Raw genomic sequence first — 55,231 nt, 5'->3', positions numbered from 1 at the left:
TCATCGATGCCGAGTTCGACAAGGAGTGAGGCGCGCCATGCCCAGCCGCCCCCAGGAACCCGACCGGGCCGCGTCGGAGCCGGTCGAACCGGTCCCGGAAGGCGCCGTACGCCCTCCTCGTGGGGATTTGCCGCAACCGGGCCCGCCGCCCCGGCCGGAAGCGGCGAACGACGAACCGGGACCCGACGCCGCCGGCCCCACGCCTGCCGAGGACGAGTACACGACCGCGATCCAGGAACTGGAGGACCGCTGGCGGCGCGCGCTCGCCGACCTCGACAACCTTCGCAAGCGCCACGCCAGGGAACTGGAGCGGGAGCGGACGGTCGCGCGTTCCCGCACGGCGGCCGCCTTCCTGCCCGTCCTGGACAACCTCGAGCTCGCCCTGACCCATGCCGGCGCCGATCCGGGTGCGATCGTGGAGGGCGTCCGGGCGGTCCGCGACCAGGCGGTGAACGTCCTCGAACTGCTCGGCTACCCGCGGCACGCGGAGACCGGCGTCGCCTTCGACCCGGCCCGGCACGAGGTGGTCGGCGTCGTCCAGGACCCCGACGCCCCACCGGGAACCGTCGTCGAGGTGCTGCGCCCCGGCTACGGGGACGGCGAACGGCAGCTCAGGCCCGCCGCCGTGACGGTCGCGAAGCGGGAGTGACCGGTCATGGCACGGAACTTCTACGAGGTGCTGGGCGTGTCGCGGACCGCGAGCCAGGACGAGATCCAGCAGGCATATCGCAAGCTCGCCCGCAAGTACCACCCCGACGTCAACAAGGACCCGCAGGCAGAGGAACGCTTCAAGGACCTCAACGAGGCATACAGCGTCCTGTCGGACCCGAAGACCCGGGCCCGTTACGACCGCTTCGGCGAGGACTTCCGCAAGATCCCCGAAGACTTCGACGAACGGGTCGCGGCCGGAGCGGGCGGCGGCTTCCGCGCTCGGAGGACCGCGGGCCCGGGCGGCCCCCGTGTCCGGTACACCACCGGCTTCGGCGACGACTTCGGAGCGGAGGGCATCGACATCGAGGACCTGCTCGACTCCATGTTCGGAGCCGGCGCCGCCCGAGGCGGCGTCCCCGGAGCGGACCAGGAGGCCGAACTGCCGCTCACCGTCGAGGAGGCGTACCGAGGCGGCCGTCGCACCGTCACGCTCACCGGTCCCACGGGGCAGCCGCGGCGGTACGAGGTCGACGTGCCACCGGGTGTCACCGACGGGCAGCGCATCCGGCTGTCGGGCGAGGGCGGCCGGGGCAGTGGTGACGCCCCCGCGGGCGACCTGTACCTGCGGGTACGTATCCAGCCCCACCCCCGGTTCCGGCTGGACGGCCGCGACGTACACGTACAGGTCCCGGTCGCCCCCTGGGAAGCGGCCCTGGGCGCCACCGTGCCGGTGCCCACCCCCGGCGGCGGCACGGCCAAGGTCACGGTGCCGGCGGGCTCGTCCAGCGGCCGGCGGCTGCGACTGCGCGGCGAGGGGATGCCGAACCCGCGAGGCGCGAACGGCGACCTGTACGCCGAACTCCGCGTCATGGTGCCGCCCGCCCTCGGCGACCGGGAGCGCGAACTGTTCGAGGAACTCGCCGCCACTTCCTCGTTCGACCCCAGGAGGACGCGATGAACGACCGACCCGCGGGAGCTGGAGGCATCGGCCGGGCCGGCGTGGGCGCCCGTCCGGTACGAACGGGTGCCGACATCACCGCCTCGGCGGCTGTCCGGTTCGCGCTCATGCCCGTCCCCAGGCTCTCGCTGGACGCCGTGGCCCGTCGCTCGGGCCTCCACCCCGATCTGATCCGCCGGTTCGTCGCCCTCGGCCTGGTCGACGCCGAACGCGACTCCGCGGGGCGACTGGTGTTCGACCCCACGGCCCCGGCGGTTCTCGCCCGTATCCAGCGGCTGCGCACCGGACTCTGCCTCAACTACGCATCCATCGGCCTGGTGCTCGACCTGCTCGACCGCATCAGCCTGCTCGAAGCCGCCCTGCGCGGCCGCGGCACGAGGAGTGAAACACCCCCATGGACATGAACCGTCTCACCCAGAAGTCCCAGGAAGCCCTCCAGGAGGCCCAGAGCGCGGCCGTCGGCATGGGGCAGACCGAGGTCGACGGGGAACACCTGCTGTTCGCGCTTCTCGATCAGGAGGACGGTCTCATCCCACGGTTGCTGCAACAGGCCGGCACCGAGCCGAAGGAGCTGCGCGCTGCCGTGCGCGAGGAACTCTCCCGCCGCCCGAAGGTCACCGGTCCCGGCGCGGCACCCGGCCAGGTCTTCGTCACTCAGCGCCTCGCCCGCCTGCTCGATGCCGCCGAACGGGAGGCCAAACGCCTCAAGGACGAGTACGTGTCCGTGGAGCACCTCCTGCTCGCCCTGGCCGAGGAGGGCTCTTCAACCGCCGCCGGACGCCTGCTCAAGGAGCACGGCGTGACCCGGGATTCGTTCCTGAGCGCGCTCACCCAGGTCCGCGGCAACCAGCGCGTCACCTCCGCCAACCCCGAAGTGGCCTACGAGGCTCTGGAGAAGTACGGCCGCGATCTCGTCGCCGAGGCCAGGGCCGGCAGGCTCGACCCGGTCATCGGCCGGGACGCCGAGATCCGCCGCGTCACCCAGATCCTCAGCCGCAAGACCAAGAACAACCCCGTCCTCATCGGCGACCCCGGCGTCGGCAAGACCGCCATCGTCGAGGGCCTCGCCCAGCGCATCGTCCGCGGCGACGTCCCCGAGGGCCTGCGCGACAAGACGGTGTTCGCCCTCGACATGGGCTCCCTGGTCGCCGGCGCCAAGTACCGCGGTGAGTTCGAGGAACGCCTCAAGGCCGTGCTCAGCGAGGTCAACGGCGCCCAAGGGCGCATCCTGCTCTTCGTCGACGAACTCCACACCGTCGTCGGCGCGGGCGCCGCCGAAGGGGCCATGGACGCGGGCAACATGCTCAAGCCGATGCTCGCCCGCGGCGAACTCCACATGATCGGCGCCACCACTCTCGACGAGTACCGCAAGCACATCGAGAAGGACGCCGCCCTCGAACGCCGCTTCCAGCAGGTCCTGGTCGACGAGCCCAGCGTGGAGGACACCATCTCCATCCTGCGCGGACTGCGCGAACGCCTCGAGGTCTTCCACGGCGTCAAGATCCAGGACACCGCGCTGGTCTCCGCGGCCACCCTCAGCCACCGCTACATCACCGACCGGTTCCTGCCCGACAAGGCCATCGACCTCGTCGACGAGGCGTGCGCCCGGCTGCGCACCGAGATCGACTCGATGCCCGCCGAACTCGACGAGATCACCCGCCGCGTCACCCGCCTGGAGATCGAGGAGGCGGCCCTGTCCAAGGAGACCGACCCCGCCAGCAAAGCCCGCCTGGAGGAACTGCGCAAGGAACTGGCCGACCTGCGCGGCGAGGCCGACGCCAAACACGCCCAGTGGGAGGCCGAACGGCAGGCCATCCGCCGCGTGCAGGACCTGCGCCAGGAACTGGAGCAGGTCCGCCACGAAGCCGAGGAAGCCGAACGCGCCGACGACCTCAACCGCGCCGCCGAACTCCGCTACGGCCGCCTCCAGGACCTGGAGCGCCGACTGAAGGCCGAGGAGGAGCAACTGGCCGCCAAACAAGGACAGAACCGGCTGCTGCGCGAGGTCGTCACCGAGGAGGAAATCGCTGAGATCGTCGCCGCTTGGACCGGCATCCCCGTCGCCCGTCTCCAGGAGGGCGAACGCGAGAAACTGCTGCGCCTCGACGAAATCCTGCGCGAGCGCGTCATCGGCCAGGACGAGGCCGTCCAGCTCGTCGCCGACGCCATCATCCGCGCCCGCTCCGGCATCCGCGACCCACACCGCCCCATCGGCTCGTTCATCTTCCTCGGCCCCACCGGCGTCGGGAAGACCGAGCTGGCCAAGACCCTCGCCCGGGCCCTGTTCGACTCCGAGGAGAACATGGTCCGCCTCGACATGAGTACCAGGAGCGTCACACCGTCAGCCGGCTCATGGGCGCACCACCCGGATACGTCGGCTACGAGGAAGGCGGCCAGCTCACCGAGGCCGTACGCCGCAAGCCGTACTCGGTCGTGCTGTTCGACGAGATCGAGAAGGCGCACACCGATGTCTTCAACACCCTGCTGCAGATCCTCGACGACGGCCGCATCACCGACGCTCAGGGCCGCACGGTCGACTTCCGCAACACCGTGATCATCATGACGTCCAACATCGGCTCCGAGCACCTCCTCGACGGCGCCACCGCAGAGGGTGAGATCAAGCCCGACGCCCGCGCCCTGGTGATGGGCGAGCTGCGCGGGCACTTCCGCCCGGAGTTCCTCAACCGCGTCGACGACATCGTGCTGTTCAAGCCGCTCGGCGAGCGGCAGATCGAGCGGATCGTGGAGCTGCAGTTCGACGAACTGCGCCGCCGCCTCGCCGAACGCCGCATCACCGTCGAACTCACCGACGCGGCCAGGGAGGTGATCGCCCACCAGGGCTACGACCCGGTCTACGGTGCACGGCCGCTGCGGCGTTACATCTCCCACGAGGTCGAGACACTCGTCGGGCGCGCCCTGCTGCGCGGCGACGTCCAGGACGGCTCGAAAGTCCGCGTCGACGCCGAGCACGGAGAACTGGTGGTCACCTACGACCAGCCCGAGGACGTGAAGGGAGCGAGGGCGGCATGAGCACCGTGCAGGCCACCAACGTCACCTGTCCGCACTGCGGGCGCACCAACCGGGTGCCGGCTGCCGCCGAGGGCCGCCCCAGGTGCGGCAACTGCAAGCAGCCGCTGCCGTGGATGGCTGACGCGGGCGACGACGACTTCACCGAGGTCGTCGAGCAGGCCACCGTGCCCGTCGTCGTGGACCTGTGGGCCACCTGGTGCGGCCCCTGCCGCATGGTGAGCCCCGCGCTGGAGGAAGTCGCCGCCGATCTCGCAGGAACGATCAAGCTGGTCAAGGTCGACGTCGACAAGAACCCGCGCCTGGCGCGGCGGTTCGAGGTCCAGGCGGTACCGACGAAGGTTCCGGTCTCACCCACGTCCAGCCGCAGCGCGACGGCAGTTCCGCCCTCCTTCTCGATGGCGGCGGCCGTCTCCAGCCCTCCTTGTCGGTTGGTGCCGTAGGTCAGGATGACTCCGGTTCCTCGCTTGGCGATCTCGATTGCGGCGCTCTGTCCTATGCCGGAGCTGGCGCCCGTGACGATGGCGACCTTCATGGTGCTGCGCCTCCTGGGTGCGGTCGTGTGTGTGCGTGAGTGGGCCGGCGGCGTCATGCGGCGGAGGCCGGGGGCAGGACTCGGGCGAGCCAGTCGGTGCGGGTCCGGCGGGCCGTGACCGAGATGGGCGCCTGCGGGTACAGCGCGTCGAACCCGTGGAAGCCGCCCGCCCAGATGTGGAGTTCGGCCTGACCGCCGGCCGCCCAGATGCGGGTCGCGTAGTCGGCGTCCTCGTCGCGGAAGACCTCGGCGGAGCCGGTGTCGACATAGGTGGTCGGCAGGCCCGAGAGGTCGTCGGCCACCGCGGGTGAGATGTACGCGGATACCTCGTCCTCGGCGAGTTCGCCGAGGACGCTGCGCCAGCCGAACTCGTTCATCTCGCCGGTCCACACGCCGGGGACGCCGGTGTACTGGCGGCTGGAGGTGCTGGTGTTGCGGTGGTCGAGCATGGGGCAGATCAGCATCTGCGCGGCGATCGCCGGGGTGCCGAGGTCGCGGGTCAGCAGGGTGACGCCGGCGGCGAGGCCGCCGCCCGCGCTGGCCCCCGCGACGACGATCCGGTCGGGGTCGATGCCCAGTTCGGCGGAGTGTTCGGCGACCCAGAGCAGTCCCTGGTAGCAGTCTTCGACCAGGGCGGTGCCGGTGGCCTCAGGTGCGAGCCGGTAGTCCACGGAGACCACGACCGCGCCGAAGGCTTCGAGCCACTCCAGCGGTATGTCGATCTGCGAGAAGCGGTCGCCCATGACCATCCCGCCGCCGTGCATCCAGTAGACGCAGGGTGCGGCGGTGGTGCGATCGGTGTTCGCGGGGCTGAAGACCGACAGAGGGATGGAGGCACCGTCCTTGGCGGGCACGGTGACTTCGCGCCGGTCGACGTGCCGGTGGGCGAGGAGGGACTCAATCGGCGTCGACGGGAGTCGGCGCAGTTGCGCGAGTACTTCTGGACTGAGCTGGGACATGAGAGGCATGTCGGCGAGCAGCTCACGCAGTTCGGGGTCAAGGGCAGGTCGCGCCGCGGTCATGGTGGTGCCTTTCGTGGGGTGGTGGCGGACGGTCGGGCGAGGAGAGAGCCGCTCGGCAGAGACCGAGGCGCAGGACGGACCAGGGGATCGATCGGCGGGTCAGAAGGTGGCCTTTCCGCGTACCGGCACGTAGTCGGTGTACTGGGACTCCTTGGCCAGCAGTCCGTCGATCCGCGCCACGATGGCCTGTGCGGCCTCACCGGCGAAGATCCGGTGGTGGTCCTCTTCGCTGGTCCAGCCCTCGGTGACGTGGACGACGTCGGGGTCGGACGCTGAACGGGAGATCAGGTAGACGATGCAGTGTTCGCTCGCGCCGGGGCTGCCCTCGTGCAGGCCGGCCAGCAGCAGGTCGACCAGACGGTCGCCCATTCCGGGCCTGGCGGTCAGGGTGGCCTGGAAGCCATAGTTGGCGATCACGGATGCCTTCTTCCAGCGGTGGTGGAGTGCGGTGATTCCATTCAATCGGCCTGACCTGCGAAAACGTTAGAACGATGCTCCCTTGTCCTTGCACGATCCTCTCGGTCATGAGAAGTGCGACACGGAGTGGTGCTGCAATGGACGCATGCACCTCGAAGAGCTCCGCACCCTGCTGGCCCGGCACGCCCAGCCCGACTGGACCACTGCCATCGACTGCGTCCTCATCTCGAAGGTCGACCGGGCGGATCCGCCGGCGCCCTCGATGTCCGGCACGGTGTTGGCGGTCATCGCCCAGGGCACCAAACGACTCGCCCTGGGTGAGCGGGTGTACGAGTACGGCCCAGGGCAGTACCTGGTCGCATCCGTCGACCTGCCCGTCACCGGACAGTTCACCCAGGCCGACCCCGAGCAGCCGGCGCTGGGGTTCGGTCTTGTGCTGGAACCGTCCGCCGTCGCCGAATTGCTGCTGCAGGCCGGGCCCGGAGACACTCCTCGCTCCGGCGGAGGCACACCCTCGGGGATCGCCGTCAGCGACGCTTCGGCCCCGTTGCTCGACGCGGTTGTCCGGCTGCTGCGCCTGCTGGACGAGCCCCGCGACCGGGCTGTACTGGCCCCGCTGGTCAAGCGCGAGATCCTGTGGCGCCTGATCACCGGCGAGCAAGGTGCGACGGTTCGCCAGCTCGGCCTGGCCGACAGCAGCCTCAGCCACGTCTCCCGGGCCGTGCGCTGGATCCGCGAGCACTACGCGCAGCCCTTCCGGGTCGAGGACGTGGCGCGGCTGTCCGGCATGAGCGTCTCCGCCTTCTACCGCAACTTCCAGGCGGTGACCGCGATGAGCCCCATCCAGTTCCAGAAGCAGATCCGGCTGCAGGAGGCCCGGCTGCTGCTCGCCACCCACCCGGGCGACGTCACCGGAGTCGGTCACCGCGTCGGTTATGACAACCCGTCACAGTTCAGCCGGGAATACCGCCGCCAGTTCGGCGCGCCCCCCAGTCAGGACGCCGCCCGTTTGCGTCACAGCGTGCGCACCCCCGCAGGTGTCCTTCCCTGAGCCGGCTGGATTGCGGAGGAGAATCGTGCAAAGGGAAGCGAAAATCGTTCTACGGTTTCCCCAGGTCAGGGCGGTTCAATGGGGTCACCCGTTCTCCCGCGGAGCAGGAATTGCCTGTCCGCCCGCGGATCCCACCACATCGCAAGGGTCACAGCATGAGTGAAACAGTGCTTTTCGCCCGTGAGTTCCTGCGCAGCCCGCTCCGGACGGCCTCCCTGAACCCGGAGTTCGGCCCACCTGGTCGGGCGGCTGGTCGCCGCCGTGCCGGAGCGGGCCCGGCCTCTCCGGGATCTACCCGCACACCCGGGCCTGATCCTGTCGGTCTCGGACGGGGTCCGCGTCGCAGGCTCGCCGCCTGATACGCCCGCACGCTCACGCGGCCCGGTGGCGGCTTTCCTCCACTACCTGCTTGTCCAGCGCCGCCCGGACCAACGCGGCAGCCAGCACCGCCGGTTCGGTGTCGCCGGCCAGTTCCAGCAGGCGGTCCGGCCCGGTCGGCAGGCCGAGGCGTTCCGCTCCCGAAAGGGCCTTGCGGTCCAGGTAAGGGGCGATGTCCGGCCAGACTTGCTGGGCCTCGCGCAGGAAGATATCTGCGCCTGCGGGCCCCAGTCCGGGGACGTCCTGCAGCAGGCGCCGCAGCTGGGACACGTCGCCTGCCGCCTCGGCGTGCAGCCGACGGAGGTCTCCGTGCCAATGTTCCGTCAGGAGTTCGGCGCCCTCGCCGAGTTGGGTTGCGGTGCGTTCGTCGTAGCGCCGGTAGCCGCCCCGGCCCAACGCGTCCACCCGTGCCTGCCAGCCGGCGTCCGCCATCCGCTTCGGGTCCTTCAGGCCCGCCGCGGACAGCTCGCGGGCCGCGGCGACGGCGACCGAGGCGCGGATGCGGGCACTGAGCAGCACGGCCAGGACCAGCAGCCGGTACAGCGGCTGCGGGGTGTCCTTCAGTGGGATCCCGGCCTCCTCGGCGTATGTCCGCCCTTGTGCGTCGAGGAGCGCGCGCAGGACGTCCTTCTGGCCGGTCATGGCTTGAGCGGGTCGTGGCCGATGATCATCAGCCGGTGGCGCCGACGGGGCTGCAGGATGGCCGGCACTTGCTGCCCGGTCGGTGTGCCCGCGTGCTCAGGCAGCAGTTCCGTGTCCTCGTCGGCGTCACGGACCCGCGGCCAGGCGGCGAACTCCCTCGAGGCCATGTTCACCACGCGGTGGGAGTCGTCCCACAGCGCATCGCCAAGGGCGTCGCTCATGGGGTGCCCCTCCTCTGCCGACCCGTTCTGTTCTCTCCGGGCGGGTCGCCGTGATTCCTCAGCCGTCGTGCGGGACGTTCTCTGCCTCGAACATCCAGCGCTGCTTCTCCAGGTCGCGGGTGACGCCGATGAGCAGGTCCTGAGTGACGACGTCATGTTTCTCGGTCGCGTCGATCCGCTCGCGCAGCCGCCGGATCGCCGCGTCCAGGTGGTCGACGAGGATCTGCACGACGTCCGAGTCCCGCAGCCAGCCGTCCTTCGGGCCGGGCAGTGCCGGCGCGGAGGCGACCGTCTCGGGCCGGCCGTCCGGCGGCATGCCGAGTGCCGCGGCACGCTCGGCAACCGCGTCGGCGTACGACCGGGCCACCGCGACCACCTCGTCCAGTTGGAGGTGGATGGAGCGGAACCGGGGACCCACGACGGTCCAGTGCGCCTGCTTCCCGATCAAGGAGAGCCCTATGAGATCCACGAGCGAGCTCTGCAAAGCCTCGAATGTGACCTGACGGGCCGCTTCCGGAAGCGGACTCTTCACTACGGTCATGGCGTGCCTCTCCTTGTCACATGGCTGGTCACGCGGTCTGTCAGACGGTTCGGGTGCCCGGAGCGAACCGGTGCAAACTCGCTGTTCATCGGCGTTCTTCTTCCTTATGGGGAACGTGTCGACGGTGCCGTTCGTCTCGGGACTCGGCCTGATCGACGGCCGCTCTCGGCTGTTGACGCCGCACCAACCGTGTTCATCGTGCCCGGTGCCCTCTCTCCCCCCAGCGCATGGGTTGTGAACCGGATTAACCAGCGACTCTTGGGCAAGTGGTGGTCGCGGCGACGGTGGTGTGCGGCCTCCAGCCGCTCCTCTGCTGACCACCTGTCACTTCGTCAGCCCCAGCAGCTCCGGCAGATCCGCGAACGAGTCGATCACATGGTCGGGCGTGCCGCTCGCCGCCCGCAGCGTCTCCGACAGGAATTTGCCGGTCCGCACCAACACGCCGGTCATTCCCGCCTGCTGAGCCGCCAGGACGTCCGATTCCACGTCGTCGCCCACCATCCAGGCGTCGTCCGCGCCCACCCCGAGCCGCCCCAGCGCCGCCGCGAAGAACGCCGGCGACGGCTTCCCGGTCACCTCGGCCTCGACCCGTGAGGCCGCTTCGAGCCCGGTGAGGAAGGCACCCGTGTCCAGTTGCAGCCCGTGGTCGGTGCGCCAGTACAGATTGCGGTGCATCGCCACCAGCCGCGCGCCCCGCTGCACCAGTGCGAACGCCCGGTTCAGCGCCTTGTACCCGAACTCGGGCCCCGCCCCGCCGACGATCACCACGTCGGCGTCCTCGGCGTCCTCGTCGACCAGCGTCACGCCGTCCAGGTCCTCCCGTACGTCCCCGCTGTTCAGCAGCGCACACCGCGCCCCGGGGTACTTCTCGGCGAGGTGCGCCGCGGTGACCGCGGGCGCGGTGAGAATTTCCTCGGCGGTGACCGGGAATCCCGCCTCCTGGAGCGTCGTGGCGATCGACGCGCACGTCCGGGACGTCGTGTTCGTCACGAGGGCGACCCCGAGCCCGGCCTCCCGTACGGCCTGCAGCGCCTCGACCGCGCCCGGGAGCGGCTTCCAGGAGACGGTGAGGACTCCGTCGATGTCGATGAGGACCGCACGCACAGTACCCATGAGGGGACGATAACGGGCCGCCCGGGCACATGCCCGCGGACGGGTCGGTCCCCCTGAGGGTTCTTCCGATCATGCGCGGCCGCCGGCACCGGCGCGTTCCTGCGGGACTTGATCTCGGGGTCGCACCATCCGCCGCGCTCAGGCCACGACCCCGGGAAGATCCCTCCCGGACCCGTTGGCCCGCCCGGCCTCCGACGCCCGCTCCTCGGCCGCGCCGCCCCCGGCGCAGCAGCCGGGCCCCGCCCGTGACGCCCCCCAGGGCCCCATGGTAGGCCGCCCCAAGGCGAGCTGAGCCAGCCCGCGCCACGGAGGCGCATTCGGTCTCGGGTCCGTACTTCCAGGCGTCCTCGAAGACCTCGTGCCCGCAGATCACCCGCGGGACAGCGCACCCGGACGTGACGCAGCTCGGTAGCGCACTTGACTGGGGGCAAGAGGCCCCAGGTTCACATCCTGTCGTCCCGACACGCTCACAGCTGGGGCGTAGGCCGTCTTTCCGGCATGGGAAGGCGGTCTTCGTCGTGTGCGCGGGTGCAGCCTGGCGCCGGATCGCCCGGCGCCCGCCGCGCCGCCGCGTGATAGAAGCGAGCTTGACATCTCCCCAGCTGAAGCAGGGGGATTCAAGCCTCGCGGCTTGATCTTTCTGCTTGCCGGACCGTCGCCGACCCGAACCAACGGCGAGGGCTGGTGTACCGGCCATCGGTTTTGCACAGGCTCCACAGACCTCACATTCCGCCAAGCCCGGCGGTAGGCCCGGCCAACTCTTGGTCATCGCGCCGACAGGGCGCACTGACAATGCCTCGGAGGCACAGATGAACACAGAGATCCACCCCCTCGCCGCCCGCCCGGCCGGTGTCCGATGACCGCCGGGATCGACACCCCCGACCGCCGCGGCCGCACCGGGCTCGACCGCACCGGGCTGGACCTGACCGGCAACCCCCGGGTCAGGGTGCGGGACGTGCGGTTGCTGTCGAGTCACTGGTACGTCGAGCGCACCACCACCTTCGACTTCCGGCACTCCGACGGCAGTTGGACCACCCAGCAGCGCGAGACGCATGACCGGGGCAACGGCGCCACCCTGCTCCTCTACGACGCCGAGCGTGAAACCGTGCTGCTCACCCGCCAGTTCCGCTACCCGGTGTACGTCAACGGCCACCCCGACGGCATGCTGGTCGAGACGCCCGGCGGGGTCCTCGACGACGAGGACGAGCACCCCGAACTCGCCGTGCGGCGCGAGGCGGTGGAGGAGACCGGGCACACCGTCGGCGAGGTCCAGCATGTCTTCGATGTCTATATGAGCCCGGGTTCCGTCACCGAACGCATCAGCTTCTACGCCGCCTCCTACGGCCCCTCCACCCACACTCACGAGGGCGGCGGCCTGGACGAGGAGGGCGAGGACATCGAGATCGTCGAACTGCCCTTCCGTACCGCACTCGGCATGATCCGCACCGGTGAGATCGCCGACGCGAAGACCATCATGCTGCTCCAATGGGCGGCGCTGGAGGGCCCGTTCGCGAAGTGAACGCGCCGTCGGCATCGGGCGTCGCCACCCGGCGGCGCCACCCGGCGGCGCCACCGGGCGGCGCCACCGGGCGGCGCGGCTCAGTGTGCTGAGAGGCCTTGAATGCGACAGGTCTAAGGAGCCAAGAAGCGGTCCAGCAGCGCGTCGAGTCCGGCCGCCAGGCCCTCGGGGCCGCCCCCTTCGGCGATGGCCGGGGCCTGCTCGCGCAGGGTGGGCAGGTCCCGGGCCGGCATCCGGTGCAGACCGAGGCGGAAGGCGGGGTCGGACTCCTCCGGGTTGTCCACCATCGGCCGCAGCTCCACCGAGACATAGCCGAGCATCCAGGCCGTCACCGCGCGGAACAGGGCGGCGGTGGAGGCCTCGTCGGCCCCGGCCTCGCGCAGCAGGACGAGCACACGTTCGTGCTCGCGCAGCACGGCCAGCGGTCGCCGGGCCATCGGCACCGCCAGCATCCGGGTGGACAGCAGCGGCACCACGCCCGGATGGGCGACGCACACGTCGTACATCGCGTGGGCGAACCGGTGCAGCTCCACCCGCCAGGGCGGGGCGTCCGGGCCCGCGCCGGAGTCCTGCTCCCGCGCCAGCCGCTCGTCCAGCTCCAGGAACAGCGCCTCCACCAGGCCGTCCAGCAGGCCGTCCTTGCCCTCGGCGTAGCGGTACAGCGCCATCGCCTCGACGCCCAGCTCGGCGCCCAGCCGCCGCATGCTCAGCGCCGACAGGCCGTCCCGGTCGACCAGTTCGAGGGCGCAGGCCAGCACACGCTCCCTGCTCAGCCTGCCGTAGCGGCCGCGGTCGCTGGCCCGGCGCGCCGGGCCCTCCTCGGCCGTCCCCCGCCCACGCACGGTGCGCGCCGGGTCCTTCCCCGCACCGGCCCGCTCTCCGGCCATCCCTCGCCTCCTGACGGTGGGTCCTGCCATGGGGTGTCCTCCTGCCGTGCTGCGCCCTGCCGTGCCCTTGCCGGGCGTCGCAGGGTGCTCGGTTGACTCTACGCACCCCCGGGTGCAGTGTGTACGTATACGACGTAAATATACGTCATTTGTGCCGTTGGGCGGTGATCATGGAAGCACCGACCTCGTCCATCGAGGACCACGCCCTCCTCGGCGATCTGGAGACCGCAGCCCTGGTCGGCCGGGACGGCTCCGTCGACTGGCTCTGTCTGCCCCGCTACGACTCGCCCGCCTGCCTCGCCGCGCTGCTCGGCACCCCGGACAACGGCTTCTGGCGGCTGGCGCCCGCAGGGGCCGGCGGCGGCCCGGGCGGGCAGCGGTGCGCGCAGCGGTCGTACCGCCCCGGCACCCTGGTCCTGGACACCCTCTGGCGCACCGCCACCGGCAGTGCGCGGGTCACCGACTTCATGCTGCCGCGCTCCCGGCTGCCCTGCCTGGTCCGGCTGGTCGAGGGCCTGACCGGCGAGGTGCGGATGCGCAGCGAACTGCGGCTGAGGTTCCAGCACGGGCGTGTCGTCCCCTGGATCCGCGCCCTGGACCACTGCACCGTCGCGGTCGCCGGACCCGACGCCGTCTGGCTCGCCGCCGACGGTCCGCTGGGGGAGCCGTACCCGAAGGACGACCGCACCCGAGCGGCGCGCGCCCTGGACGGCCCCCGCCTCCCGGACACCACGGTCCTCGACCTCACCGTCCCCGCCGGGCGCCGTCTCACCCTGATGCTCGCCTGGGCGCCCTCGCATCTGCCCGAGCGGCCCCTGCCGCTGTGGCTGCCCACGGAGACCATGCTCAAGGAGACCTGCGGCTTCTGGCGCCGCTGGGCCGCCCGGTGCTCCTACGACGGGCCCTGGCGCGAGGCCGTCGTACGGTCCCTGATCACCCTCAAGGCGCTCACCTCCGCCTCCACCGGAGGCATGGTCGCCGCACCCACCGCCTCGCTGCCCGGCTGGGTCGGCGGCGCGCGCAACTGGGACCACCGCTACTGCTGGCTGCGCGACTCGGCCCGCGCCGTCCGCTGTCTGCTGCGCGGCGGACATCGCGAGGAGGCCGCCGCCTGGCTCGACTGGCTGCTGCGCGCCGTCGCCGGCGACCCCGCCGAACTCCAGGCCGTCTACGGCGTCGAGGGGCGGCGGCTGCTGCCCGAGACCGAGGCGCCCTGGCTGGCCGGTCACCGCGGCTCGCGGCCCGTCCGGTTCGGCAGCTTCGCCGCCGGACAGCTCCAGCTCGACGTCTACGGCGAGGTCCTGGCCGCCCTCCACGAGGCGCTGCGGGCCGGGATCCCGCTGCCCGGGCACGGGTGGCGGCTCGTGGAGGCGCTGATGGCGCACCTCACGACGCACTGGCGCGAACCGGACCACGGGCTGTGGCAGGTGCGCGGCCCGCGCCGCCCGTTCACCCACTCCAAGGTGATGACCTGGGTCGCCGCCGACCGCGCCTTGGCCATGGCGCGGCTGCTCGGCCGGGACGGCTCCGCCGGTCCCTGGCGGCAACTGCGGGAGGAGGTGCACCACGAGGTGTGCCGACAGGGCTGGGACCCCGGGCAGCGCTCCTTCGTCCAGTCCTACGGCGGCCACGACCTGGACGCCGCCGCCCTGCTGCTGCCCCGGCTGGGTTTCCTGCCCCCGCGCGACCCACGGGTGCTCGGCACCGTACGGGCGGCCGGGCGGGCCCTGGAGCACGGCGGCCTGGCGCACGGCGGATTCCTGCACCGCTACGCGCCCGCGCCCGGCGGCGACGGCACCGGGCCGCACCCCGTGGACGGCATGCCCGGCCAGGAGGGCGTCTTCCCCGCCTGCACCCTCTGGTACGCCGACGCACTGGCCGCCACCGGCCGCACGGCCGCGGCCAGGGAGGTCTTCGAGCAGGTCCTCGCCGTCCGCAACGACGTGGGCCTGCTGGCCGAGCAGTGGGACCCCGACACCGGCCGGCAGCTGGGCGACATCCCCTATGCGGTCAGCCATGTCGCCCTGGCCGAAACCGCGTTCGCGCTGTCAGCAGCACCATCCCGGAGTCGCCGTAGTCCGGCAGGGTCGGGTCGGAGTCGATCCGGGTCACCGTCAGTTCCTCGGTCAGCGGCGCGAACACCTCGGTGACGGCGTCCGGGTCCACCGGGCAGCCCGGCCAGCGGGAGGCGGCGCCGATCCGGTAGGTCGGCATGTTCTCCATGAACGCCGCCACCAGATGCCCGCCCGGCACCGCACAGGCCGCGAAGCGCCGGCAGAACTCGGTGAACTCGGCGAAGTCCTCCCCGGCGCCCTCGGCCACGAAGTGCATCGACGCCAGCCCGTACCGCCCGGGTGGCAGCGCCCGTACGTCGCCGTGCACCACCCGCACCCGCGCGAGCGCCGTGGGCAACGCGGGCGACAGCCGGGGGTCCAGCCGCCGGCACAGGGCATGGAAGGGCCGCCAGGCGGGGTCGGGGCCGTGCTCCAGCTGGCGGGTCAGATAGGTGACGTTCGCCGCGCCCGTCTCCACCGCCTCGATCCTCCGGCTCACGGCGGCGGCCTGGAGCAGCGGGTACAGATTGGGCCCGGCGCCGAACTCGACCGAGCGCGCCACACCGTCCGCCGGGAGGGTGCGGTAGTAGGCGGCGTGATGGGCGATGACGGCGGCGTCGCTCGGGTGCAGTTCGCGGTAGTTCTCGGCGAGGTAGTCCTCGACGGGCCAGCTGTCCCAGTCGACGTCGTCGTTGCGGATGGCGTCGTTGCGGATGGCGGGAGTGGCGGGTGCGCTCCGGGTGCCGCGCGCGTCGCGGCTCGGTACGGTCACCGTCTCAGCTCCGGTGGCGCAGGGCGCCGCGCTGGTCGAGGGCGGACAGTGTGTCGTTCAGCCGGTCCATGTCGGCGTCCGAGTTCAGCGCCGTGACCTGGACGCGGAAGCCGACCCGGTCCCGGGGGACCAGCGGGTGGGCGGCGAGGGTGACATAGATGCCCTGGTCCCACAGGAAGGTGCCGACCTTGTCCAGGTCCTCCGGGTCGGCGAGCGGGATCTCCACGATCGGCAGCTCGTCGTGGCAGGGGACGTCCAGACCGAGGCGGCCGACATGGTCGAGGAGCCGCATCGTCCTGCGGTGCAGTGAGGTGCGGATCGTGTCGCCGCGGCGGTCGTTGACGTCGAGCCCGGCCATCGTGGTGGCCAGGGAGGCGGTGGGGGAGGGGCCGGAGTAGAGATACGGGCCCGCGGCGGTCTTCAGATGGTTCTTCAGCGCCGTGGGCAGCGCGAGGAAGGCCAGCAGCGACGAGTACGCCTTGGAGAACCCGCCGACGAGCACGATGCCGTCGTACGACTCACCGGTGTGCCGTACGACGCTGTTGCCGCGCGAGCCGTAGCGGCAGGGTTCGTCCGGCCCCCGCTGGCCGATGACGCCGAAGCCGTGCGCGTCGTCGACGTAGAGCGTCGCCCCGCGGCCTCGGCAGACCGCGGCCAGGGCGGCCAGGTCGGGGACGTTGCCGGTCATGCTGTCCACGCCGTCCAGGCACACCAGCCGGGGCCCGCCGGCCGGGGTGTTGCGGAGCTGGGCGTCGAGCTCGTCGGGGCGGCCGGCGTGGCAGCGGTGCAGGGTCGCGCCCTGGCCGCGGGCGGCCACGCAGCCGTCGTAGACCGTCTTGTGCGCGGTGGCGTCGACGAAGACATGCCCGTCGCCCGCCAGGACGGGGATCACCGCCGCGTGGATCAGCGTGATCGTCGGCAGCAGCAGGGTGTCCTCGGCGCCGAGCAGATCGGTCAGCCGCTCCTCGATGTCCGGGTAGAGCTTCGGACTGCCCAGCAGCCGCGACCAGCTGGGGTGGGTGCCCCAGCGACGCACGGCGGGCTCGACCGCGGAGATCACCTCGGGGTCCCAGTCGAGGCCCAGATAGTTGCAGGACGCGAAGTCGATCAGCCAGTGGTCCCCGCTGCGGATGTGCCGCCCGCGCACCTCGTCCAGCACGGCGTCGCTCATCGGACTGACCAGCCGCAACCCCTCCAGCGTGGTGGCGTGCGCCGTCCGGTGTGGGCGTGGGTGCGGGTGCGGGTGCGGGAGCCCGGCGGCTGCCCGCTCCCCGTTCAGGGCCTTCGCCGTACCGGCGTCGTGCTGCGGGGGCCGGGCGCCCGGGGCCCGCCCCGTCATGGGCGACTCGGGGGAGGCCGCATACGCACCACCACGTTCATCCGGGCCGCGCTCCGGGCCGCCACGTTCCTGCGGGCCGCGCTCCGGGCCGCGCTCCGGGGAGCCACGTTCATCCTGGCCGCGCCCAGGGCCGCCACCTCCATCCCGGCCGCGCACCGGCTCGCCATCCGCACCCGGGCCGTGCCCCGGCCCGGCGTCCTCCGGCCGCCCGTCGGCCCGGGAGCGGCTGGTCTCGGACCGGGGGTGCTCCGGGGCGACGGTCACCAGCCGGGGTGATGCCGGCCAGGTGTCTTGCGGACGGCCGGGTTCTGGCCGGGCGTTCCGCGGGATGTCGGTCTCCGGGCGGGTGGCCGCCGACCGGATGTCTTCGGGGCCGCCGGGCTCCGGTCGGCCGGTCTGCTGCCGGAGGGCCATCGGAGGGCCGCTCTCCGTCCGGGCGGCGGTCAGCCGGGCGTCTTCGGGACCGGAGGGCTTCGGCTGAACGTTCCGCGGGGTGTCGGTCTCAGGCCGGATGGGCCTCAACCGGGCGTCCTCGGGGCGGCTGGGCCGGGGCCAGGTGGGCTCGGGAGTGTCGGTTTTCGGCCGGGTGGTCGTCAGTCGGGTGTCATCCGGGCCGTTCTCCGGTCGGTTGGTTTCCGGTTGGACGGTCGTCAGGCGGTGGGTCTCCGGATGGGTGGCGGTCAGGTGGCTGTCTTGGGGACGGCTGGTCTCCGGCCGGGTGTTCGCCGGGGTGTCGGCTCCGGGAGTGATGGTCCTCAGCGGGCCGTTGTTCGGATGGACGGGCTGGGGCCGGGCGGGTCCCGGGGTGTCTGTTGTCGGCCGGGTGGCCGTCAGTCGGGTGTCATCCGGGCCGCTGTCCGGTCCGCCGGTTTCCGGCCGGAGAGACGTCAGGCGGCTGTTCTCGGGGTGGGCGGTGGTTCCGTGGCTGTTGTCGGGACCGGTGAGCTCCGGCCGGGTGCGGGTCTCCGGCGGGACGGCCCTCAGCCGGGTGTCCTTCGGACGGCGGGTCTCCGGCAGGGTGGTCGCCGGGGTGTCCGTCTCCGTCGGGACGGCCCTCAGCCGGGTGGCCTCCGGACCGCTGAGCTCCGTCCGGGAGAGCTCGGGGCGGCCGATCCCCGGATCAGGATCAGGGGGCTCCAGCCGCCCGCCGCCCGGACCGCCGCCCACCGGCCCGAAGCCGTTCCCGTCCGGGCCCAGCAGGGCCGCCTCGCTCTGTTCGGCCGTCATCGGCCGGGCGAACAGAAAGCCCTGTCCGTAATGGCAGCCCATGGCGGTCAGCAGGTCCCGTTGGGCCGCTTGCTCGACGCCCTCGGCGATCACCTGGAGGCCGATGGTCTCGGCCATGTGCATGATGCCCTCGACCAGGGCGACCTGCCGGGAGTCGCCGGGGATGTCGTCGATGAAGGACTTGTCGATCTTCAGCACGTCCAGCGGGAACTCCCGCAGATACCGCAGCGAGGAGAACCCGGTGCCGAAGTCGTCCACCGCGATGCGCACCCCGAGGTTCTTCAACTGCCTGATCAGCCGGTCGATCTGCTCGTCCCGCTGCATGAGCACCGACTCGGTGAGCTCGAGCTGGAGCGAGCCCGGCCGCAGCCCCGGGGTGTCCAGCGCCTGGTACACCTCGTTCATGAAGCCCGCCTCGCGCCACTGCCGGCCCGAGACGTTGACACTGACGTACGGCGGCACGGCACGCGTGACGCGCTGCTGGAGCCGCGCCATGTCGGCGGTGGCGCTGCGCAGCACCCACGCTCCGAGCGGGGTGATGTGGCCGGTCTCCTCGGCGAGCGGGATGAACCGGGCGGGCGGTATCAGACCGCGGCGGGCGTGCGGCCAGCGGGCCAGTGCCTCGAAACCCACGATGTCCTCCCCGGATCCCTCGCTGATGTCGACCACGGGCTGGTAGCGCAGCGCGAACTCCTCGCGCGCGATCGCGCCGTCCAGCCGGGCGCGCAGATCGTGCCGCTCCGCCATGCGCACCCGCAGCCTCGGCTCGAACCGCCGCCACTGGAGCTTCCCCCCGGCCTTGGCCGCGTAGAGGGCAAGATCGGCGAGGGTGAGCAGTTCCTCGGCGTTCTGGCTGTCCTGAGCGGTGGCGACGCCCACGCTCGCGGTCACATTGACGTAGGTGTCGCCCAGCCGGAACGGCCGGTTGAGGCTCTGGATCACCTGCGCGGCCAGCAGCTCGGCGTCCAGGGCCTGCCGGGCGTCCTCCATGAGCACCGCGAACTCGTCGCCGCCGAGCCGCGCCGCGGTGTCGGTACGGCGCAGCGACTCCGACAGACGCTCGGAGACGGCCTTGAGGAGATGGTCGCCGACTGCATGGCCCAGCGTGTCGTTGACGATCTTGAAGTCGTCGAGGTCGATGAAGAGCAGACAGGTGAGCACGGACTCGCGCCGCCCGCGCAGCAGGGCGCGCCCGGTCCGCTCCAGCAGCAGCGTCCGGTTGGGCAGGCCGGTCAGCGGGTCGTGGAAGGCCCGCTGGGTGAGTTCGTGCTCCAGCTGCCGCTGCTCGGTGACGTCCCGCAGGGTGACGACGAGACCGCCGATCGTCTCGTCCTCCCGCAGATCGCGGCACCGCACCTCCACCTCGATGCGCTCGCCGCCGCGCAGCACCCACCAGTGGTCGTGGCTCTCCTGCCGCCCGCGCCGGCCGAGGGAGGCCAGGGTGCGGTCCACCCGGTCCCGGTCGCGCGGGTCGACCAGGGCGCGCAGCGGGGTGCCGGTGAGGGCGACGCTGCCGAAGACGGCCCGCGCGGACGGGCTGGCGTACCGTACCTCGCCGTCGTCGTCGACGATCAGGATGACGTCCGAGGCGTTGCGTACCAGGGTGCGGAAGTACGCCTCGCTCTGTCGGCGGGTGATCTCCTGGCGCAGCGCGATGCGGTCGCGCGCCAGGCTCGCGTGGGACGCCAGGATGTCCAGCGAGTCGCGCATCTCGGCCAGCATGCGCTCGGGCCCCGCCGCGAGCAGCGCGCCGGAGGGTACGGCGCCGGAGTGGTCGGACCTGCCCAGCGGGCTGATCAGGGCGGTGGGCAGAGCGCCCAGCTCGGCGCCGAGTTCGGGACCGACCCGGGTGACGGGGACGATCAGGGTGCCGGGCGGCACGGTGCCGTCCGGTCCGGTCAGATGCCGGTACAGCTCCCGGGTGGGCGTGGCCGCGAGCAGCAGGGTGCGGTGCGGCGTCTCCGGGCCGAACAGCGCGTCGACCGCCTGCTTGCAGGACCGCGTGATCTCGTCGGGGTTCACTGCGGCCACCAGGGAGGCGGTGGCGGTGCCGAGCGCCTGTTCCCGGGTGAGCGCCTTGCGGTGCGCGATGACCATGCCGGTGAGCCGGAAGATCACCAGCAGGATCAGCAGCGTGGAGAACACGGCCAGCACCGAAGCGTCGTCGACGCTGCCCTGCTCCTCCTCCAGGATCAGCATCGCCGGTGCGATCAGGGTGGCCCCGGCCAGCAGCAGAAGGCGGTGTGCCGGGGGCAGCATGGACTGCGGGCTGGGCTCGGGGCGGGTCAGGCGGACCATGTCGGGGTGCAGGGCGGCGAGGCCGTAGGCGGTGTAGAAGACGATCCAGCCCGAGTCGAGCAGTGTCCCGGCCTGCCAGCTGCCGTTGATCTGCAGGATCCCGTAGGCGATGTCGAAGCACAGCAGGGTCGCGGTGCCGAGGACGAGCAGCCGCACAGCGTGGTTGCGGCCGTAGCCGGGGCTCGGGGCAAGCAGTCTGAGCAGTATCGCCAGCACCAGGACGTCGCCCAGCGGGTAGGCGATGCTGATGGCGCGCTGCTGCCAGGTCAGGTCCCCCTCCACGGCCAGCGGCTGCACCAGGTAGATCCACACCGGCAGCGCGAGACCCGCGGTGACGATCAGCGCGTCGAGCAGGCTCGGCACGTCACGGTCCACCCAGCGGTACCGTACGAGCCCGAACAACCCGGCGGCGAACAGCGGGTACACGGCGAGATAGCAGGCGTCGGCCGGGGAGGGGAAGGGGTTGTTCGCCTGGAAGTACGCCTCCTGGAAGTTGTAATAGGCGTCGCCCGCGGTGAAGGCCAGCAGGCCGGCGGCGAGAGCCATCCAGGGCCAGGTGTGATCCGGCCGGTGCAGCCGGATCCCGGTGAGGACGGCGGCGGTGCCACCGAGGCCGATCAGGGCCCAGAGCGGGGCCCCGACGGACGGAATCACCATGTACAGGACCGTGACGATCCCGACCAGTGTGAGATAGACGGTCATGATCCGTCGGGCGGGAGACAGGTCGAGCGCCTCCTCTGTCTCCGGAGGATGCGCGGCCGGGCACGACTGCGACGGCCCGGCCTGGGCGCTTCGTCCTCCCGATCCTAGGCGCGCTCGGTACGGGCCGCATCCTGGCATGGGACCGTCAGTGCGGGAGGCACGAGACCGTCAGCGCGGGATCGCTCCGCGCGGGAACGCCCGGCAGGGGCGTCAGCAGGGGCGCTGGCAGGGGCGCTGGCAGGGGGCGGGCGGCACTTCCGCGGTCAGCACTCGAGCGGTTCGATACGGCGCGCCGAACCGGCGTAGCCGTGCGGGTTGAGGCGTGCGAACCGCCAGGCGTCCCGGCACATGGCGTCGAGGTCCCGGGTGGGCCGCCAGCCCCAGGCATGGGCCGCGGTCCCCGGGTCGGCGACCCGTGCGGAGGCGCTGCCGGGACGGCGCGGTGCGAACTCGTACGGCAGGGGCCGCCCGCAGGCGCGCGAATAGGCGGCGACCACCTCCAGCACGGAGACCCCCCGGCCGCGGCCCACGTCGACCGTGTGCAGGCCCGGCGCGTCGTCGAGGTGGTCGAGGGCGAGGCGGTACGCCTCCACCGCGTCCATCACATGGACGAAATCGCGCACCGGGGTGCCGTCCGGGGTGACGTGGTCGGCGCCGTGCACCGGCAGCTTCGGCAGCCGTCCCACGGCCACCTGGGCGAGGTAGGGCATCAGGGCGCCGGGGGCGCTGCGCGGGTCCTGGCCGAGCAGCCCGCTGGGGTGGGCCCCGGCGGGGTTGGCCAGGCGCAGGCACAGCACGGTGTACTCGGGGCGGCGGGCGCAGAGGTCGGCGAGGAGATGCTCGCAGACGGCCTGGGAGACCGTGAGGGGCGTGATGCTCCGGTCGGCGGCCGTTCCCTCACCGTCGGGACCGGCCGGATTGCCGCGCACCGCGCAGGACGACGAGTACACCAGCCGGTGCACCCCGTGCTCGTTCATGGCCCGCAGCAGCGCGGTCGTCCCGCCGACACAGGTGTCGTAGTGCTCGATCGGGCTGCGCGCCGGGAACCGTCCGGGTGGGAACCCGGCGAAGTGCACCACCGCGTCCACCATGTGCCGGTCGAAGACGGCCGACAGGGCGTGGCGGTCGCGGATGTCGAGTTCGTAGACCGTGCCGACGAACCGGCCGGCGATCCGCTCCACACGCGCGAACACCTGCGGCGAGCCGCCCGAGTAGTCGTCGACGACGATCAGCTTGTAGCCGTGGTCCAGCAGTTCGACGCAGGCGTGGCTGCCGAGGTAGCCCGCTCCGCCGGTGACGAGGAGGGTGGACGGTGCGCTCATGGTCCGGCCCTTCTGCGTTCCGGAGTGACCGAGAGACGGTGGGACGCTGGGACGGTGGGACGAGACGGGGTGTCAGAACAGGGTGTTACAGCGGGTAAAGTGTATGTTTACGACGTATATGTACGACTAGGTACGACTCTGCTCCGCCCGGCCCTGCAAGTCAAGGCCGACCGCCCGCCGCCCACCCGGGGCGGAGGTACGGCCCCACGACCTCGGCTCGATCCGCCGGACAGGCCCTAGTCTTGGATCATGCCGTCCCCGCGCCGTACCCCCCGTCAGTCCGATCTGCTGGAGCGACTGGTCGCCCTGCTGGCGGCGGAGGGGTTCGCCGGGCTCACACTGGACGACCTGGCCGAACGGCTGCACTGCTCCAAGACGACGCTCTACCAGCTGGCCCGCAGCAAGCAGGGCCTGGTCGTGGAGGCGGTCAAGCACTACTTCCGCGGGGCCACCGAGGCCGTCGAGAAGCGGGTCGCCGAGACCGCCGAGCCCTCGGACCGGGTGCGCTCGTACCTCACCGCCGTCGCGGAGCAGCTGCGGCCGCTGTCCCGGCGGTTCCTCGACGACGTGGCGGTCTTCCCGCCCGCCCGGGAGGTCTACGAGGCCAACACCCGGGCGGCCGCCGAGCGGGTGCGGCAGCTGATCGCCGAGGGGGTCTCCGGCGGGGCGTTCCGCGAGGTGCACGCGGCGTTCGTGGGCGAGGTCGCGGCGGCCACCATGCGGCAGATCCAGCAGGGGGAGCTCGGTGCGCGCACCGGGCTGACCGACGCCGAGGCGTACGACCAGCTGGCCTCCCTGATCGTGCACGCCGTGACGTCCTGACGGCACCCCGAGGGGTTTTGCGCCCCCGCCGCCCCTTCCCGTCCCGTCACGGGGGCTCCGCCCCCGTGACCCCGCTCCTCAAACGCCGGAGGGGCTGATTCTCAGGGCGGCGGGGGCGAAAACCCCACCCCGGCGACCGCCTCCGCCCCTCACCCGAATGCCACGCCCCCGACCGGAATCCGTTGCGTCCCACCCCCGTACCGTGAATGATACTCGCGTACCCCTTTCAGTATCGTCTCGCGGAGGCGCCATGCCTGCCACACGCACCCTCCCGACCGAGGAAGCCGCCGACCTGATCCAGCTGACCCGCACCCTCGCCGCCAGGGAACTCGCCCCGAAGGTCGCCGAGGCGGAAGCAGACGGCGCCTTCCCCCGCGAGGTGTTCCGCACCCTCGGCCGCAGCGGCCTGCTGGGGCTGCCCTTCGCCGAGCGGGACGGCGGCGCGGGCCAGCCCTACGAGGTCTATCTCCAGGTCCTGGAGGAGATCGCCGCCGTCTGGTCCAGCGTCGCCGTCGGCGTCTCCGTGCACGCCCTGTCCTGCCTCCCGCTCGCCCGCTTCGGCACCGACGAGCAGCGCCGCGCCTGGCTGCCGGACCTGCTCGCCGGCGAACTCCTCGGCGCCTACTGCCTGTCCGAGCCGCACGCCGGCTCCGACCCGGCCGCTCTGCGCACCCGCGCTGTCCGCGACGGTGACGACTACGTCATCAACGGCACCAAGGCCTGGGTCACGCACGGCGGCCACGCCGACTTCTACACCGTCATGGCCCGCACCTCCGACGACGGCGGCCACGGCATCTCCTGCTTCCTCGTCCCGGCCGGCACCCCCGGACTGACCGCAGACCCGCCGGAGCGGAAGATGGGCCTCACCGGCTCCGCCACCGCCACCATGCGCTTCGAGGACGTCCGGGTGCCCGCCACGCGCCGCATCGGTGCCGAGGGACAGGGCCTGAAGATCGCGTTCGCCTCCCTGGACTGCGGCCGGCTCGGCATCGCCGCCGTCGCCACCGGACTCGCCCAGGGCGCCCTCGACCACGCCGTGCGCTACGCCCGGGAGCGCGAGACCTTCGGCAAGCCGATCATCGAGCACCAGGGACTCGCGTTCGTCCTCGCCGACATGGGCGCCGCCATCGAGTCCGCCCGCGCGACGGCACTGTCCGCCGCCCGCCTCAAGGACCGGGAGCTGCCCTTCACACGGGAGGCGTCCATCGCCAAACTCGTCGCCACGGACAACGCCATGAAGGTGACCACGGACGCCGTACAGGTCCTCGGCGGGTACGGATACACGCGTGACTTCCCCGTCGAGCGCTATATGCGCGAGGCCAAGGTCATGCAGATCTTCGAAGGGACCAACCAGATCCAGCGCCTGGTCATCTCCCGGGCGCTCGACCGGAACGACGGCGGTGTGCTGACCGTCGTCGGCAAGGAGTGAGCATGCAGCTCGACAACACCGCCGCCCTCGTCACCGGCGGTGCCTCCGGCCTGGGCGCGGCCACCGCGAAGGCCCTCGCCGGGCGCGGCGCGCGGGTCTTCGCCGTCGATCTCAAGGACGCCGTCGACAAGGCGCCCGAGGTGCCCGGCGTGAGCTATGTGGCCGCCGATGTCACCGACCCCGGCCAGGTGGGCGCCGCGGTGGCGACGGCCGCCGGGTCCGGGGTGCCGCTGAGGACGGTGGTCAACTGCGCCGGGATCGGGCCGTCGATGCGGATCCTCGGCAAGAAGGGCGTGCACGACCTCGCCCTGTACGCCAAGGTCGTCCAGGTCAATCTGATCGGCACCTTCAACGTCCTCGCGCTCGCCGCCGAGGCCGTCGCCGAGACGGAGGCCGACGAGCAGGGGCAGCGCGGCGTAGTGATCAACACCGCGTCCATCGCCGCCTACGACGGCCAGGTCGGCCAGGCCGCCTACTCCTCCTCCAAAGGCGGAGTCGTCGGCCTGACCCTGCCCGCCGCCCGCGATCTGGCGCAGTACGGCATCCGGGTGTGCACCATCGCCCCCGGCATCGTCGAGACGCCGATGCTCGCCACGGTCTCCGAGGAGTTCCGCGCCTCCCTCGCCGCCGGGGTGCCCTTCCCGCAGCGTCTGGCCCGGCCCGAGGAGTACGCCGACCTGGTCCTGGCGATCGTCGGCCACGACTACCTCAACGGCGAGACCATCCGCATGGACGGCGCCCTGCGCATGGCCCCGCGCTGACCCCGTGCACGGCCCCTCGCTGACCCCGTGCACGGCCCCTCGCTGACCCCGGCCGCCGTCCCGGCCTCGGGATCTCACCGGGCCGGGGCGGCGGTGTACAGGGGAAGGCGGGGGTCGACAGGCTGATCGGGCCAGGTGCCGCGGATCCACGCGTGGTCCGGGTGGTCGCAGATCAGCCAGGCGCGGTCGGGATCCGGGCCCGCCATCACGTTGAGGTAGTACATGTGGTGGCCCGGCACCGCCATGGACGGCCCGTGCCAGCCGTCGGGGATGAGGACCACGTCGCCGGAGCGGACCTCGGCGAGCACATCGGTGTCCCGGCCCGGGCCGGACGGTGTCACCCGCTGGTAGCCGAGGCCGGGGGTGCCGTCGTGGGCGGCGAACTCGAAGTAGTAGACCTCTTCGAGGACGGACTCCTCGCCGGGCCGGTGCTCGTCGTGCTTGTGCGGCGGGAACGACGACCAGTTGCCACCGGGGGTGAGTACCTCGACGGCGATCAGCTTGTCGCACTCGAACACCCCGGCCGCGCCGAAGTTGTTGACCTGGCGCGAGCAGTTGCCGGTGCCGCGCAGCTCCACGGGCACCTCGGAGGCGGGGCCGTAACGGGCGGGCAGCCGCCGGGTGCAGCGGGCGCCGGTGAGTGCGAACCGTCCGCCCCCGGCGGAGGCGACGGTCACCCGGGCGTCGCGGGGGACGTAGGCGAAGTCGCTCACGCCGCTGAACACATCGGCGCGGCCGTGCAGTTCGAAGTCGTCCTGGCCGAAGTCGTCGGTGGCCCGCACGGTGCACGCCCCGGACAGCGGCAGCACCATCCACTCGCTCTCACCGCTGCCGAAGGTGTGCGACCCGCCGGGCGCCAGCTCCAGCACCCGCAGGGCGGAGAAGCCCCAGCCGGCCTTCTCGGGGGTGACGTCGACCGCGTAGGGGCCGTCGGCGGCCTTGCCTGCGGGCAGGTGATGAACGCTCGGGGTCATGGTGATCGTCTCCGTTTCACAGCAGGCCGACGGCCGTGTCGACCGCCTCGGCGACACCGCCCCCGGCCGGGTAGAGCAGGGAGCGGCCGACGACCATGCCCTGGACGGTGGGCAGCCGCAGGGCCTTGCGCCAGCGTTCGTATGCCCCTTCCTGGTCGCCGCCGACCTCTCCGCCGAGCAGGACCACCGGCAGGGTGGACGTCTCCAGGGCTGCGGGCATGTCGTCGGGGTCGTCGGTGACGGGCAGCTTCAGCCAGGTGTAGGCGGAGGTGCCGCCCAGGCCCGAGGCGATGGCGATCGACCGGGTGACCGCCTCTCCCGACAGGTCGTTGCGCATCCGGCCGTCGACGCGGCGCGAGATGAACGGTTCTATGAACAGCGGCAGCCGACGGGCCGCCATGGCGTCGACCGCGCGGGCGGCGGATTCCAGGGTGGTGAGGGAGCCGGGGTCGTCGTAGTCGATGCGCAGCAGCAGTTTGCCCGCGTCGAAGCGCAGGCGCTCGATGTCCCGGGCGCGGTGGCCGGTGAAGCGGTCGTCCATCTCGAACGCGGCCCCGGCGAGGCCCCCGCGGTTCATCGAGCCCATGACGACCTTGTTCTCCAGCACCCCGAGCAGCAGCAGGTCCTCAAGGATGTCGGCGGTGGCGAGCACGCCGTCGACGCCCGGCCTCGACAGGGCGACACAGAGACGTTCCAGCAGGTCGGCGCGGTTGGCCATGGCGAACTTGCGGTCGCCGACGGCGAGCGCGCCACGGGCCGGGTGGTCGGCGGCCACGATCATCAGTCGGCCGCTCGCGCCGATCATCGGGCGCCGCGCTCGGCGGGCCGCGGCCTCGGTCACGGCCTCGGGGTGCCGGGCCCGCACCGCGGGGAGATCGGGGATGCTGATGGTCAAGGGAGGCTCCATCGGTTCGGGGTGGCCGGTGGTTCGGGGGGCGGCCGGGCAGGCCGGGTGCCCGCCCGGGTGACCGCCTGTGCACTGCTGCCGGGTGTCCGCCCGCGCGCCGGTCCGGGTGTCGGCAGTCCGCAGACCGGGTGGCGGGTCAGTCAGCGGACCGGGTGGCGGGTCAGTCAGCGGACCGGGTGGCGGGTCAGTCAGCGGACCGGGTGGCGGGTCAGTCAGCGGCGCTCGTGACGTCCTCGGTACGTGCGGCGTCCTCGGCACGCGCGGTGTCTGTGACCGCTCGGGCGAGGAGGGCGTCGACCTCCCCGCGGGTCGGCATCGCGGAGGAGCAGGCGAGCCGGGAGGCGACGATGGCACCGGCCGCATTGGCGTACCTCATGATCCGCTCCAGGTCCCAGCCGGACAGCAGCCCGTGGCACAGCGAGCCGCCGAAGGCGTCGCCCGCGCCGAGGCCGTTGACCACGTCGACGGGCATCGGCGGCACCTGGGCCGAGCGGCCGTCGCGGTGCACGGCCATGACACCCGCGGGCCCCTGTTTGACGACGGCCAGCTCCACGCCCGCCGCGAGCAGCGCCTCGGCGCAGGCGCCCGGTTCGCGTACCCCGGTGGCGATCTCGCACTCGTCGAGATTGCCCACGGCGACCGTGGCGTGCCGCAGCGCCTCCGCGTAGTGGGGGCGGGCAGCGTCGGGATCACGCCAGAACATGGGGCGCCAGTCGAGGTCGAAGACGGTGATGCCGGCCTTGGCGCGGGCGTCCAGGGCGGCGAGCGTGGCGGAGCGGCTGGGCTCCTCGCTCAGACCCGTGCCGGTCATCCAGAAGATCCGGGCGGCGCGGATCGCGTCGAGGTCCAGCTCACCGGTGTGGATCTCCAGGTCGGGGGCCTTGGGACTGCGGTAGAAGTACAGCGGGAAGTCGTCCGGCGGGAAGATCTCGCAGAACGTCACTGGTGTGGGGTATTCCGCGACGGGTGTCACCCAGCGGTCGTCGACGCCGAATTCCTTGAGCGCCTGGTGCAGATAGGTGCCGAACGGGTCGTCGCCGGTGCGGGTGACGACCGCGGTGGTGCGGCCGAGGCGGGCTGCCGCGACGGCCACGTTGGTGGCCGAGCCCCCGAGGAATTTCCCGAATGTCTCGACCTGCGCCAGCGGCACGCCGGTCTGCAGCGGGTAGAGATCGACTCCGATACGGCCCATCGTGATGACGTCGAAGGGGTGGGCTGTTTCGGCCATGTGTGAAGCCTTTCGAGCTGCGGGGAATGCGAGCCGTACGGAATGCTGCGGAGCGGGACCGAGCACCGGTCCGGGGGGCCTTTCGCCCTTCAGGTGTAGGTGTCTTTCGCCTGTTGTGTCAATGTTTTGTACTTACATTCTGACCTGCTCCTGAATTAATGTCTGTACAAAGTATGGACAGCGGTTGCTTTACGGGCTTGGATCCTGAGCCGGCGCACGAGCCGGTTCCACGGCATACGATCCGGTGGTCAAGGATCACGGACTCCCCGGGATCTTCGCGAAAACAAACCGATCACTACCGATCACCACAGCCCGAAAGCAACAGTGAGGTGCAGCAAAGAATGGACCGCTCTACTCGCTCCCGCAGATTCGCCCCCATCGTGGCTGTCGCCGCCGCGGCAGCCCTGGCACTCGCGGGCTGCTCGAGCAGTTCCGGCGGCAAGAAGTCCGAAGAGAGCGGGACCAACGCCTCCGCGGGCAAGGCCACCACACCCCGGATGACCGTCGCGCTCGTGACCCACGCGTCGGCGGGTGACACCTTCTGGGACATCGTCCGCAAGGGTGCCGAGGCCGCCGCGGCGAAGGACAACATCAAGCTCGTCTACTCCCACGACCCCAACGCCGGCAACCAGGCCACCCTGGTCCAGAACGCGGTGGACCAGAAGGTCGACGGCATCGCGATAACCCTCGCCAAGCCCGACGCCCTCAAGGACGCGGTCGGCAAGGCGACCGCCGCGAAGATACCCGTCGTGGGCCTGAACTCCGGCGTGAGCGACTGGAAGAAGCTCGGCCTCACGGAGTTCTTCGGCCAGGACGAGTCCGTGGCCGGCGAGGCGTTCGGCAAGAAGCTCAACCAGGTCGGCGCCAAGCACACCGTCTGCGTCATCCACGAGCAGGGCAACGTCGGTCTGACCCAGCGCTGCGACGGTCTGAAGAAGACCTTCTCCGGCAAGACCGACATCCTCTACGTCACGGGCACCGACATGCCGTCCGTGAAGTCGACGATCACCGCCAAGCTCAAGCAGGACAAGAGCATCGACTACATCGCCACCCTCGGCGCCCCCTTCGCGCTGACCGCGGTGCAGTCCGTGGCCGACGCCGGCAGCAAGGCGAAGATCGCCACCTTCGACCTCAACAAGCAGCTCACCGGTGCCATCAAGCAGGGCACCATCGAGTTTGCCGTGGACCAGCAGCCGTACCTCCAGGGCTATCTCGCGATCGACTCACTGTGGCTCTACAAGAACAACGGCAACTACATGGGCGGTGGCGAGCAGCCGGTGCTGACCGGTCCGGCCTTCGTCGACAAGACCAACGTCGACACCGTGGCGCAGTACGCCGCGAAGGGCACCCGGTGATGACCATGACCCAGCGTGCCGAGCCGGCGGTGACCACACCGCCGGCCTCCGGCCCTGAGGAGACCGACGGCCGGACTCTCCAGCGCTCCCTCGCGCTGCGGATGCTGGCCCGCCCGGAAGTCGGCGTCTTCCTCGGCGCCGTAGCCGTGTATGTGTTCTTCCTCGTCACCGCCCCGCCGGTGCGCGAGGGCAGCTCGATGGCCAACGTCCTCTACCAGTCGTCGACCATCGGCATCATGGCCCTGCCCGTCGCCCTGCTGATGATCGGCGGCGAGTTCGACCTCTCGTCCGGTGTCGCCGTGATCAGCTCGGCGCTCACCGCGAGCATGCTGAGCTACCAGCTCACCATGAACGTCTGGATGGGCGTGATCCTCGCGCTGATCCTGTCCCTGGCGATCGGCTTCTTCAACGGCTGGATGGTCGTCAGGACCGGGCTGCCCAGCTTTCTGGTCACCCTGGCCACCTTCCTGATCCTCCAGGGCGCCAACCTCGCCGTGACCAAACTGGTCACCGACAACGTCGCCACCGACGACATCAGTGACATGGACGGGTTCGACCAGGCCAGGAAGATCTTCGCCTCGTCCTTCGACGTCTTCGGCGTCGAGGTGAAGATCACCGTCGTGTGGTGGCTGGTCTTCGCGGCCCTCGCCACCTGGGTCCTGCTGCGCACAACCTTCGGCAACTGGATCTTCGCAGTCGGAGGCAACCAGGACAGCGCCCGCGCCGTGGGCGTCCCGGTGGCCCTGACCAAGATTTCCCTGTTCATGACCGTCGGTCTGGGTGCCTGGTTCATCGGCATGCACCAGTTGTTCACGTTCAACACCGTGCAGTCCGGCGAGGGGGTCGGCCAGGAGCTGATCTACATCTCCGCCGCGGTGATCGGCGGCTGCCTGCTCACCGGCGGTGCGGGCTCGGCGATCGGGACGGTCTTCGGTGCCTTCATGTTCGGCATGGTGCAGCAGGGCATCGTCTACGCGGGCTGGAACCCCGACTGGTTCAAGGCATTCCTCGGCGTGATGCTGCTCGGCGCCGTACTGATCAATCTGTGGGTCCAGCGCGCGGCGACCCGAAGGTGACCGACATGACGAAAGCCCACACGACGAACGCCCATATGACGAACAACGAAGCCGGAACCCACGGCGCCGTCCTCCAGGACACCGCGTCCGGTGACACGGGCCAGCCGCTGGTCGAACTCCGCAACGCGGGCAAGTCCTACGGCAACATACGCGCCCTGCACGGCGTCGACCTCACCGTCCACGCGGGCAAGGTCACCTGTGTGCTCGGCGACAACGGCGCCGGCAAGTCCACCCTGATCAAGATCATCTCAGGGCTGCACCAGCACACCGAGGGCGACTTCCTCGTCGACGGCGCCCCGGTGCGCCTCTCCAGCCCCCGCGCGGCCCTCGCCAAGGGCATCGCCGCCGTCTACCAGGACCTGGCCACCGTGCCCCTGATGCCGGTGTGGCGCAACTTCTTCCTCGGCTCCGAGATGACCAAGGGCCCCTGGCCCGTGCGCCGCCTCGACATCGCCCGGATGAAGAAGACCGCGGACCGGGAACTGCGCAACATGGGCATCATCCTGGACGACCTGGAGCAGCCCCTCGGCACGCTCTCCGGCGGCCAGCGCCAGTGTGTGGCCATCGCCCGCGCCGTCTACTTCGGCGCCCGCGTCCTCATCCTCGACGAGCCCACCGCCGCGCTCGGCGTCAAGCAGTCCGGCGTGGTGCTCAAGTACGTCGCCGCCGCCCGCGACCGCGGACTCGGCGTGATCTTCATCACCCACAACCCGCACCACGCCTACCTGGTCGGCGACCACTTCAGCGTGCTGCGCCTGGGCACCCTGGAACTCTCCGCCTCCCGCGCCGAGGTCAGCCTCGAAGAACTGACCAACCACATGGCGGGCGGAGCGGAACTCGTCGCGCTCAAGCACGAGCTGGCGCAGGTGCGCGGAGTGGCCGTCGAGGACCTCCCCGAAGACGTCGAGGACCTCCCCGGAGAAGCGGAGCCCACCGCTCCCGCCGCCGACCCGACAAAGGAAGGAACCCCCTGACATGCTCCCTGCCCTGGACCGCATCCGGGTCGGCTCGGCCCCAGACTCCTGGGGAGTCTGGTTCCCCGACGACCCGCAGCAGGTGCCCTGGGAACGCTTCCTCGACGAGGTCGCCGAGGCCGGCTACTCCTGGATCGAGCTGGGCCCCTACGGCTATCTGCCGACCGACCCCGCCCGGCTGACCGACGAGATCGGCCAGCGGGGCCTACGGGTCTCCGCGGGCACCGTGTTCACCGGTCTGCACCGCGGCCCGGCGGTCTGGGAGTCCACCTGGGAGCACGTCGCCCAGGTCGCCGAGCTGACCAGGGCGATGGGCGCGGGGCACCTGGTGGTGATCCCCTCCTTCTGGCGCGACGACAAGACCGCCGAGATCATCGAGCCGCCGGAGCTCACCACCGAGCAGTGGACCCACCTCAGCCAGGGCATGGAGCAGCTCGGCCGCGAGGTGCAGGACACGTACGGCCTGGACATCGTCGTCCACCCGCACGCCGACACCCACATCGACACCGAGACCCACGTCGAGCGCTTCCTCGACTCGACCGACCCCGAACTGGTCGGCCTGTGCCTCGACACCGGGCACTACGCCTACTGCGGCGGCGACAGCGTCAAGCTGATCGAGACCTACGGCGAACGCATCGGCTATCTGCACCTCAAGCAGGTCGACCCGGAGATCCTCGCGGAGGTCGTCAAGAACGAGGTCCCCTTCGGCCCCGCGGTCCAGCGCGGCGTGATGTGCGAACCCCCGACCGGTGTCCCGGACCTCGGCCCGGTCCTGACCGCGGCCCAGAACCTGGGTGTGGACCTGTTCGCCATCGTGGAGCAGGACATGTACCCCTGCGCCCCGGACAAACCCCTCCCGATCGCGGTACGCACCCGCAGGTTCCTCCGCTCCTGCGGAGCGTGACGGGACCGGCGACCACCCGGAACGAGCGGGCGCGGCAACGACGCCGCGCCCCCGTCCCCGGGCAGGCCGCCCGGATGCTCGCGAACCCCGCGTCCGTCCTGCCCGTGCTGTCGGCCACCGACCACCGGCCGTCGGCCACCGACCACCGACCACCGACCGCCCGCCGTCGACCCGGCGCCGGGCCGCCCGGAGCGGCCGTGTGCGGTCCCGAGTCCTGGTCCCCGGGCCGGTCAGCGGCGCGTTCGCCCGGATGCCGCGCTACAGTCGGCGGCGTACGCGCAGAGGCGAGGGAAGGGCGCGCCGGGCGCTGTCGCTCCCGCCGCCCGAAGGGGAGCAGCCGATGACCACACCAAGGGACCTGTTCGTCGTCGCCCTGGACGTGCCGTCGGGCCAGCCCGTGGCTCCCGGCGACCTGTCGCTCGCCCTCGCGGGCGCCGAACTGATCGACCTCCTGCGCCTCGAGGCCGCCGTCCTCGACGGCGAACGCATCGTGCCGGGCCTTGCGCCCCAGGTGCCGGACGCGATGCTGGCCGAAGCCATCGCGTCGCTCAGGCCGCAGGTGCCCCACGAGACGGTGGAGGACTGGCTGTGGCGCCGCGGTCGCGGCCTGTCGGTGGCGTACCGCGACGCTTTCGAGGCCGAGGGACTGCTCACCCTGCGCCGCCGCCGCTGGCTGCCCGCCTGGACCGGCCAGACCGCCCTGGTCGACTCACCCACCCGTGAACGCGCCACGCACCGCTGGGCCTGCGAGGACCCGGTCCTCGCCGCCCTCGCCACGGCCGCCGGGTTCTCCGACCGTCCCGCCGCCGACCTGCGCGACGTCACCGACGAGGCCGTGGCCACCGTACTGGCCGCGGTCGACGACGCGGTCACCGAACTCGTCGGCGTACGCCACCGCAAGTCCATCGAGGACGCCGCCTTCTCCAACGTCTGGCGCGGAGCCTGACCGGACAGCCGGAGGGGACGGGCCGAGGGTCCCGTCCCCGTCGAGCGCCACCGTCGAGGTGCTCAGGCGCCGCGCACCTCTGCCAGCGGCACCGCCCGGTGCTCCTGGAGGGACAACGTGCACGCCTCCGCGATCCAGCCCGCCTCCAGGGCGTCGGCGATCGTGCACGGCGAGGGCCGGGTGCCCGCGACGACCTCGGTGAACGCCGTCAGCTCGGCCCGGTAGGCCTCGGTGAAGCGGTCCATGAAGAAGTCGTGCGGGGTACCCGCCGGGAAGGTCACACCCGGCTCCACCGAGCGCAGCGGCAGCTTGTCGTCCAGGCCGACCGCGATGGAGTCCGTGAAGCCGTGCAGCTCCAGGCGGACGTCGTAGCCCCGGGCGTTGTGGCGGCTGTTGGACACCACCGCGATCGTGCCGTCGTCCAGCGTGAGGATCGCGCCGGTGGTGTCGGCGTCGCCCGCCTCCTTGATGTAGTCGGCGCCCCGGTTGCCGCCCACGGCGTACACCTCGGTCACCTCGCGCCCGGTCACCCAGCGGAGGATGTCGAAGTCGTGGACCGAGCAGTCCCGGAAGATACCGCCCGAGGAGGCGACGTACGCGGCCGGCGGCGGCGCCGGGTCCAGGGTCGTCGCACGGACCGTGTGAAGCTTGCCGAGCTCACCGCTCAGCACGGCGTCCCGCGCGGCGACGAAGCCGACGTCGAAACGGCGCTGGTAGCCGATCTGGATCGGCACGTCGCTGCCCTGCACGGCCTTGAGGACCGCCACCCCTTCGGCCATGGCACGTGCTACGGGCTTCTCGCAGAAGACGGGGATCCCCGCCTCCACACCGGCCAGGATCAGGGCCGGATGGGCGTCCGTGGCCGCACCGATGACGAGGGCGTCCACCCCTGCGGCCAGTACCCCCTCCGGTGAGTCCGCGATCTCGGCGCCGAACCGCTCCGCGGCGGCCTTGGCCGCGTCCGCGAACGGGTCGGCCACGACGAGGGACTCGACGACGTCCAGTCCGGACAGGGTCTCGGCGTGGACGGCGCCGATACGGCCGAGGCCGAGGATTCCGATACGCATGGGATGCGGCTCCTTGGTGCGGTGCAGTGCGTTGCAGTTCGGTGTGGTGCTGGTGCTGGTGCTGGTGCTGGTGCTGGTGCTGTGTGGTGCGACGTGTGTGGTGCGGCGTCTTACGGCTCGGCCGTCACGTCCCCTCCGGTCGGACCCACGTCCCGCTCTCGGCGGACCGTGCCATCGCGTCCAGGACGGCGGCCGCGTTCACGGCGTCCGCGAGCGTGGCCCCGTACGGGGTGCCCTCGGCGACGGAACGCAGGAAGCGGTACGCCTCGATCACCTTGAGATCGTCGTAGCCCATGGCGTTGGCCGCGCCCGGCTGGAACGCGGCGTACTCGCCGGCGCCGGGCCCGACGTACACCGTGCTGACGGGCTGGTCCTGGTACGCCGTGCCGCGGCTGACGCCCAGCTCGCCCATCCGGCGGAAGTCCCAGAGCACCGCGCCCCTGGTGCCGTGCACCTCGAAGCCGTAGTTGTTCTGCTCGCCGACCGACACCCGGCACGCCTCCAGGACGCCCCGCGCGCCGGAGGCGAACCGCAGCAGACAGCCGACGTAGTCCTCGTTCTCGACCGGGCCAATCTCGCCGCCGGCGGCCCGGGCGTGGCCCGCGGTCGCGCCCGTCGGACGCGCCCGCTCCGGCAGGAAGACCGCGGTGTCGGCGGCCAGCGACACGATGTCGCCCAGCAGATACCGGGCGAGGTCGGCGCCGTGCGAGGCCAGGTCGCCCAGCACCCCTCTGCCGCCCCGGGCCCGCTCGTACCGCCAGGTCAGGGCGGACTCGGGATGGGCGGCGTAGTCGCTGAACAGCCGCACGCGGACATGGGTGACCGTGCCGATCTCCCCGGAGGCGATCAGCTCGCGGGCGGCTTCGACGGCGGGCGCGTTGCGGTAGTTGAAGCCGACCGCGCCCTGCACACCCGCCTTGCCGACCGCGTCGGCGACGGCCCGGGCGTCCGCGGCGGTCAGACCCACCGGCTTCTCGATCCAGATGTGCTTGCCCGCCTCGGCCATGGCCACGCCGATCTCACGGTGCAGGAAGTTGGGCGCCGCGATGCTGACGGCCTGGACACGCGGATCGGCGGCCACCTCGCGCCAGTCGCGGGTCGTGGACGCGAACCCGTACCGCTCCGCCGCCTCCTCCGCGCGCCCCGGCACCTCCTCGGCCACCGTCACCAGGTGCGGCCGCAGGCCCAGCCCGGGGAAGTGGTGCGCGACGCGCGTGTACGCCTGGGTGTGCACCCGGCCCATCCAGCCGAATCCGACGACGGCGACACCGAGTGTCTCCACCATGAACAGCCCCTCAGCGGCTCGTGCGGAATGGTCATGACTGGTGGTGAAAGGTTGCGAAGAGTCGTAAAAGATTGCAAATCGCTGCGAATGGCTGTGAATGATCGCGGGCCGATTTGGACCGGTCCACTACCCATCTGAACTTCCACCCAGGCCACCCTGGGTGCGGTTCCCTTCCCTGTCAAGTCTGTGGGGCGGCTCCGGCCGCCCCCTTCTCGATCTCCGTTGACAAGCCCGGATCCGCATGGAACGGTCCAATCATGAGACCGCCTACGATCCGTGACGTGGCCGACCGGGCCGGAGTGTCCAAGTCGCTGGTCTCGCTCGTGCTGCGCGGCTCCGGCCAGGTGCGCGCCGAGAAGCGGGAGGCCGTCCTGCGGGCGGTCCGGGAGCTCGGCTACCGGCCCAACGCGGCCGCCCGCACCCTCAGCGAGCAGCGCACCCTCCCGCAACCTTCCGGCCCCGTCCAGGCCGGCGGGACCCCCATGATCGGCGTCCTCCTCAACGACCTGCGCAACCCCTGGTTCGTCGAACTCCTCGACGGACTGAACTCCCTGCTGCACGACAACGGCCTGCACATGCTGCTCGCCGACGCCCGCCTCAACCGCCGCATCGGCCACGACCTCACCGGCCCCTTCCTGGACCTCCGGGCCGATGGCCTCGTCGTGGTCGGCACCCTGCCCGACCCTGCCGCCCTCGGTGCCGTCGCCGAACGCATCCCGGTCGTCGTCGCCGGGGCCAGGGAGCCCGCGCCGCCCGGTGTGGACACCGTCGCAGGCGACGACGAGCACGGCGCCCGCCTGGTCACCGAGCACCTCATCGGGCTCGGCCACCGCCGTATCGCGCACATCGCGGGCTACGGCGCCGTCGGCGAGCTGCGCCGCCGCAGCTTCGAGGCGACGATGCGCGCGCACGGGCTGGCCGCCGGGGCGCAGGCCGAGCCCAGCGACATGACCGAGGAGGGCGGCTACCGCGCCACCGTACGGCTGCTCAGCCGCCCCGACCGGCCCACGGCGCTGTTCGCCGTCAACGACATCGCCGGCGTCGGCGCCCTGTCGGCGGCCGAGGAACTGGGCCTGAGGGTGCCCTACGACGTGTCGGTCGCCGGGTACGACAACACCAGCATCTCCAGGCTGCGGCACGTGTGGCTGACCACCGTCGACGCAGCGGGACACGAGGTCGGGCGCCGCGCCGCCCGCTGCCTCCTCGACCGCCTCGAAGCGCCCGGGGGAGCGGGGCAGGTACGACTGGCGGTACCGACCCTGGAGATCCGCGGGACGACGGCACCGCCACCCTAGGGCCAGTCCGGCGGATCATGCCGGAGATGCGGGGGCCGGCACGCACATCTGCGGCGTTGTCGTCGGTCGCCGATGCTCCGCATCGACTCTCTCCTCCGCCTTGCAGCTGCACGCACCAGCCCCCGCTCGCCCGGATTGACGGTGCCGTCGGGTTTACTCCGACTTGATCCGCCGGACAGGCCCAGACATAACGGCCGACCCTGGCTGGCGGCACCGCCCGCCCCGGGTGATCGTGGCCCCATGACGGATGATCACGGGCGCCCGGTGGAGCGCCCGGCGGCCGTCCCCCCGCGGCACCCGCACGACACACGCGAGTTGATCCTGTTCGGCGGGGTCTACGGCGCCGTCCTGGCCAGCTCGATGATCGCGGCGCTCAGCCAGTACGGCTACACCTCACCGGCCCGCCGCGGCTACGACGCCGTATGGGTGCTGGTCACGGCCATGGCCTCGGCCCTCGCACACGGCTACGCCCACTACATCGCCGAGCGCGGACCGCACCGCCGCTGGGACGTGCTGCGCGCCATGGCCGACGAGTGGCCGCTGGTGGCCGCCGTGCTGCCGACGGTGCTGGTGCTGGCCGGGGCGTACTGGGGCTGGTGGTCCGCGAGCGGGGTGGAGTACCCGGCGTTCGTGATGAACATCGTGCTGCTGTTCGGGCTCGGTGTGATCACCGCCCGCTGGTCCGGGCGCGGCTGGGTGGCCGCCGGACTGATCGGGGTCGTGGACGCGCTGCTCGGGGTGGTCGTCGTGGTGGTGAACGCGCTCATCAAGTGAGCGGCGTCAGGTGACCGGCGTCGAGTGCGCCGCGGCTGACGGTGTCAGGTGAGCAGCGGCCCCGGTGCGCTCCACTGCGGGGCACGCACCCCGTCGAGGGCGATGTTCAGGACGCGGTCGCGCTGGGCGTCGTCCTCGAAGACCGTCGCGGTGATCCCGGCGACCATGCGCACCAGATCGCCGAAGTCCATGTCCTCGCGGGCCTCACCGGCCTCCTGCGCCCGCTCGAACAGCGGGCCGCCGGCGGCGTACATCGACTCCCGGCACGCCTGGAAGATGTCCGACGAGTCGTCGAGGGCCTCGCGCACGGCGCGCTTGGTGACCATGTAGTCGCTGAACCGGCGCAGCCACGCCGTCAGCGCCTCCCACGGCTCCAGCACCGCGACCTCGACAGCCACCCGGCACAGTGCGTTGACCTCGTCCGCGTAGACGCTCTCGAAGAGATCGCGGCGGGTCGGGAAGTTGCGGTAGAGCGTGCCGATGCCGACGCCCGCGCGGCGGGCGATGTCCTCCAGCGACGCCTCCGCACCGTGCTCCGCGAAGGCCTCGCGGGCGGCGTCGAGGAGGGCGTCGTAGTTGCGGGCGGCGTCCTTGCGATGGGGGCGCCGGGCCGCGGCGATCTCGGCGACGGGGAACGTCTGGGCCGTCACTGGGTGCCTCCCGGGATGGTACGGGGTTGAACCGGAGGTACTCCTCCGCTACAGTGGAGGGGTACCTCCACTTTATCAGCGTGAGGTCGATACGCCACGGGCAGACGTGTCCGCAGGCCTGTCCACAGGTCTCTCCGCAGACCCTCCCCCGCCGCTGACCTCAGTCCTTTCTCACATTCTCCCTCTGCGTTCTCCCGTTCTCCCTCCGCGCTCAGATTCGGAGAGGCTCCTCCATGCCCCGGAAGTCCACCCGCCTCACCTTCGCGGTCCTCGCGACCGGTGCGGGCGTGTTCGCCATGCTGCAATCGCTGATCGCGCCGGCTCTGCCGACCGTCCAGCACGCGATGGCGACCTCCCAGTCCACCGTGACCTGGGTGATGACGGCGTATCTGCTGTCCGCCTCGGTCTTCACGCCGATCCTCGGCAGGGTCGGCGACCTGATCGGCCGCAAGCGCACCCTCGTGGCCGTGCTCCTCGCCGTCCTGGCCGGCTGCCTCGTCGCCGCGCTTGCGCCGAACATCGGCGTGCTGATCGTCGCCCGGGTCGTACAGGGCGCCGGCGGTGCCCTGTTCCCGCTGTCCTTCGGCATCATCCGCGACGAGTTCGCCCCGTCCGAGGTGAGCGGCAGCATCAGCAACCTGTCCGCCGTGATCGCCGCCGGCGGTGGCGTCGGCATGGTCGCCGCCGGTCCCATCGTCAGCGCGCTCGACTACCGCTGGCTGTTCTGGATCCCGGTCGGGGTCGTCGCCGTGACCGTCCTCATCGCGCTGCGCTATGTCCCAGAGTCGCCCAACCGGGCTGAGGGCAAGGTCAGTTGGCTCGGCGCCGTACTGCTGTCCGGCTGGCTGGTGGCGCTGCTGCTGCCGCTCAGCGAGGCCGGACGATGGGGTTGGGGGTCCGCCCGGGTGCTCGGGCTGTTCGTGGCCGCCGCCGTGCTGTTCGCGGTGTGGATCGCCGGTGAGTCCCGCTCCCGCTCCCCGCTGATCGACCTGCGTGTCATGCGGCTGCCCGTGGTGTGGACGACCAACGCCGCCGCGCTGCTGTTCGGCGCGGGCATGTATGCGATCTGGTCCTTCCTGCCCGGCTTCGTCCAGACACCGGCCGCCGCCGGCTACGGCTTCGGCGCCAGCGTCACCCAGTCCGGTCTGCTGATGCTCCCGATGCTGGTGGCGATGTTCCTCTCCGGCGTGGTCAGCGGCCGTCTCGAACCCGCCCTGGGCGCCAAGCCCCTGCTCACCACGGGCGCCGCGCTCGGCGCGCTGGCCCTCGGCTTCCTCGCCCTGTGGCACGACGCGCAGTGGCAGATCGCCGTGGTGGCGGGCGTGTTCGGCCTCGGTATCGGCCTGGCGTTCGCCTCGATGGCCAACCTGATCGTGGGCGCCGTCCCGCCCGAGCAGACCGGCGCCGCGACCGGCATGAACGCCAACATCCGCACCATCGGCGGCTCCATAGGTGCCGCGGTGACCGGCGTCCTGGTGACCGGCCGCCTCCAGCCCTCGGGCCTGCCCTACGACGCCGGCTACACCCACGGCTTCGCCCTGCTCGCCGTCCTCTGCCTGGGCGCGGCCCTGGCCGCCCTCCTCGTCCCGGCCCGCCGCACCGCCCTGACGGCCGTCACGGGCTCCGGCGCCGCCGCGGACAGCAGGACGGAAACACCCGTACGCGTACGGTAGGGTCTACGTACGCGATCACACGGCACACCACCGTGCACACCGCGTCGGGACGTGGCGCAGCTTGGTAGCGCACTTGACTGGGGGTCAAGGGGTCGCAGGTTCAAATCCTGTCGTCCCGACTTGCATGAGCACAGGTCGAAGGCCGTTTCTGCCAAGTGGCAGAGGCGGCCTTCGTGTTTGGTTTCACAGTTGCAGATGATCAGGGGGGATGAGGGTGCCCAACCCTTATTCGAACGATGGACCGGAGACTGGCCGGCAGCAGCCGACCGAGAAGAAGGGCGGCCGTTTCAAGCGGGGGTTCGGCGGCTTGCTCGGCGTCGTTGTGATCGTCGCCGCTGTCTCCGGCTGCGGGAGCGACGACAAGAACAAGGCCAACTCGACTGCAAGCACACCGGCTTCGCCTTCGGCGGAGGCGTCTCAGAAGGCGGCCACTGCCGCCACGAGCAAGGCCAAGCCGACCACGGTGCTCGCCCTCACGGGTTCCGGCACCAAGACCACGAGCGCGTTCAAGGTCGGCGGAGAGTGGACACTGTCCTACACGTTCGACTGCACCAAGGCCATGGCCGCCGTCGACGGCAAGGGCAACTTCATTGTTTTCGACAAGAACGACAAGCTCGTCAACAAGATGGACACGTCCGGCAAGGGCAGCACGTTGCTGCACACATCGGGGAGCCGTCAGCTTCAGATCGTCAGTGAGTGTGATTGGACCGTGAAGGTCACTGGCTGAATCTTCAGGCTGCGGATCGTGATCTACAGCCGGATTGCTGATCGATCAACGCTCTGACCTGACCGTCGTACCCCGGCCGACGCGCGGTGGCGGGCCGAGGACGCCTCCCTCCCCCGATAGATTCACTTACCCCCCTGCCGTCAGATACAGTGCGGGGTCATGCCGTTCGACCCGTCATACCTGCATCTCGTCTTCCCCGGCACCCGCTTCGAGGCGCTCCTGTACGGCCGCGCCTCCCGTGACCCCAACAAACGAGGCGACAGCGTCGAAGACCAACTCGTCGCAGGACGCGCCCTCTGCCGCCAATACGGCTGGCACATCACCGAGGAATTCAAAGACCTCGGCCTCTCCGCATCCCGCCACGCCAAGCAGACGCGCGACGACTTCGAAGACCTCCTCGCCTCCATCGAGGGCGCACCCGCTCAGCCCAGCGTCACCCGCATTGTCGTCGCCTACGAGGCCAGCAGGTACTACCGCGACCTTGAAGCCTACGTAAGGCTCCGGCGGGCCTGCCTCAACTCCGGCGCCCTCCTCTGCTATAAGGGCACCGTCTACGACCTCTCCCGCAGCGACGACCGCAAGGCCACCGCCCAGCACGCCATCGACGCCGAAGCCGAAGCAGACGACATCCAGACCCGCAACCTCCGCACTGCCGCCCGCACCCGCGCAGCCGGCGACCCCCATGGACGGCTCGTGTTCGGGTACGCGCGGGACTACGAGGTCGTCAACGGGCAGCTGCGGTGTGTCCGCCAGTATGAGCACCCGGTCACCGGGCAGTACGTGTACCAGGCTCTCCGTCGCATCGACGAGGGTCGCTCGGTCCTCTCTGTGACACGGTGGCTGAATTCCCAGCCGGAGTCGGCCCGTCTCGACGGCAGGCTCTGGCGGACCCAGACGGTCCGGCTCATGCTCCTCAACCGCGCTTACCTCGGGGAGCGGAAGAATCTCGGGGACTGGACTCCCGCTGCATGGCCTGCGATCAAGGGCTTGGAGACGCCGGCGGGGCGGGCCTTGTTCAATCGGGTCACGGCCAAACTCACGGACCCGCAACGGCGCATGGGGCGGGGGAGCGGCCCGCGGCATCTGCTGTCCCTCATCGCCATGTGCGGCGAGTGCGGCGATCATGCGCTCCTCGATCCGGTCGTTCTCAAGGCGGACCGCTTCCACTTGAGGTGCCGTGAGCGTAAGGACGTGGTGATCCGCGAGGACTGGCTCGACGCCTACGTCGAAGAAGCCGTCATCGGCTGGTTCGCCGACAAGAGCACAGCGACCGCGGCCCTGGTGCCCGAGGACGCTGACGTGGAGGACAAGATCACCGCGATCCAGCGCCGCATCCTCGGCTACGAGGAGCAACTCGACGAAGCCCGAAGCCTGTCCGAGACGTTCGACGAGGAGACAGGCCGCTTCAGACTGTCCGCCACCGCGTTCGCTGCTATGGAGCAGCGTCTCCAGCCGAAGCTGGACGCCGAGAAGAAGCGCCTTGAGACCATGACGGGCGTGTCCCCGCTGCTGCTGGCGCTCCTCAACGCGCCGGACCCTGACGTTGTGTGGAACGGCCGCGACGAGACTGAGAGGGACCCGGGGCTGCCGGGGCTGACGCTGGAACAGAAGCGGGAAGTGATACGGGGTGTCGTCACCGTGAGGGTCCGCAAGGCGAAGCTGAAAGGGCCGAGGCGGCTGGACCCGGACCGGATCTCGCTGTCGTTCGCCGGGACGCCGGGGTTCAGGGACCGACCACTCCATGCGCCCGGGACCGCTCCGGCTGCCCCGCAGCAGGGTCCTGCTTCGGGAACCTGATGACCCGCCCGCGCGGCAGCATGTCGGGGGTGAACTTTCCGTCGTGGAACATCAGCACTGTGGCTTCCATGGTCTCCGAGATCAGGCTGGCGCGCTGCTCCTCGAACTCAGCCTGCATCGCTGCGCGTTCCCTCTTCAGCTGGGCGGTCAACCGCGCCCGCTCGGCCGCCTGCGCCTGGCTCATACGGCCCTGCTCGGTCTCCTGCGCCGCTTGGCCTGCCACGTAGCGGAACCGTTCCTGCTCCGCGGCGAGCCGCGCATCAGCCAGGACGCGCCGTTCGTCACGCGTGTCGGACACCCAGCGGCGGACCATGACGAGTGCGATGAGGGTGAGGGCCGGCATGGTGAGGCAGGCGCCGCTGACGGAGCGGGATATGTCGTCGGTGATGACGCCGTAGGTGATGACGGACAGTCCGGCGAGGAGTACTGCTGCGCCTGCCACCGATGTGGTTCGCGTGCCGCCGACCAGGTCCATTCGTACCCCCGCATCACATGTGCGCTGCCGTTCCTCCGTGGTCGGCTTGCTGGTCGGGGGCTTCGTTTTCGAGGCGTTTGAGGCGCTCGATCGTCGCGTAGAAGAGCTCGCGCCCTACTTTGTCCCTGATTCCCAGCCGGTCGGCCGCTTCTTCCGGAGTGAAGCTAGAGCCTACCGGCGACTGGCCGGTTTCGGACAGTGACTGAAGGGATTCGGGGGAAATGATTCCTCCTTCGACGAGGAGGATGCCCAGGTTGACGCCGATTGCTGCGCTGATGGCGCTGTAGAAGCGGGCATCGGGTAGGGCGGTTCCTTGCCAAAGTCGGGTGACGCTGCTCTCGGTCATGCCGGTGTCTCGCGCGAACTTGGCTTTGGCGCCGTGGCCCACGTAGCCGGCCTGTTGGGCGGCTGGCACAACGATGTCGCGAAATCGCTGCGCGCGTGTGGGGGTCGCATCGGTCATGTCCCGTGACTTTACCTCCCTAGATAGGGAGTAGCTAGAAAATCCCTTGCTCGCAAGAGTCCCCATCCGGCCATTCACCTGCATCGATGCAGCACGCCATGCGCATCGAACGTCTGTCCGAATGGAAATTTACTCTGCTCTCACCCGCAAGCTCCCTTGCGAGCAAGCAAGGAACCCCGTAAAGTCTCCCTCGTGAGCAAGGAAACCCCTCCTAGCAGCAACAACGAGACCGAAGGGAGTAACTACGTGTTCCGCCTCGACGTCGCCAAGCTCCTCGAAGCGACCGCCCGACTCGGCGACACCACCGGCTACAAGATCTACCGCCGCACCGGCATCCCCGAGTCGTCCGTCTACCGCTACCTCAGCGGCGAGACACAGCCCGACCTGAACTCGGCCATGCGGCTCGCCGAGACCTACAGCCTCGACCTCCGCACCGTCATCAAGCGCGTCCCCGTCGAGGCCGCCGCATGACCCGCGAAGAGCGCCGAGCCCTCCTCGGCGACGACGTCATCGCCCACATCCACACCCTCGTCGCCGCCGCACCGGACCCGACCCCGGAATTGGTCGCCAGGCTCCGCCGAATCATGACCAACCCCGGCGGCACGGTGCGAAAGGCCCAGCCGGCATCTGCCGCGGCCTGACCCCAGATACGCCGATGGCCCGCCCGACTTCCCGGCCCGGCGAGCCAACGACTTTCGGCAACCCCTTCAACCACAGAAAGCAGAGGTCGCCATGACCCAGCAGATTACCCGCCCCATCCAACTGCCCGACATCGAGCCCGCCCCGAGAACCCTGGGGACGCAGGCGCAGGCGCTGCTTGCGGCGACGCTGCTCGCGGAGGCGTTCCCGCAGATGGCCGGGGTGAACCTGACGTTCAGCAGGAGCTACCCGGGCGAGGTGAGCATCCACGCCGGTTCGCTGGTCGAGGTTGAGGCGTGGCGGGTGGCGCTCGGCGCGGACCCGTCGGCGGTGGACTCGCGGTGGATCGGTCGGGACTTGGAGTTGTTCTTCGAGGTTCCGAAGTTCGGCGCCCTGGTGCGTGTGTTCGCGATGGACGTGGTGGCTTCGGGCACGTCGGGGGTGGCGGCGTGAGCGCCCCGGTGTCGAGGCCGCTTCCGGTGGCTGACGCGGTGTGTGGCTCGTGTGGGCATGACGGTGCGTCGCATCACGACGCGGACATCGCGTGCGGGGAGCTCCACGACGGGGGTACCGCGTGCTGGGCGCCCATGCCGCAGGGGCGGCGGGCGGACGGTTCGGCGGGGCCGGTGGGCCTGTGCGACTGCCGCGGGTTCGTGCCGTCTGTTGCCGCCCTCCCGATGGGGGCTCATTGGACCGACGTCCCTGAGCTGGTGGACCGGGAGGTCGCCGGGATTCGTGCCCGTGTGGACCAGGCGCAGGGCGGCGGTTGGTACGTCGCCCCGGCCACCGAGATGGGGCTGGCTCCGGGCACGGTGCGTACGCGTGTCGACGGCTACCAGCGCACCGTCGGGCAGTTCGTGAACGTGCAGCCTGCGGATCTGGAGTTGATTCTCCGCGCTCACGGTGATTTGAGCTGGTGCCTGGACATGGTTGCCAAGTTCCGGGCCCGGGTGGCCGAGTTGGAGGCCGAGCGGCACACGACGAACGAGGCCCTGTCGGACGCGGCCGAGGCGCTGCGGACGCAGCGGGACAGGGTCGCCGAGTTGGAGGCGTTGAAGCCCGCGGCGATCCAGACCTGCCAGGAGTGCGGTGCTGGCTACACGTACGGCGAGTCGTGCTCGGTGTGCTTGTTCCAGGCGCGCATGGCGGCTGAGGCGCAGGCCCTCCGCGAGGACGACCCGGGCCGCTGCCTGGAGGCCCACCCCTTCAGCCCGCGTGACGGCTGGCGGCTGATCTGTGGCTCCTGTGACCACGTCCGGGACGCCGAGTGCCACCAGGTCGCCCTGGCCCCCAACCCCTCTTCCGCCGCTCCTCAGAAGGGCGCACAGCGATGAAGTACCGCATTGACGGGCCGGTCCCGTTCACCGTGGCCGTGACCGAGAACGGCGCCGAGCTGGACATCAGGCGCCATCTCAGCGCGCTGCTGCTGGCCGTGTTCGAGGCGGCGGACAACAACCCGGAGGACATCGGCACCGAGTTCGCCGACATGCACGCCCTCGCCATCTCGGCGCAGCACCAGGGCCGGGACTCCCACGCCCGTCACGAGTTCGACGAGCGGATGGACGCCTACCTGCGGGAGTTCGTGGGTGAGCCGGTGATCGAGCTGTACGGGGACGGCGTGCGGCAGTTGCGGGACGCGGCGGCGGAGATCGCCACTCCGCGCCCGGTGCCCGGCCAGCAGGACCGGAGGGCATCGTGAGCACCGACCGCATCGTCGAGCGGCTCCAGGCCGCCTGGCAGGAGCCCGGCGCAGGCCGCCGCCGCTTCAGCAGCAACGCCAGCCCCTTCCAGCCGATCGCCGCCAGCAGCCAGGACCAGGCCGTCCCGGACGGTGTCAGCAACCCGATGTGGGACGCCGTCCGCTGGATGCCCGCCGAACCGTACTTGCACGACGACACCGTGCTGCAGCCCACCTACGCCTTCAGCGCCTTCGGCAAGGCGACGGCCGGGGAACTGGAGCAGATCGGCGCCAGCCGCGACCACCTGGCCAAGCACTACGCCTGGTCGATCGTCTCGCCCGCCGACGTGACGTGGATGACGGAGCAGCTCGGCGGGCGGGCGGTCGTCGAGATCGGCGCCGGAACCGGCTACTGGGCATGGCAGTTGGAGCAGGCCGGGGTCGACGTCGCCGCGTACGACCCAAACCCGCCCGCTGACGACAACAGGTACTGCAAGGCGGGCCCGTACACGACCGTCCTGCCGGACGACGCCACGGCGGTGAAGCACCACCAGGACCGTGCACTGCTGATGGTGTGGCCGCCCTACGGGGGCGAGCACGCCCGGCACGCGCTGTCGCTGTACGAGGGCGACCTGCTGATCTACGCGGGTGAGGGCTGGGGCGGCTGCACGGCGGACGACGGCTTCTACGAGCTGCTGGACGCCGAGTGGGCCGAGGTGTCGGTTGCACCCCGGCATGTGACCTGGTGGGGAATCCACTGCCGTCTGACCGCGTACGCCCGGAAGCAGGTGGCCGCGTGAACGCCCGCCACCTGATCGCCGCCGACGTCCTCCAGGGCGCTGCCGAGGCTGCCGCCGCGATCCACGCCCGCTGCGACGAGGGCTGTGTGGGCTGCCTGGTCCGGCGGGACATCCTCGCCGTCCTCACCAGCACCGCGCATGTCCTCGCTGAGCCCACGGCGGGCGGCTTCCGGAAGGGCCGGACGTACGCGTTCGGTGCCTGGACGTTCGAGTGCTTCGACATTCGCTCCCACCCCGACAGCGGGAAGCCGGTGGCGATCGGCTGGATGTGGCCCGGCGACAGCGGTTCGAACCTCTACTACTACGACCTCGACCAGTGGTCCGCGGACTGGGTCGACGTCACCGAGGGCGGGTCGTGACCGTCCCCCGGCCGGTGGTGGCGGTCGTCCGCTGGACGGCCGTCACCGGCCTCGCCCTCACCGCTGCTGAGACCTCCCACCGCGTGTTCAGCGGGCCCCTGGCCGACGCCCCCGGCTACATCGCTGCGGCCGGCATCGGCCTGATCGGCATCGCATCCACACCCAGCACCACCCGAAAGGCACGCTCATGAGCCTCACCGACTACCAGCTCAAGACCCTCCTCGCCCCCGTCAACCCCCGCCGCGTCGGCCAGGTTCGCGGCATGGCCCACATGGAAGCCTGGGACATCCGCCGCCAGCTCACCCGCGTGTTCGGCTTCGGCGGCTACTCCATCGACACCCTCTCCCTCGACCTCGTCACCGAGCGCGAGACGAAGAACGGCGACCGCTCCCGCTGGACCGTCGTCTACCGGGCGCAGGTTCGTCTCACCGTCTACGGCCAGGACGGCGCCGAGCTGTCGCACTGGGAGGACGGTGCGGCGGGCGACTCGGTGAACCAGCCGAGTCTCGGTGACGCCCACGACATGGCGATGAAGACGGCGCTGTCGCAGGCGATGAAGCGGTGCGCCGTCAACTTGGGCGACCAGTTCGGGCTGTCTCTCTACAACAACGGTTCCCCGGCGCCGGTGGTGCAGTGGTCGGCTGCGCACCCGCCGAAGGAGGCCGACAGCAGCGAGGCGCCACCACTGGACCAGGACCCGCAGGTCCAGCCGGAGCCGACCGCGCCCACCCCGGCCGCCGTTCCGGAGCCGACCGCGACGCCCCCTGCTGAGGCGCCCAACGGTGCACAGGACAGCCGGGTCGACGAGCGGCAGGCCGCCCTCGACGAGATGAAGTCCGCCGCCCACGCCATCGACTTCGACGCCGGACTCGCCGCCCAGTTCGAGTCCACGTTCGGCCACTCGATCGAGCAGGGCACGGCCGCTGAGTTCCGCGAGGCGACCGACCTGATGCGCGGCAACGCCGCCGCCTGACCCACCGCCCACACGGGGCCGCCTGCCCGTCGGAAGCAGGCAGGCGGCCCCGCCCGTAAGGAGAACACACGATGAGCCTCAAGGACACCGCGGCCCGCGCCGCGGTCCTCTCCACCCTCCACGCCGCCATCGGCGACGAGCTGAAGGCCGCCAAGCGCGAGCTGGAGGACGGCCTCCGCGCCGCCAAGGCCGAGACCGGCACCCAGAAGGTCACCATCAGCCTCGACGAACAGCAGGACATCGGCACCGCCACCCTCGTCCAGCCGAAGGCCGCTGCCGTCGTCGCCGACATGGCGGCGTTCACGAAGTGGGTGACCACCAACTACTCCTCCGAGATTGAGCGCCGCTTCGTCACCGAGGTCCGCGCCTCATTCACCGCCCGGCTGCTGAAGGAGATGACCGCCGCCGGCGTCGCCCAGTGGGCCGACCCGGAGACCGGTGAACTCCACGACGTGCCGGGCGTGGAGATGCAGGGGCGGGCGGCGTACACGCGGATGACGGTCCCGGACGCCGGTAAGGCCGCGATCGCTGAGGCGTATCGGTCGGGCGCGCTCGGCCACCTGGTCCTGCCGGAGCTGACCGCGGGCGGTGCCGAGTGAGCCTCCGCATCATCCGCGCTGGCGAGCGCATCGGTCGACTGATCGTCATCGCTGATCGGAACACCACCGACCAGACCATCCACGTCCGCTGCGACTGCGGGACTGAGAAGTCCGTCAGCCTCAAGCACTGGGGAGAGACCCAGTCCTGCGGCTGTCTCAAGGGAGAGCGAAGCCGGGCTGCACACGTCACCCACGGGATGACTGGCACCACCGAGTTCAGGATTTGGAGCGGCGTCCTCGCCCGAACGACCAACCCGAACGACCCCCGGTACCCCGATTACGGGGGCCGTGGCATCACCGTTTGTGAGCGCTGGCGGGTCTCTTTCGAGAACTTCTACGCCGACATGGGGACCCGGCCCCAGGGCCGCAGCATCGACCGGATCGACAACGACGGTCCGTACGAGCCGGGCAACTGCCGTTGGGCAACCCCGCGTGAGCAGGCGCTCAATCGGCGCAAGAGGAAGTCGCCCTCACCGCTGGCCGAGTGCCGCGCCGGTCACGCGATGACCGAGCAAAACACCTACATCGACCGCCGCACAGGCCGCGGGAAGTGCCGCGTCTGCCGAAATGCCCGGACCGCCGAGTGGCGTGCTCGCAGAAAGCGGAGCGTCGGCGGAGCTGACCAGCCGTTCTAGCCCGCATCTCTGGTGGGCCGCCCCCGCGGGATTCGGGGGCGGCCCGACCTAAGGCAACCACAACCCCGAACGGAGAACCACATGTGGCCCTTCGATACCCTCCGCCTTCAAACCGAGTTGACCGCCGTCAAGGCCGACCGTGAGCGAATCCGCGCCGAGCGGAACCAGTTCGCCGAGGACCGTGACGCCTACCGTGCTGCCGCCGAGACCGCCGCCCAGCAGTTCACCACTGCGGACCGCGAACTCGCCGCCACCCGCAAGCAGCTCGTCGGCGGGGCGCCGACGGCCCTCGCTGACCACGACGCCCGCCGTAGGGCCCTCGCCGACGCCGTGGGCCTCTCGCGGTCCGCCCCGTGGTCCGAGGTGACCATGCGGGCCGCCGCGTTGTGGACGCTCCTGTCGCGGGCCCGCTCGGACCTGGCCACGCTGACGGCCGAGCTCGCCGAGCTGCGGAACGAGGGGCGGCACATCGACGGCGCGCCTGTCCGGCCGCGTACCCCGGCTGCCGAGCTGATGCAGGCGTGGGCTCGGGCGAACGCGCTACAGGCGCGGCTCGACGAGGCGCAGAACGCGAACGAGGCCCTGTCCCGGGAGCTGTACGAGCGGGCTGTCGGCGGTGCGTCGTGAACGGGCCGATCACCCTCGGCGGCGCCTCCGTGATGGCCGCCCTGCTCGACGCGACGGGACTGGCCCGCTACTGCGCCACGCACCCCCGCAAGACCCGGGGCGGTGGCGGCCGGCATCGCGCCCCCGCACCCGTGGCCGTGCCCGAACCGGAGCGGAACTCGGTGGAGGCGCTCGTCATCGAGATCACCCAGTGCCCCAACTGCCGCCGCGACACCCAGCACGTCAGGTTCCGGGTGCTCAAGAGCCTGATGTGCCTCGACTGCCGCCGTCGGGAGGCGTGATGGCCGCCGTGTTCTGGCTTGTGTGGGTTCTCGCCTGCCTGCTGCTGGCCTACGGGCTGATCCGGGCGGCCCGCGACTACCGCGACGACGAGCCCCAGCCCGGCCCGGTGTGGAACGCGGACGGCCAGCAGTGGCGCCACGACGCCCCGGACGACCAGCCCGGCGCCCACGAAGAGTGGGCCGCCGCCTGGAACCGCCGCTACAACCAGCCCGCCTACGACCCGAACCACCGCACCACCAAGGGGGACTGACCGTGAGCCTCACCTTCACCGACATCTTCTGTGGCGCCGGGGGATCCTCCACCGGACTCGTCGCCGCCGGCCTTGAACTCCGGCTCGCCGCGAACCACTGGCAGCGCGCCATCGAGACCCACGCCGCCAACCACACCGGCGCCGACCACCTGTGCGCCGACATCAACAACTACGACATGCGGCGCCTGCCCAAGACGGACGTCCTGTGGGCGTCTCCGATCTGCACCGAGCTGAGCCCGGCTGGCGGGCGCCGCCGCAAGACCGCTGCGGGCCACGGCCAGACCGCGCTGGAGGAGTTCGGCCCGATCTCCTCGGGCGCGTTCGACCGCACCAGGGCCACGTTCTGGGACGTCATCCGCGCCACCGAGGTCCACCGCTACCGCGCGGTCCTCGTCGAGAACGTGATGGAGGCCGCGGACTGGGAGCTCTTCGACGTCTGGCTGTCGGGGATGCGGACTCTCGGCTACAACATCCAGTTCGTGTCCCTGTCGTCCGCGCACGCCGGGGACGACGACGCCAACCCTGCGGCGCCGCAGTGGCGTGACCGGATCTACATCGTCTGCACCCGCGAGGGCATCCCGCTACCCGACGTCGAGCCGCGCCCGCGGGCGTGGTGCCCGGTGTGCGAGGAGACCGTCACCGCGTTCCAGTCATGGAAGAAGGAGGGGCGGCACCTCGGCAAGTACGGTGCCCAGTACGTGTACCGGTGCCCGAACGGGCCCAGGTGCAGGCATGCGGTCGTCGAGCCGTACGTCCGCCCCGCCGCGAGCATCATCGACTGGTCCAACCTCGGCGTCCGTATCGGCGACCGCGCCGAGAAGGGGATGCGGCCCCTCGCCGCGAACACGGTCACCCGCATCCGTAAGGGCCTGGAACTCCTCGGCGACCGCCGCATGGTCCTGACGGTCAACCATGGCGGCCACGACGGCCGCGCGTTCCCCGCCGACGGGGCGCCGCTGGCGGCGCGCACCGCGAAGATCGGTGACGCCGTCCTCGTCCCGTCCGGCGGCACCTGGAACACCACCTGCACGACGACCGCCGAGCCCATGCGCACACGGATGGCCAACCCCAAGGGCTTCGAGGCCCTGGTCACGCCGCCGCAGGCCGACGACTCGTTCATCGTCACCCTTCGCCGCAACTCGACCACGCGCCCGGTGTCCGAGCCCGTCGACACCGTCACCGGGCAGGGCCGCCACCACTGGCTCGTCATCCCCTACCGCAACGCGGCCACGAAGACCACGGGTGAGCCGCTCCACACCCTGTCGACGATCGACTCTGCGGGCATCGCCTCACCCGCGCCCGCGCTGGAGGACTGCCACTACCGGATGATCCAGCCGCGCGAGCAGCTCCTCGCGCAGCGGTTCCCCGTCGACTACATCGTCCACGGCACCAAGGGCGAGCAGACCATGCAGGCCGGGAACGCCGTCTCCTGCAACGTCGCCCAGTGGCTCGGCCAGCGCGTCGCCGCGAGGCTCGCATGACCAACACCACGACGTTCGACGTCGAGACCCTGGCCGCCCGCGCGGCGGCCGGGCTCCGGCAGGCGCCGCACCACGACACCCTCACCTGCTACACCGACTACCGCTGCCGACGCCCCGAATGCGTCGACCGGTACAACGAACGCAACAAGGAACGCCTCCGCGCCCGCAAGGCCGGCACCTACAACGCCCTCGTCGACGCCACCCGGGCACGGCAGCACATCCGGCGCCTCCAGCAGGCCGACATGTCCGCCGAGGCCATCGCCTGCGCCGCTGGCATCTCCGTGCACTCCGTCCTTGACATCCTGCGCCCGCACCCCACCAAGCGGCGCGCACGCCGCCGCCGCATCACCCCGGGCGTCGAAGCGAAGATCCTCTCTGTGCGCGCAGGCGGCCACGTGAGCGGGCGCATCAACTCCACGGGCACCGTCCGCCGGGTTCAGGCACTCGTCGCGCGCGGCTGGCCCGTCTCGCACATCGCCCGCCGTGCCGGCCTGTCGAGCCAGAACGCCCACGACATCCTCAACCGGCCCCGCGTGTACGTGACCACGGCCCGTGCCATCGCTGCCGTCTACGACAGGTTGCGCACTAAACGGCCCGAGAAGCACGGCGTATCCAAGACGCACGTGGTGGTCGCCCGTAACCGTGCCGCCCGGGCGGGCTGGCCGCCGCCCGCGTACTGGGACCGGCAGCCGGGCGCGATCGACGACCCGGAGTTCGTGCCTGAGTACAGCAAGACCCGGCTGGAGATCGTCGCCGAGGACGTCCGCTGGCTGATGGCATCCGGCCTGGACCGGGCCGCCGCCGCCCGCCAACTCGGCAAGGACAAGTCGTACATCGACCGGGCGCTCGCCGCGTACCCCGAGGCGGTGGCCTCATGATCAGCCACGACGCGTCCTACCCCGAACCCCCGCGCCCCGTGGACTGGCGGCATTCCGCCGCCTGCCGCGAGACACCGGACGACCTGTTCTTCCCCATCGGCGAGACCGGCGCCGCAGCACTCCAGATCGAGGAGGCCAAGGCCGTTTGCCGTCGCTGCCCCGTGGTGAAGGCGTGCGCGCAGTGGGCGTTGGAGACCCGGCAGGCGTACGGCATCTGGGGCGGGGTGGCCGAGTCGGAGCGCCGCCGCCTCCTCAAGATCCACATCAAGGAAGGCGACATCGAACCGCAGCGCGGCGGCCGACCCCGCGCCGCCTGCGGTACCCCGTCCGCCTACGACCGGCATGTCAAGGCGGGCGAGCCCGTCGACGACGCATGCCGGGCCGCGCACACCCGGGCGTGTGCTGAGAAGCGGGAGCGGGCGAAGCGGAAGTCCGCTGTCCCGGAGTGCGGCACCCGCAGTGGCTACCAGTGGCACCGCAAGAACGGTGAAACCGCATGTGACGCGTGCCGGGCGGCGAACGCGGCGGCGGACCGCAGGTTGCGGGCGACCGGCACGACGAAGGTCCTCGTCCGGTGACCGGCCCTCAGCAGGGCGCCCGGTGCTCGCACTGGGTTGGCGCCGAGCAGCGGCATTGCGGGGCCGTCGAGGGCGTCCGCGCCTACCTGACCGGCCCACGGTGCCCCGCACACACCCCGAACGCTCTCGCCGGACGGCCGGAGCCCGGGATGCCGGCCGCGGTCGGACAGCGGGAGGCGTCATGACGTGCCCGCGTTGTGCCGCCCCGCAGCCTCCGAACGCCGGGTTCTGCAAGCACTGCGGCCACCCCATCAACCAGTAGCCGGCAGCCCCGCCGGACCACCCGGCGAGGCCCGTCCCAACACCAACAGGAGACCCGTACATGTCACGCATCAGTCGCCGCGACATCGGCGACGCAACCACCGGCTTCAGCCTCTCGGCCATCGCCATCACCTGCACCGTCCTCTTCATCTGCGGCCTCTCCGCCCTCCTGTGGTGGCTCGGCGTCTTCACCTCCGGCATCAAGGGCGCAGGCGACGTCCACCGCGACCAGAACAACGCCAAGAACCGCGAACACTGGTCCGCCACGTTCAACAGCGAGTTCGAGCAGATCCAGGCCGACCAGGAGAACGTCGCCACCCTCAAGCGGCAGGCCACCGCCAAGGGCGCCACCGCCCAGGACCAGGCCAACCACCTCGGCGCCCAACTCAACTGCCGCCAGGACGTCGCCCAGTACAACGCCGACACGTCCAGCACCCTCGGCGCCCCCTGGGTGCCCGCCAACCTGCCCAACCGCCTCAACGCCGACGACTACTGCGGGAACTGACCCATGAACCTGAACCGACGCACCGCCGCCACCGTCGCCCTCGCCGTGACCGGACTGCTCCTCGCCGGATGCACCAGCGACAACAACGCCAGCAAGCAGCAGGCCAAACAGAACGACCTCGCCGCCGGCACCGCCCAGAAGTTCAACGCTGCGGTCCCGTACCCGTACGCGAACGGGATGCCGTCGGACCCGCTGGAGCGCAAGAACCTCGCCCGCCGGCTGACCCAGTACAACAGCAAGGGCAACACGAACTACGTGTACGTGTTCGCCGGGATGACGGACAAGGTCATCGGCTACTACGTCATCCGCGGCAAGGTCTCGTCCACGGGCTCCCAGATGACGTCGACGCAGGTCAACGTCCACTGCGGCTACGGCGGCGACCACATCACCTGCACCAACGACGCCATCGGCGACGACGGCTCCTACGG

At 71.1% G+C, this 55,231-nt stretch carries 55 protein-coding genes, 1 tRNA gene and 5 pseudogenes (2 of these 61 running past the window's edge); 42 read left to right on the top strand and 19 right to left on the bottom strand.

The window, feature by feature from the left end:
• The 6 genes and pseudogenes from ACSYGN_RS05890 to ACSYGN_RS05865 form a co-directional block, all read left to right on the top strand.
• Positions 1 to 29, top strand: a pseudogene (locus ACSYGN_RS05890) (Hsp70 family protein); its annotated part reaches 688 nt to the left of the window's first position; the annotation flags it as partial.
• A gap of 8 nt (positions 30 to 37) precedes the next feature.
• Entirely contained in the window at positions 38 to 649 is a 612-nt protein-coding gene (locus ACSYGN_RS05885) for a nucleotide exchange factor GrpE (protein WP_460392547.1), read from the top strand.
• Positions 650 to 655: 6 nt separating this feature from the next.
• Positions 656 to 1,609 (top strand): DnaJ C-terminal domain-containing protein, encoded by a 954-nt coding sequence (locus tag ACSYGN_RS05880; protein ID WP_460392545.1) that lies wholly within the window; start codon positions 656 to 658, stop codon positions 1,607 to 1,609.
• Entirely contained in the window at positions 1,606 to 2,013 is a 408-nt protein-coding gene (locus ACSYGN_RS05875) for a chaperone modulator CbpM (protein WP_460392543.1), read from the top strand. Before ACSYGN_RS05880 ends, ACSYGN_RS05875 begins: the two co-directional genes overlap by 4 nt.
• Positions 2,004 to 4,639: pseudogene (clpB, locus tag ACSYGN_RS05870) on the top strand (ATP-dependent chaperone ClpB). The gene ACSYGN_RS05875 and the pseudogene clpB overlap by 10 nt, the downstream one beginning before the upstream one ends.
• On the top strand, positions 4,636 to 5,079 hold the full coding sequence (locus tag ACSYGN_RS05865) for a thioredoxin family protein (protein WP_460392541.1): 444 nt from the start codon (positions 4,636 to 4,638) through the stop codon (positions 5,077 to 5,079). Before clpB ends, ACSYGN_RS05865 begins: the two are co-directional and overlap by 4 nt.
• Here the strand turns inward: ACSYGN_RS05865 and ACSYGN_RS05860 are convergent.
• From ACSYGN_RS05860 to ACSYGN_RS05850, 3 genes and pseudogenes are all read right to left on the bottom strand, one after another.
• A pseudogene (locus ACSYGN_RS05860) lies at positions 5,046 to 5,171 on the bottom strand (SDR family NAD(P)-dependent oxidoreductase); the annotation flags it as partial. The gene ACSYGN_RS05865 and the pseudogene ACSYGN_RS05860 sit on opposite strands and share 34 nt — an antisense overlap.
• A 53-nt stretch (positions 5,172 to 5,224) precedes the next feature.
• Positions 5,225 to 6,193 carry an alpha/beta hydrolase gene (locus ACSYGN_RS05855; RefSeq protein ID WP_460392540.1) on the bottom strand — a complete coding sequence of 323 codons (969 nt, stop codon included), beginning with the start codon at positions 6,191 to 6,193 and terminating at the stop codon, positions 5,225 to 5,227.
• A gap of 99 nt (positions 6,194 to 6,292) precedes the next feature.
• Positions 6,293 to 6,610: a putative quinol monooxygenase gene (locus tag ACSYGN_RS05850; RefSeq protein ID WP_460392538.1), complete on the bottom strand. Its 318-nt coding sequence runs from the start codon at positions 6,608 to 6,610 to the stop codon at positions 6,293 to 6,295.
• A gap of 145 nt (positions 6,611 to 6,755) precedes the next feature.
• Between ACSYGN_RS05850 and ACSYGN_RS05845 the strand changes: the two genes are divergently transcribed.
• Entirely contained in the window at positions 6,756 to 7,661 is a 906-nt protein-coding gene (locus ACSYGN_RS05845; RefSeq protein ID WP_460392536.1) for an AraC family transcriptional regulator, read from the top strand.
• Positions 7,662 to 8,033: 372 nt separating this feature from the next.
• On the opposite strand, the gene ACSYGN_RS05840 is transcribed toward ACSYGN_RS05845, so the two are convergent.
• The 4 genes from ACSYGN_RS05840 to ACSYGN_RS05825 form a co-directional block, all read right to left on the bottom strand.
• Positions 8,034 to 8,681: an HhH-GDP family DNA glycosylase gene (locus tag ACSYGN_RS05840; protein ID WP_460392534.1), complete on the bottom strand. Its 648-nt coding sequence runs from the start codon at positions 8,679 to 8,681 to the stop codon at positions 8,034 to 8,036.
• A complete protein-coding gene (locus ACSYGN_RS05835) occupies positions 8,678 to 8,902 on the bottom strand; it encodes a DUF3140 domain-containing protein (protein WP_460392532.1) in 225 nt (74 codons plus the stop codon). The genes ACSYGN_RS05840 and ACSYGN_RS05835 overlap by 4 nt, the downstream gene beginning before the upstream one ends.
• Positions 8,903 to 8,960: 58 nt before the next feature.
• Positions 8,961 to 9,443, bottom strand: a complete 483-nt coding sequence (locus tag ACSYGN_RS05830; RefSeq protein WP_460392530.1) for a Dps family protein — start codon at positions 9,441 to 9,443, stop codon at positions 8,961 to 8,963.
• A 324-nt stretch (positions 9,444 to 9,767) separates the two neighbouring features.
• Positions 9,768 to 10,556 (bottom strand): TIGR01458 family HAD-type hydrolase, encoded by a 789-nt coding sequence (locus tag ACSYGN_RS05825; RefSeq protein ID WP_460392528.1) that lies wholly within the window; start codon positions 10,554 to 10,556, stop codon positions 9,768 to 9,770.
• Between the two features lie 856 nt (positions 10,557 to 11,412).
• On the opposite strand from ACSYGN_RS05825, the gene ACSYGN_RS05820 reads away from it, so the two are divergent.
• Entirely contained in the window at positions 11,413 to 12,075 is a 663-nt protein-coding gene (locus tag ACSYGN_RS05820; protein ID WP_460392526.1) for an NUDIX domain-containing protein, read from the top strand.
• Between the two features lie 113 nt (positions 12,076 to 12,188).
• Here the strand turns inward: ACSYGN_RS05820 and ACSYGN_RS05815 are convergent, their stop codons facing one another.
• Complete coding sequence (locus ACSYGN_RS05815; protein ID WP_460392524.1) at positions 12,189 to 12,992, bottom strand: TetR/AcrR family transcriptional regulator; 804 nt, start codon at positions 12,990 to 12,992, stop codon at positions 12,189 to 12,191.
• Between the two features lie 140 nt (positions 12,993 to 13,132).
• Here ACSYGN_RS05815 and ACSYGN_RS05810 point away from each other — a divergent pair, with 140 nt between their 5' ends.
• Positions 13,133 to 15,112: a glycoside hydrolase family 15 protein gene (locus tag ACSYGN_RS05810; RefSeq protein WP_460392522.1), complete on the top strand. Its 1,980-nt coding sequence runs from the start codon at positions 13,133 to 13,135 to the stop codon at positions 15,110 to 15,112.
• Here the strand turns inward: ACSYGN_RS05810 and ACSYGN_RS05805 are convergent.
• From ACSYGN_RS05805 to galE, 3 genes and pseudogenes are all read right to left on the bottom strand, one after another.
• Positions 14,997 to 15,716, bottom strand: a pseudogene (locus ACSYGN_RS05805) (class I SAM-dependent methyltransferase); the annotation flags it as partial. The gene ACSYGN_RS05810 and the pseudogene ACSYGN_RS05805 overlap by 116 nt on opposite strands.
• 76 nt (positions 15,717 to 15,792) lie before the next feature.
• Entirely contained in the window at positions 15,793 to 21,354 is a 5,562-nt protein-coding gene (locus ACSYGN_RS05800) for an aminotransferase class I/II-fold pyridoxal phosphate-dependent enzyme (protein WP_460392520.1), read from the bottom strand.
• 263 nt (positions 21,355 to 21,617) lie between these two features.
• The gene (galE, locus tag ACSYGN_RS05795; protein WP_460392518.1) at positions 21,618 to 22,676 is read right to left on the bottom strand and encodes a UDP-glucose 4-epimerase GalE; all 1,059 of its coding nucleotides are present in this window, start codon (positions 22,674 to 22,676) and stop codon (positions 21,618 to 21,620) included.
• Positions 22,677 to 22,925: 249 nt separating this feature from the next.
• Between galE and ACSYGN_RS05790 the strand changes: the two genes are divergently transcribed.
• From ACSYGN_RS05790 to ACSYGN_RS05780, 3 genes are all read left to right on the top strand, one after another.
• Entirely contained in the window at positions 22,926 to 23,498 is a 573-nt protein-coding gene (locus tag ACSYGN_RS05790; protein WP_460392516.1) for a TetR/AcrR family transcriptional regulator, read from the top strand.
• 250 nt (positions 23,499 to 23,748) lie between these two features.
• Positions 23,749 to 24,927, top strand: coding sequence for an acyl-CoA dehydrogenase family protein (locus ACSYGN_RS05785; RefSeq protein WP_460392514.1), 1,179 nt, complete (start codon positions 23,749 to 23,751; stop codon positions 24,925 to 24,927).
• Between the two features lie 2 nt (positions 24,928 to 24,929).
• Positions 24,930 to 25,688, top strand: a complete 759-nt coding sequence (locus ACSYGN_RS05780; protein WP_460392512.1) for an SDR family NAD(P)-dependent oxidoreductase — start codon at positions 24,930 to 24,932, stop codon at positions 25,686 to 25,688.
• 74 nt (positions 25,689 to 25,762) lie between these two features.
• Here ACSYGN_RS05780 and iolB read toward each other — a convergent pair whose 3' ends face one another.
• From iolB to iolC, 3 genes are all read right to left on the bottom strand, one after another.
• Entirely contained in the window at positions 25,763 to 26,662 is a 900-nt protein-coding gene (gene iolB / locus ACSYGN_RS05775; RefSeq protein ID WP_460392510.1) for a 5-deoxy-glucuronate isomerase, read from the bottom strand.
• 16 nt (positions 26,663 to 26,678) lie between these two features.
• On the bottom strand, positions 26,679 to 27,557 hold the full coding sequence (locus tag ACSYGN_RS05770; protein ID WP_460392508.1) for a Cgl0159 family (beta/alpha)8-fold protein: 879 nt from the start codon (positions 27,555 to 27,557) through the stop codon (positions 26,679 to 26,681).
• Positions 27,558 to 27,777: 220 nt separating this feature from the next.
• Positions 27,778 to 28,797 carry a 5-dehydro-2-deoxygluconokinase gene (gene iolC, locus ACSYGN_RS05765; protein ID WP_460392506.1) on the bottom strand — a complete coding sequence of 340 codons (1,020 nt, stop codon included), beginning with the start codon at positions 28,795 to 28,797 and terminating at the stop codon, positions 27,778 to 27,780.
• A 341-nt stretch (positions 28,798 to 29,138) separates the two neighbouring features.
• On the opposite strand from iolC, the gene ACSYGN_RS05760 reads away from it, so the two are divergent.
• The 5 genes from ACSYGN_RS05760 to ACSYGN_RS05740 all read left to right on the top strand — a co-directional run bounded on the left by ACSYGN_RS05760 (position 29,139) and on the right by ACSYGN_RS05740 (position 34,052).
• Positions 29,139 to 30,152, top strand: a complete 1,014-nt coding sequence (locus tag ACSYGN_RS05760) for a sugar ABC transporter substrate-binding protein (RefSeq protein WP_460392504.1) — start codon at positions 29,139 to 29,141, stop codon at positions 30,150 to 30,152.
• On the top strand, positions 30,152 to 31,228 hold the full coding sequence (locus ACSYGN_RS05755; protein ID WP_460392502.1) for an ABC transporter permease: 1,077 nt from the start codon (positions 30,152 to 30,154) through the stop codon (positions 31,226 to 31,228). The genes ACSYGN_RS05760 and ACSYGN_RS05755 overlap by 1 nt, the downstream gene beginning before the upstream one ends.
• 5 nt (positions 31,229 to 31,233) lie before the next feature.
• Entirely contained in the window at positions 31,234 to 32,202 is a 969-nt protein-coding gene (locus ACSYGN_RS05750; protein WP_460392500.1) for an ATP-binding cassette domain-containing protein, read from the top strand.
• Between the two features lies 1 nt (position 32,203).
• Positions 32,204 to 33,106 (top strand): sugar phosphate isomerase/epimerase family protein, encoded by a 903-nt coding sequence (locus tag ACSYGN_RS05745; protein ID WP_460392498.1) that lies wholly within the window; start codon positions 32,204 to 32,206, stop codon positions 33,104 to 33,106.
• 340 nt (positions 33,107 to 33,446) lie between these two features.
• Positions 33,447 to 34,052, top strand: a complete 606-nt coding sequence (locus ACSYGN_RS05740; protein ID WP_460392495.1) for a GPP34 family phosphoprotein — start codon at positions 33,447 to 33,449, stop codon at positions 34,050 to 34,052.
• A 62-nt stretch (positions 34,053 to 34,114) separates the two neighbouring features.
• Here the strand turns inward: ACSYGN_RS05740 and ACSYGN_RS05735 are convergent, their stop codons facing one another.
• A complete protein-coding gene (locus ACSYGN_RS05735) occupies positions 34,115 to 35,119 on the bottom strand; it encodes a Gfo/Idh/MocA family protein (RefSeq protein ID WP_460392493.1) in 1,005 nt (334 codons plus the stop codon).
• A 124-nt stretch (positions 35,120 to 35,243) separates the two neighbouring features.
• A complete protein-coding gene (locus tag ACSYGN_RS05730; protein ID WP_460392491.1) occupies positions 35,244 to 36,404 on the bottom strand; it encodes a Gfo/Idh/MocA family protein in 1,161 nt (386 codons plus the stop codon).
• 257 nt (positions 36,405 to 36,661) lie between these two features.
• On the opposite strand from ACSYGN_RS05730, the gene ACSYGN_RS05725 reads away from it, so the two are divergent.
• Both ACSYGN_RS05725 and ACSYGN_RS05720 read left to right on the top strand, forming a co-directional pair.
• A complete protein-coding gene (locus ACSYGN_RS05725; RefSeq protein ID WP_460392489.1) occupies positions 36,662 to 37,699 on the top strand; it encodes a LacI family DNA-binding transcriptional regulator in 1,038 nt (345 codons plus the stop codon).
• Positions 37,700 to 37,939: 240 nt separating this feature from the next.
• The gene (locus ACSYGN_RS05720; protein ID WP_460392487.1) at positions 37,940 to 38,473 is read left to right on the top strand and encodes a hypothetical protein; all 534 of its coding nucleotides are present in this window, start codon (positions 37,940 to 37,942) and stop codon (positions 38,471 to 38,473) included.
• 44 nt (positions 38,474 to 38,517) lie between these two features.
• Here ACSYGN_RS05720 and ACSYGN_RS05715 read toward each other — a convergent pair whose 3' ends face one another.
• Positions 38,518 to 39,123, bottom strand: coding sequence for a TetR/AcrR family transcriptional regulator (locus ACSYGN_RS05715; protein ID WP_460392485.1), 606 nt, complete (start codon positions 39,121 to 39,123; stop codon positions 38,518 to 38,520).
• Positions 39,124 to 39,356: 233 nt separating this feature from the next.
• On the opposite strand from ACSYGN_RS05715, the gene ACSYGN_RS05710 reads away from it, so the two are divergent.
• The 4 genes from ACSYGN_RS05710 (at position 39,357) to ACSYGN_RS05695 (ending at position 43,320) form a co-directional block, all read left to right on the top strand.
• Positions 39,357 to 40,796: an MFS transporter gene (locus ACSYGN_RS05710; protein ID WP_460392483.1), complete on the top strand. Its 1,440-nt coding sequence runs from the start codon at positions 39,357 to 39,359 to the stop codon at positions 40,794 to 40,796.
• Positions 40,797 to 40,841: 45 nt separating this feature from the next.
• A tRNA-Pro gene (locus ACSYGN_RS05705) sits at positions 40,842 to 40,915 on the top strand.
• 89 nt (positions 40,916 to 41,004) lie between these two features.
• A complete protein-coding gene (locus ACSYGN_RS05700) occupies positions 41,005 to 41,523 on the top strand; it encodes a hypothetical protein (protein ID WP_460392481.1) in 519 nt (172 codons plus the stop codon).
• Positions 41,524 to 41,682: 159 nt separating this feature from the next.
• Positions 41,683 to 43,320, top strand: a complete 1,638-nt coding sequence (locus ACSYGN_RS05695; RefSeq protein WP_460392479.1) for a recombinase family protein — start codon at positions 41,683 to 41,685, stop codon at positions 43,318 to 43,320.
• Here ACSYGN_RS05695 and ACSYGN_RS05690 read toward each other — a convergent pair.
• A complete protein-coding gene (locus tag ACSYGN_RS05690) occupies positions 43,247 to 43,762 on the bottom strand; it encodes a hypothetical protein (RefSeq protein WP_460392477.1) in 516 nt (171 codons plus the stop codon). The two genes, ACSYGN_RS05695 and ACSYGN_RS05690, sit on opposite strands and share 74 nt — an antisense overlap.
• Positions 43,763 to 43,808: 46 nt before the next feature.
• Positions 43,809 to 44,258, bottom strand: coding sequence for a hypothetical protein (locus ACSYGN_RS05685; RefSeq protein ID WP_460392475.1), 450 nt, complete (start codon positions 44,256 to 44,258; stop codon positions 43,809 to 43,811).
• 192 nt (positions 44,259 to 44,450) lie between these two features.
• Here ACSYGN_RS05685 and ACSYGN_RS05680 point away from each other — a divergent pair, with 192 nt between their 5' ends.
• The 19 genes and pseudogenes from ACSYGN_RS05680 to ACSYGN_RS05590 form a co-directional block, all read left to right on the top strand.
• Complete coding sequence (locus tag ACSYGN_RS05680) at positions 44,451 to 44,729, top strand: helix-turn-helix domain-containing protein (protein WP_460392473.1); 279 nt, start codon at positions 44,451 to 44,453, stop codon at positions 44,727 to 44,729.
• On the top strand, positions 44,726 to 44,899 hold the full coding sequence (locus ACSYGN_RS05675; protein ID WP_460392471.1) for a hypothetical protein: 174 nt from the start codon (positions 44,726 to 44,728) through the stop codon (positions 44,897 to 44,899). Before ACSYGN_RS05680 ends, ACSYGN_RS05675 begins: the two co-directional genes overlap by 4 nt.
• Before the next feature lie 91 nt (positions 44,900 to 44,990).
• Positions 44,991 to 45,350 carry a hypothetical protein gene (locus ACSYGN_RS05670; protein ID WP_460392469.1) on the top strand — a complete coding sequence of 120 codons (360 nt, stop codon included), beginning with the start codon at positions 44,991 to 44,993 and terminating at the stop codon, positions 45,348 to 45,350.
• 224 nt (positions 45,351 to 45,574) lie between these two features.
• Complete coding sequence (locus tag ACSYGN_RS05665) at positions 45,575 to 46,231, top strand: hypothetical protein (protein WP_460392467.1); 657 nt, start codon at positions 45,575 to 45,577, stop codon at positions 46,229 to 46,231.
• Positions 46,228 to 46,596, top strand: a complete 369-nt coding sequence (locus ACSYGN_RS05660; RefSeq protein ID WP_460392465.1) for a hypothetical protein — start codon at positions 46,228 to 46,230, stop codon at positions 46,594 to 46,596. Before ACSYGN_RS05665 ends, ACSYGN_RS05660 begins: the two co-directional genes overlap by 4 nt.
• The gene (locus ACSYGN_RS05655; protein ID WP_460392463.1) at positions 46,593 to 47,375 is read left to right on the top strand and encodes a hypothetical protein; all 783 of its coding nucleotides are present in this window, start codon (positions 46,593 to 46,595) and stop codon (positions 47,373 to 47,375) included. Before ACSYGN_RS05660 ends, ACSYGN_RS05655 begins: the two co-directional genes overlap by 4 nt.
• Positions 47,372 to 47,734 (top strand): hypothetical protein, encoded by a 363-nt coding sequence (locus ACSYGN_RS05650; RefSeq protein ID WP_460392461.1) that lies wholly within the window; start codon positions 47,372 to 47,374, stop codon positions 47,732 to 47,734. Before ACSYGN_RS05655 ends, ACSYGN_RS05650 begins: the two co-directional genes overlap by 4 nt.
• The gene (locus ACSYGN_RS05645; RefSeq protein ID WP_460392459.1) at positions 47,731 to 47,925 is read left to right on the top strand and encodes a hypothetical protein; all 195 of its coding nucleotides are present in this window, start codon (positions 47,731 to 47,733) and stop codon (positions 47,923 to 47,925) included. Before ACSYGN_RS05650 ends, ACSYGN_RS05645 begins: the two co-directional genes overlap by 4 nt.
• Positions 47,922 to 48,707, top strand: a complete 786-nt coding sequence (locus ACSYGN_RS05640) for a Rad52/Rad22 family DNA repair protein (RefSeq protein ID WP_460392457.1) — start codon at positions 47,922 to 47,924, stop codon at positions 48,705 to 48,707. The genes ACSYGN_RS05645 and ACSYGN_RS05640 overlap by 4 nt, the downstream gene beginning before the upstream one ends.
• A gap of 71 nt (positions 48,708 to 48,778) precedes the next feature.
• On the top strand, positions 48,779 to 49,306 hold the full coding sequence (locus ACSYGN_RS05635; protein ID WP_460392455.1) for a hypothetical protein: 528 nt from the start codon (positions 48,779 to 48,781) through the stop codon (positions 49,304 to 49,306).
• On the top strand, positions 49,303 to 49,941 hold the full coding sequence (locus ACSYGN_RS05630) for a hypothetical protein (RefSeq protein WP_460392453.1): 639 nt from the start codon (positions 49,303 to 49,305) through the stop codon (positions 49,939 to 49,941). Before ACSYGN_RS05635 ends, ACSYGN_RS05630 begins: the two co-directional genes overlap by 4 nt.
• A gap of 81 nt (positions 49,942 to 50,022) precedes the next feature.
• Positions 50,023 to 50,568: a hypothetical protein gene (locus ACSYGN_RS05625; protein WP_460392451.1), complete on the top strand. Its 546-nt coding sequence runs from the start codon at positions 50,023 to 50,025 to the stop codon at positions 50,566 to 50,568.
• Positions 50,565 to 50,849, top strand: a complete 285-nt coding sequence (locus ACSYGN_RS05620) for a hypothetical protein (RefSeq protein WP_460392449.1) — start codon at positions 50,565 to 50,567, stop codon at positions 50,847 to 50,849. Before ACSYGN_RS05625 ends, ACSYGN_RS05620 begins: the two co-directional genes overlap by 4 nt.
• Positions 50,849 to 51,100 (top strand): hypothetical protein, encoded by a 252-nt coding sequence (locus ACSYGN_RS05615; RefSeq protein WP_460392447.1) that lies wholly within the window; start codon positions 50,849 to 50,851, stop codon positions 51,098 to 51,100. Before ACSYGN_RS05620 ends, ACSYGN_RS05615 begins: the two co-directional genes overlap by 1 nt.
• Before the next feature lie 2 nt (positions 51,101 to 51,102).
• Positions 51,103 to 52,581 (top strand): DNA cytosine methyltransferase, encoded by a 1,479-nt coding sequence (locus ACSYGN_RS05610; RefSeq protein ID WP_460392445.1) that lies wholly within the window; start codon positions 51,103 to 51,105, stop codon positions 52,579 to 52,581.
• Positions 52,578 to 53,459, top strand: coding sequence for a hypothetical protein (locus ACSYGN_RS05605; RefSeq protein ID WP_460392443.1), 882 nt, complete (start codon positions 52,578 to 52,580; stop codon positions 53,457 to 53,459). The genes ACSYGN_RS05610 and ACSYGN_RS05605 overlap by 4 nt, the downstream gene beginning before the upstream one ends.
• A 38-nt stretch (positions 53,460 to 53,497) precedes the next feature.
• Positions 53,498 to 53,710: pseudogene (locus tag ACSYGN_RS05600) on the top strand (WhiB family transcriptional regulator); the annotation flags it as partial.
• 649 nt (positions 53,711 to 54,359) lie between these two features.
• A complete protein-coding gene (locus ACSYGN_RS05595; protein WP_460392441.1) occupies positions 54,360 to 54,803 on the top strand; it encodes a hypothetical protein in 444 nt (147 codons plus the stop codon).
• 3 nt (positions 54,804 to 54,806) lie between these two features.
• On the top strand, positions 54,807 to 55,231 hold the 5' portion of the coding sequence (locus ACSYGN_RS05590; RefSeq protein WP_460392439.1) for a hypothetical protein. 148 nt of this gene lie beyond the right edge of the window; only the first 425 of its 573 coding nucleotides appear in the window; the start codon lies at positions 54,807 to 54,809; its stop codon lies beyond the right edge, outside the window.

Source organism: Streptomyces sp. YIM S03343, from assembly GCF_054729195.1.
Note: the sequence above shows the minus strand (reverse complement) of the source record. Positions and strands in the feature narration are given on the sequence as shown.

Coding starts and splice junctions, on each gene's coding strand:
- ACSYGN_RS05790 (WP_460392516.1), top strand. CDS start 22,926: ATGCCGTCCCCGCGCCGTACCCCCCGTCAGTCCGATCTGCTGGAGCGA.
- ACSYGN_RS05695 (WP_460392479.1), top strand. CDS start 41,683: ATGCCGTTCGACCCGTCATACCTGCATCTCGTCTTCCCCGGCACCCGC.
- galE (WP_460392518.1), bottom strand. CDS start 22,676: ATGAGCGCACCGTCCACCCTCCTCGTCACCGGCGGAGCGGGCTACCTC.
- ACSYGN_RS05840 (WP_460392534.1), bottom strand. CDS start 8,681: ATGACCGGCCAGAAGGACGTCCTGCGCGCGCTCCTCGACGCACAAGGG.
- ACSYGN_RS05760 (WP_460392504.1), top strand. CDS start 29,139: ATGGACCGCTCTACTCGCTCCCGCAGATTCGCCCCCATCGTGGCTGTC.
- ACSYGN_RS05810 (WP_460392522.1), top strand. CDS start 13,133: ATGGAAGCACCGACCTCGTCCATCGAGGACCACGCCCTCCTCGGCGAT.
- ACSYGN_RS05875 (WP_460392543.1), top strand. CDS start 1,606: ATGAACGACCGACCCGCGGGAGCTGGAGGCATCGGCCGGGCCGGCGTG.
- ACSYGN_RS05780 (WP_460392512.1), top strand. CDS start 24,930: ATGCAGCTCGACAACACCGCCGCCCTCGTCACCGGCGGTGCCTCCGGC.
- ACSYGN_RS05755 (WP_460392502.1), top strand. CDS start 30,152: ATGACCATGACCCAGCGTGCCGAGCCGGCGGTGACCACACCGCCGGCC.
- ACSYGN_RS05675 (WP_460392471.1), top strand. CDS start 44,726: ATGACCCGCGAAGAGCGCCGAGCCCTCCTCGGCGACGACGTCATCGCC.
- ACSYGN_RS05735 (WP_460392493.1), bottom strand. CDS start 35,119: ATGCGTATCGGAATCCTCGGCCTCGGCCGTATCGGCGCCGTCCACGCC.
- ACSYGN_RS05725 (WP_460392489.1), top strand. CDS start 36,662: ATGAGACCGCCTACGATCCGTGACGTGGCCGACCGGGCCGGAGTGTCC.
- ACSYGN_RS05635 (WP_460392455.1), top strand. CDS start 48,779: ATGAGCCTCAAGGACACCGCGGCCCGCGCCGCGGTCCTCTCCACCCTC.
- ACSYGN_RS05800 (WP_460392520.1), bottom strand. CDS start 21,354: ATGACCGTCTATCTCACACTGGTCGGGATCGTCACGGTCCTGTACATG.
- ACSYGN_RS05750 (WP_460392500.1), top strand. CDS start 31,234: ATGACGAAAGCCCACACGACGAACGCCCATATGACGAACAACGAAGCC.
- ACSYGN_RS05855 (WP_460392540.1), bottom strand. CDS start 6,193: ATGACCGCGGCGCGACCTGCCCTTGACCCCGAACTGCGTGAGCTGCTC.
- ACSYGN_RS05615 (WP_460392447.1), top strand. CDS start 50,849: ATGGCCGCCGTGTTCTGGCTTGTGTGGGTTCTCGCCTGCCTGCTGCTG.
- ACSYGN_RS05815 (WP_460392524.1), bottom strand. CDS start 12,992: ATGGCAGGACCCACCGTCAGGAGGCGAGGGATGGCCGGAGAGCGGGCC.
- ACSYGN_RS05880 (WP_460392545.1), top strand. CDS start 656: ATGGCACGGAACTTCTACGAGGTGCTGGGCGTGTCGCGGACCGCGAGC.
- iolB (WP_460392510.1), bottom strand. CDS start 26,662: ATGACCCCGAGCGTTCATCACCTGCCCGCAGGCAAGGCCGCCGACGGC.
- ACSYGN_RS05640 (WP_460392457.1), top strand. CDS start 47,922: ATGAGCCTCACCGACTACCAGCTCAAGACCCTCCTCGCCCCCGTCAAC.
- ACSYGN_RS05700 (WP_460392481.1), top strand. CDS start 41,005: ATGAGGGTGCCCAACCCTTATTCGAACGATGGACCGGAGACTGGCCGG.
- ACSYGN_RS05845 (WP_460392536.1), top strand. CDS start 6,756: ATGCACCTCGAAGAGCTCCGCACCCTGCTGGCCCGGCACGCCCAGCCC.
- ACSYGN_RS05595 (WP_460392441.1), top strand. CDS start 54,360: ATGTCACGCATCAGTCGCCGCGACATCGGCGACGCAACCACCGGCTTC.
- ACSYGN_RS05660 (WP_460392465.1), top strand. CDS start 46,228: ATGAAGTACCGCATTGACGGGCCGGTCCCGTTCACCGTGGCCGTGACC.
- ACSYGN_RS05720 (WP_460392487.1), top strand. CDS start 37,940: ATGACGGATGATCACGGGCGCCCGGTGGAGCGCCCGGCGGCCGTCCCC.
- ACSYGN_RS05605 (WP_460392443.1), top strand. CDS start 52,578: ATGACCAACACCACGACGTTCGACGTCGAGACCCTGGCCGCCCGCGCG.
- ACSYGN_RS05710 (WP_460392483.1), top strand. CDS start 39,357: ATGCCCCGGAAGTCCACCCGCCTCACCTTCGCGGTCCTCGCGACCGGT.
- ACSYGN_RS05740 (WP_460392495.1), top strand. CDS start 33,447: ATGACCACACCAAGGGACCTGTTCGTCGTCGCCCTGGACGTGCCGTCG.
- ACSYGN_RS05820 (WP_460392526.1), top strand. CDS start 11,413: ATGACCGCCGGGATCGACACCCCCGACCGCCGCGGCCGCACCGGGCTC.
- ACSYGN_RS05785 (WP_460392514.1), top strand. CDS start 23,749: ATGCCTGCCACACGCACCCTCCCGACCGAGGAAGCCGCCGACCTGATC.
- ACSYGN_RS05745 (WP_460392498.1), top strand. CDS start 32,204: ATGCTCCCTGCCCTGGACCGCATCCGGGTCGGCTCGGCCCCAGACTCC.
- ACSYGN_RS05830 (WP_460392530.1), bottom strand. CDS start 9,443: ATGACCGTAGTGAAGAGTCCGCTTCCGGAAGCGGCCCGTCAGGTCACA.
- ACSYGN_RS05835 (WP_460392532.1), bottom strand. CDS start 8,902: ATGAGCGACGCCCTTGGCGATGCGCTGTGGGACGACTCCCACCGCGTG.
- ACSYGN_RS05730 (WP_460392491.1), bottom strand. CDS start 36,404: ATGGTGGAGACACTCGGTGTCGCCGTCGTCGGATTCGGCTGGATGGGC.
- ACSYGN_RS05665 (WP_460392467.1), top strand. CDS start 45,575: ATGGGGGCTCATTGGACCGACGTCCCTGAGCTGGTGGACCGGGAGGTC.
- ACSYGN_RS05885 (WP_460392547.1), top strand. CDS start 38: ATGCCCAGCCGCCCCCAGGAACCCGACCGGGCCGCGTCGGAGCCGGTC.
- ACSYGN_RS05625 (WP_460392451.1), top strand. CDS start 50,023: ATGTGGCCCTTCGATACCCTCCGCCTTCAAACCGAGTTGACCGCCGTC.
- ACSYGN_RS05865 (WP_460392541.1), top strand. CDS start 4,636: ATGAGCACCGTGCAGGCCACCAACGTCACCTGTCCGCACTGCGGGCGC.
- ACSYGN_RS05685 (WP_460392475.1), bottom strand. CDS start 44,258: ATGACCGATGCGACCCCCACACGCGCGCAGCGATTTCGCGACATCGTT.
- ACSYGN_RS05670 (WP_460392469.1), top strand. CDS start 44,991: ATGACCCAGCAGATTACCCGCCCCATCCAACTGCCCGACATCGAGCCC.
- iolC (WP_460392506.1), bottom strand. CDS start 28,797: ATGGCCGAAACAGCCCACCCCTTCGACGTCATCACGATGGGCCGTATC.
- ACSYGN_RS05825 (WP_460392528.1), bottom strand. CDS start 10,556: ATGGGTACTGTGCGTGCGGTCCTCATCGACATCGACGGAGTCCTCACC.